Below are 56,611 nucleotides of genomic sequence, written 5' to 3'. Positions count from 1 at the left end.
CGGTCTCGACATGTGTCGTCACAACGCCGGTCGGATCGGCAATGCTGACCGGACCGGAGATCAGGCGTACATCCGCGCCCAGTCTTGCCAGCGCTGCCGCAATCGCATGGCCCTGCTTGCCCGAAGAGCGGTTGGCGATGTAGCGCACCGGGTCGATCGGCTCATGCGTCGGCCCCGAGGTGACGATGATCCTGCGGCCGGCCAGCGGCTTCGGCCTGCTGTCGAGCAGTGCCTCGATCACTGCCACGATGTCCAGCGGCTCGGCCATGCGGCCTTCGCCCACCTCATTGCTCTCGGCCATCTCGCCCCTGGCCGGGCCGACAAAGGCGATGCCGTCCTTGGCGAGCGTCGCCCGGTTGCGGCGCGTCGCGGCATGCGACCACATTTTCGGGTTCATCGCCGGCGCCATCAGCACCTTCTTGTCGGTGGCGAGCAGCACCGTCGAGGCCAGATCGTTGGCATGGCCGTTGGCGAGCTTGGCCATCAGGTCGGCGGTGGCCGGCGCCACCACCAAGAGGTCGGCCTCGCGCGACAGGCGGATATGGCCAACATCGTGCTCGTCACTGCGGTCGAAGAGTTCGGTGAAGACATGGTCGGCCGAAAGCGCGCCGACCGAAAGCGTGGTGACGAACTCCTGCGCCGCCGATGTCATCACGACGCGCACCGCCGCACCGCGCTCGCGCAGCCGGCGGATCAGGTCCAGCGCCTTGTAGGCGGCGATGCCGCCGCCGATGATCAGCAGGATGCGCTTGCCGTCGAGGGTGTTGTGCGTTTTTGTGGATTGACCTCGCTGGGACAGATCGTTGTCAAAACCTCCATGAGGCTCAACCAGGCGGCGGATTGTTGCATAGAGGGTTTCGCTCTCGGGCATGCCGGCTTCCGCCGACAGCACGCTTTTGGCAAGCGCATCACGCGCCTCTTCCTCCATCGACACCCCGCGCGCCGCAGCGCGCTCACGCAATTTCTGCTTCACGTCGTCAGCTAGATTGCGGACAGTAATGGTGCCCATGACTTGCTCCGCGACATCAATAGCGCGACTGCAACGCTAGCACCACAGTTGCTAGCGATGCAAGCGATCAGAGCAGCTTCCACGCGATATACACCAGCGTCAGCGCGATCACCCATAGCGCCAGCCGGCCCGAGCGGGTGTAGCGCGCTTCGGCCTTACCGATGGCGCGCGATGTCGCTTCGTCGAAGCGGAGGCCGTGCTCCGCCATAAAATCGATCTCGCGTGACAGCCGCTCGGTGCGGGCGGCAAGATCGGGCGCCTGGCGGGCCAGCGCCAGCAGCGCCTTGGCGCCGTCGCGCGCGTCCATCAGCAGGCCGCTCGGCCCGAGATTGCCGGCGATCCACTGGCCGACCACCGGCTCGGCCGTCTTCCACATGTTGAAGGCCGGGTCGAGCGTGCGTGCGACGCCTTCGACCACCACCATGGTCTTCTGCAACAGGATCAGTTCCGACCGCGTGGCCATATCGAACAGTTCGGTGACCTCGAACAGCAGCGTGAGAAGCTTCGCCATCGAGATGGTTTCAGCCGGCTGGCCATGGATCGGCTCGCCGATGGCGCGAATGGCCTGCGCGAAAGCCGCGACATTGTGCTGGCGCGGCACGTAGCCGGCCTCGAAATGCACCTCGGCGACGCGCAGATAGTCGCGCGTGATGAAGCCGTAGAGGATTTCGGCGAGGAACCGGCGCTCCTTCTTGCCGAGCCGTCCGGCAATGCCGAGATCGACGGCGACGATATTGCCATTGGCCTCGACGAACAGATTGCCTGGATGCATGTCGGCATGGAAGAAGCCGTCCCGCAGCGTGTGACGCAGGAACGACTGGATCAGGTTGGTGGCGATCGCCTTCAGATCGTGCCCCGCCGCAGCGAGCCCGGCGATGTCGTTCATCTTGACGCCGTCGACCCATTCCATGGTCAGCACATCGCGCCCGGTGCGCTCCCAGTCGACCGACGGCACGCGGAAGCCCGGATCGTCCTTGGTGTTTTCGCCCAGTTCCGAAAGTGCGGCCGCCTCGAGGCGAAGATCCATCTCGATCTTGGTGGTCTGCGCCAGCGTCTCGGTCACCTCGACCGGCCGCAGCCGGCGCGACGACGGGATGTATTTCTCCTGCAGCCGGGCGGCGAGGAAATAGCTTTCGAGATCCTGGAAGAAGCGGCGGCGCACGCCAGGCCGGATCACCTTCACCGCCACCTTGGTATCGACACCGTCATGCATGGCCTGCGCGGGATGGACCTGGGCGATGGAGGCCGCCGCGACCGGCCCGCCGAACTGCGTATAGAGTTCGCCGATCTTGCGCCCGAGCGAGCCCTCGATCGCCGCCACCGCTTCCGCCTGCGAAAAAGTGTGCATCTTGTCCTGCAGCATGGCGAGGTCGAGCGCCATGTCGTTGCCGACGACATCAGGCCGCGTCGCCAGGAACTGGCCGAGCTTGACGTAGGAGGGTCCGAGCCGGACCACCGCCTTGGCCAGCCGGTCGCTGCGCTCATAAGCGAGTGCGCGGCGGCGGGTGAAGAGCCGGGCCATGCGCCAGCCGAATTTCGGCAGGCCGCCGAGTTCGTCGCCCGGCAGTGCTGCGATCACGCCCTCGCGGACCAGCACCCAGCCGGCCCGCGCGAGCCGAAAGGCGGCGCCGACGCTGCTCATCGCCTACCCTGCTGCTGCAAACTGTGGTGCCTCAAAGCTTCCAGCCCGAATGCAGGGCGGCAATGCCGCCGGAATAGTTGCGGAACGACACGCGCTCGAAGCCCGCGCGGGTGATCATGGCAGCAAAGTTCTGCTGATTGGGAAATTTGCGGATCGATTCGACCAGGTAGGAATAGGGTTCGCCCTCGCCCGTCACCATCTTGCCGATCTGCGGAATGGCGTTGAACGACCAGGCTTCGTAGACCTTGTCCAGCAGCGGCATCTCGACCTCGGAAAACTCCAGGCACAGGAACCGTCCGCCGGGCTTCAGCACGCGAAAGGCTTCCGTCAGCGCGACATCGATGCGCGGCACGTTGCGGATGCCGAATGCGATGGTGTAGGCGTCAAAGGTGCTATCGGTGAAAGGCAGTTCCTCGGCATTGGCCTCGACGAAATCGGTGTTGCCGGACAGGCCCTTTTTCTCCGCGCGGTCACGGCCGACGCTGAGCATCGAGCCGTTGATGTCGAGCACCGTGGCATGCGCGTTGCCTTGGCTGGCGTCTACAATGCGGAAGGCGATGTCGCCGGTGCCGCCCGCCACGTCAAGCACTTTCCAGCCCGGACGTTTCGGCGGATTGAGCCATGTCACCATGGCATCCTTCCACAGCCGGTGCAGCCCGGCCGACATCAGGTCGTTCATCAGGTCGTAGCGGTTCGCCACCTTGTGGAAAACATCGTTGACCAGAGGCTGCTTGTCGCCTGGCCCTACCTTCTTGAAACCATAGGAGGTTTCCATGCCGCCCGCGGCCGTGGTTCTCTCAACTGACATTATTTTGATCCGTCATAAAACCGGCGGGACCATAGCCGATCGATGGTGCGGGCGCTATTGTTTAAGGCGCGGTGTTCGGCCGCGCTTCCAGGTGGTGGGCTTTACGGCCTGGACTGATGAGACGGGATAACTGCATGCCTTTGAAAGCAGAACTGCACTGCCACATCGAGGGGGCAGCGGCGCCCGAACTCGTCATCCGTCAGGCGCAGAAATACGGCAAGGACACCTCGCTTTATATCCAGAACGGCTCCTTCGTCTGGCATGATTTCACCTCGTTCCTGGCGGCTTATGATTTTTCCGCCGACCTGTTCCGCACCGAGGAGGATTATGCCCGCCTCGCCGACCATTATCTGACCAGCCTTGCCCGCGACGGCGCCATCTATTCCGAGGTCTTCACCTCGCCCGACCATGCCGTCAGGGCCGGCCTGTCGCCCAAGGCCTATACCGATGCGCTCGGCGAAGGCATGCTGCGCGCCAAAGCCAAGACCGGCATCGAGGGCCGCATGATCGTCACCGGCGTACGCCATGTCGGCGTCGAGTCGATCGAGCAGGCGGCGCGCTTTGCGGCGCGCTGCGGAAATCCGCTGGTCACCGGCTTCGGCGTCGCCGGCGACGAGCGCATGGGCGAGATGGAGGATTATGTCAGGGCCTTCGAGATCGCCCGCGAAGCCGGCCTTGGCATCACCATCCATGCCGGCGAGTTGACCGGCTGGGAGACGGTGCAGGCCGCACTCGACCACATCCGCCCCTCGCGCATCGGCCATGGCGTGCGCGCCATCGAAAATCCCGACCTGGTGCGCCGCATCGCCGATGAGGGCATCGTGCTCGAATGCTGCCCCGGCTCCAACATCGCGCTCAAAGTCTACGACAGTTTCGCCGATCACCCTTTGCCTGCCCTGCAGGCGGCCGGCTGCAAGGTGACGCTGAACTCCGACGACCCACCCTATTTCTGGACCTCGCTGAAGCGCGAATACGACATCGCCGCCGAGCATTTCTCCATGAATGAAAAAGCTTTGACCGCCGTCACCAGGACGGCGATCGAAGCGGCTTTCGTCGACAGGAAGACGAAAAGCGCGCTGCTTGCCCGGCTCGATGCGAAGAGGTGACTGGTGATTGGTGATTGGTGATTGGTTTGCCGGCGGTTCGGCCTGTCAACGGCAATGATCGATCCATCGGGACTCGCAAACCTGCTCACTATTCACTATTCACTATTCACCATTCACTGGAGCAACCCATGCAGGGCGTCACCGTCGTCGACCACCCGCTTGTCCAGCACAAGCTGACCATCATGCGCAAGAAGGAGACGTCGACCGCTGGTTTCCGGCGGCTGCTGCGCGAGATCTCGCTCCTGCTCGGCTACGAGGTCACCCGCAACCTCGAACTGACGACGACGACCATCGAAACGCCGATGGAAACCATGGAAGCGCCGACGCTGGAGGGCAAGAAGCTGGTCTTCGCCTCGGTGCTGCGCGCCGGCAATGGCCTGCTCGAAGGCCTGCTCGACCTGGTCCCGGCGGCCCGCGTCGCGCATGTCGGCCTCTACCGCGATCACGAAACGCTGGAGGCGGTGGAATATTTCTTCAAGGCGCCGAGCGATCTCGCCGACCGGCTGGTGATCGTCGTCGATCCGATGCTGGCGACCGCGAACTCGGCCATCGCGGCCATCGACAAGCTGAAGGAGCGCGGAGCCACCAACATCCGTTTCCTTTGCCTGCTGGCGGCGCCAGAAGGCATCGAGCGCTTCACCAAGGCGCATCCGGATGTCCCGGTCTTTACCGCTTCCATCGACCGCCAGCTCAACGAGAAGGGCTACATCATGCCCGGCCTCGGCGATGCCGGCGACCGCATGTACGGAACCAAATGACGGCGGCTGGCAAGGCCAGCTGGCATCCAGTCGTTTACCGCCCGTTTACGCAAAGCCGCGGTTTCGGGTTGGCGTTAAAGCGGCAAACACCATGTGCGCACGAGAATGGGCCTTCACGAAGGTCCGTTCATGCTGCGCAAGCTTCTCATTCTGGGCGTGTTCGCCGGAACGTCGGCATCGATCCCGATCGTCTATCAGTCGAACCCGCAGATTCTCGACAACCTGTTGAAGTCGACCGTCGCCGGCAAGCCGCAACCGCAGCCCGAGCTGAGCCTCGCCTCGGTTCCCGACAAGCCGGCCGCACCGCTGCCCACCGGCCGCAAGGTCCTGGTGGCGGCCGACGAGCGCGGCCATTTCACCTCCGCCTTCAAGCTCAACGGCCGCCAGGTCGACGGCATGATCGACACCGGCGCCACGTTGGTCGCCATCAACACCTCGACGGCGCGCCGCATCGGCATCTCGCTCAACCCGTCGGATTTCAGCCATCAGGTCAACACCGCCAATGGCGCGATCAGGGCCGCTGTGGTCAACATCGACCGCCTGCAGATCGGCAAGATCAGCGTCGACAACATCCAGGCCGTGGTCCTCGACGACAAGGCGCTGCGCACCAACCTGATCGGCATGAGCTTTTTGCAGCGGCTGACAAAATACCAGGTCGAAAACGGCACACTGTTGCTGGTGCAGTAGCGCCTTCCGCTACCCGCGCGGCAGCACGCGCCGGATGACAGTCTTGTCGGCGGCTGGTTTCGACGCCCCGATCGTATAGGCCGAAAGCACGGCGGCTGCGGCCGCTTCGGCCTCCACTTGCGTGCGGGCGTGGACCAGCGCCAGCGGCTCGCCGGCCCGCACCTCGGCGCCGAGCGGCAGCAGCCTGGTGATGCCGACCGCATGGTCGATCCTGTCGTCCGGCCGCGTGCGCCCGCCACCGAGCCCGACCACAGCAAGGCCGATATCGCGGGTGGCAATAGCGGTGGCAAAACCGTTGCCTGTCGCCTTGACCGCAAACTCCACCGCCGCTTTCGGCAGGTATTTTTCCGGCTTCTCGACGAAATCGGCGGGACCGCCAAGGGCTGCGACCATACGCGCGAGGGGGGCCGCCGCGCGGCCGCCGGCCAGCGTCTCGGCCGCGCGCCTGAGACCGTCCTGATTGGACGACGCCAGCCCTGCCGATTGCAGCATCTCGGCGGCCAGCGCCAGCGTCACATCCTCCAGTCGCTTGTCGCGGAACCTTCCGGTGAGGAAATCGACGGCGTTGCGCACCTCGACCGCGTTGCCGGCCGCCGACGCCAGCGGCTCGTTCATACCGGTGACCAGCGCCGAGGCCTTCAGGCCGGCGCCGTTGGCGATCTCGACCAGGCTGTTGGCCAGTGCTGTCGCGTCGCGCGACTTCTCCATGAAGGCGCCATTGCCGACCTTGACGTCGAGCACCAGCGACCGCAGGCCGGCCGCGAGTTTCTTCGACAGGATAGAGGCAGTGATCAGCGGCACCGATTCCACCGTTCCGGTCACATCGCGGATCGCATAGAGGCGACGGTCGGCGGGCGCGAGATCGGCGGTCTGTCCGATGATGGCACAGCCGGTCTCGAGCACCGTCTTGCGGAAGCGCGCGATATCCGGCTGGCTGATATAGCCCGGGATGGCGTCCATCTTGTCCAGCGTGCCGCCGGTATGCCCAAGGCCCCTGCCGGAGATCATCGGCACATAGGCGCCGCAAGCGGCGACGATCGGCGCCAGCATCAGCGAGACATTGTCGCCGACGCCGCCGGTCGAATGTTTGTCGGTGACCGGACCCGGCAGGTCCGACCAGTCGAGCACATCGCCGGAATCGCGCATGGCGAGCGTCAGCGCCACCGCCTCGTCGCGGTTCATGCCGTTGAAGAACACCGCCATGGCAAAGGCGCCGACCTGACCGTCCGAGACGCTGCCCGAAGTTACGCCGGCGACAAAGGCCGAAATCTCCTGCGCCGACAGTTTCTGGCCATCGCGCTTGCGGCGGATGATTTCCTGGGGAAGCATCAGGCGTCGCCCTTCAGCTCCGGCAACCCATCCTGGAACACATGCGCAAGGATCGTCGCCAGCCGTGCGCCGCCGATCGGCGCCATGTCCTTGGTCTCCTGGTGCGACAGTTCCGCCCCGGTCATCCCGGCGGCGAGATTGGTGATCACCGAACAGGCGGCTACGCGAAGCCCAAGGAAGCGGGCGAGAATGACCTCCGGCACGGTCGACATCCCTACCGCATTGGCGCCCATGACGCGGGCCATGCGGATTTCAGCAGGGGTTTCGAAACACGGACCGGAAAACCACATATAGACGCCCTTGTGCAGCGCCGTCCCTGTCGCCTTCGCCGCCCGTTCGATCGCCGCGCGCAAGCCGGCATCATAGGCTTCGGTCAGGCCGACGAAGCGGCGGTCGCTCGGCTCGCCGATCAGCGGGTTGGAGCCGGAGAAATTGATGTGATCGGTGATCAGCATCACCGATCCAGGCAGCATGTCGGGATCGACCGAGCCGGCGGCATTGGTAAGGATCAGCTTGGTGATGCCGATGCCGGCAAGCACCTCCAGCGCCGGCCGCATCGCCGCAGCAACGCCGTGCTCGTAATAATGGGCGCGGCCGGACAGCATCAGCACCGGCGTGCCGGCGAAAAGCCCCGCGACCACCTCGCCGGCATGGCCAGTCACCCCGCTGCGGGGGAAACCCGGCAGGTCGGCATAAGAGATGCGCACGGCATTTTCGACCTGGTCGACAAGCCCGCCAAGGCCCGACCCCAGCACCATCGCCGTTGTCGGCGCCAACCCGTCCAGCCTTTCAACGAGGTGGTCCAGAGCTTCCTTCATATCAGCCAACTCTCACTTCAAAATGTCGCCACGAAACCCGTAGGGCAGCATGTCGCCCATGGTCACGGTCTCGACCACGCCGGTGTTGTCGCAAAGATAGAGCTTCGTGTCCGGCCGGCAGAACTCCGCCAGCCTTTGCCGGCAGCCGCCACAGGGCGAGCATTTGGCCATGCGCGAGGCAATGACGGCGATCTCGACGATCTTGCCGCCGCCGCCCATGATGTAATGGCCGAGCGCCGTGGTCTCGGCGCACCAGCCTTCCGGATAGGACGCGACCTCGATGTTGGCGCCGGTGAAGACACGGCCGTCCTCGGTGCGCAACGCCGCACCCACCGGAAACTTCGAATAGGGCGCGTAGGCCTTGGCCATGGCCTCCTGCGCGGCTTCGAACAGATCATGCGACATTCAGGTGTTCTCTCCGACGATCGTGGTCAAAACCCGGCGCTTTGCGTTTTCGTGGCGCCTTTCGAGCACCAGCCGCATGCTCGACTCAGTGCTCCTGGGCGCCCGGATCAACGTTCCTTGACATAAGGCACGCCGCCGGCGCGCGGCGGGATCGCCTTGCCGATGAAGCCGGCAAGCAGGATCACGGTCAGCACATAGGGCAGCGCCTGCATGAACTGCACCGGCACCTTGCCGATCAACGGCAGCGGCGAACCCTGCAGGCGGATCGCCGCCGCGTCGAGGAAGCCGAACAGAAGACAGGCGAACATAGCGTTGACCGGTCGCCATTTGGCAAAGATCAGCGCCGCCAGTGCGATGTACCCCTTGCCCGCGGTCATGTCCTTCACGAAGCCGCCATTCTGCACCATCGAGAGGTAGGCGCCGGCAATGCCGGTCAGCACACCGGTGCAGATCAGGGCCCGGTAGCGCAGCCAAGCGACCGAGATGCCGGCGGTGTCGACGGCGGCCGGGTTCTCGCCGACGGCGCGTAGGCGCAGGCCGAAGCGGGTGCGAAACAACACCCACCAGGTGAACGGCACCATGGCGAAAGCGAGATAGACCAGGATCGAATGGCCAGAGAGCAGCTCGGAATAGATCGGCCCTATGATCGGCACGTCGTGGATCGCGGCAGCACCAGGCAGAGTGATGGCCTCGAAACGCTCGCCCGGCTGCAGCGCCGGCGTGCGCCCGCCCTGCTGGAACCAGGCTTGGCCCAGAATGATGGTCGAGCCGGCGGCGACGAAGTTGATGGCCACACCGGAGACGATCTGGTTGCCGCGATGGGTGATCGAGGCGAAGCCGTGCACCAGGGCAAAGGCGACCGACATCACGATCGCCATGCCGAGACCGAGGAAGGCCGAATGGAAGACCGAAGCGGCGGCCGCACCTGCAAAGGCGCCGACCAGCATCTTGCCTTCCAGCCCGATGTCGAAAACGCCGGCGCGTTCCGAATAGAGGCCGGCGAGGCAAGCGAGTAGCAGCGGCACCGACAGGCGTATGGTCGAGTCCAGGATCTGCACGATGGCGATGAAGACGTCCATCTCAGGCGCCCTTCCCTTTGACCGCTTCGATGCCGACCGACCTTGGACTGAACGAGGCGAACAGCGCCTGGACGTAGGGCCGGAACATGTGCTCCAGCGCACCGGCAAACAGGATGACCAGGCCTTGGATGATGACGATCATGTCGCGGGAAATCGCCGGCATTTCGAAGGCAAGTTCGGCGCCGCCCTGGTAGAGCATGCCGAACAGGATCGCCGCCAGCACGATGCCGACCGGATGCAGTCGGCCCATCAGCGCCACGGCGATGCCGACGAAGCCGGCGCCGGAGACGAAATCGATCGCCACATTGTGCTGGTCGCCCATCACCGGGTTCAGCGTCATCATGCCGGCCAGCGCGCCCGAAATCATCATCGCGATGATGATGATGCGGGTCTCCGAAATGCCGGCATAGCGCGCCGCTTTCGGGCTGTGGCCATAGGTGCGCATCTCGTAGCCGAGCTTGGTGCGCCAGATCAGCAGCCAGACCAGGAATGCCATGAGCAGCGCCAGCAGGAAGCAGATGTTGAACGGCGCCGAGCGGATCTTGGCGCCGAACAGTTCGATGATCCAGTTGAGCTTCGGCAGCTCGGCCCCGGCGAGGAAGTTGCGCGTCTGCGGTGCCTGCGACGCCGCCGGCTTCAATGGCCCGACCAGGAGATAGACCATGATCGAGGCCGCGATGAAGTTGAACATGATGGTGGTGATGACGATGTGCGACCCGCGCTTGGCCTGCAGATAGGCCGGAATCAGCGCCCACAGCGCACCGACGGCGGCTCCGGCGACGATCGCCAGCGGAAAGGTCAGCCACCACGGCAGCACAGTGTCGAAGGCGAGGCAGACCACGCCCACGCCAAGGCCGGCAATATAGGCCTGGCCCTCGGTCCCGATGTTGAACAGGCCGCAATGTGCGGCCACCGCCACTGACAGGCCGGTGAAGATGAAGGTGGTGGCATAGAACAGCGTGAAGGCAATGCCGGTTCCCTTGCCGAAAGCGCCCTCGACCAGGATGACGGCGGCACGAAACGGGTTTTCGCCGACCAGCATGACGACGAAACCGGCAACGATGAAGGCCACCGACAGATTGATCAGCGGGATCAGCCCATAATCGGCCCAGGCCGGCAGCTTGGCGTAAGGCGTGCTCACTCTGCCGCCTCCTGGCGATCGACGCCTGCCATCAGCAGGCCAAGCTCGCCTTCGGTCGCCTCCGGGCCACGTTCGCCGACGATGCGCCCGGCAAACATCACCAGGATGCGGTCCGACAGCGAACGGATCTCGTCGAGCTCGACCGACACCACCAGCACCGCCTTGCCCTGGTCGCGCATGGCAATCAGCCGCTTGTGGATGAATTCTATGGCGCCGACATCGACGCCGCGCGTCGGCTGGCCGACGATCAGAACACCGGGATCCTGCTCCATTTCTCGCGCCAGCACGATCTTCTGCTGGTTGCCGCCGGAGAAATTCGCCGTCTTCAGACGCGGATTGCCGGGACGGATGTCGTATTTCTCGATCTTGTCCTTGGCATCGGTCATGATGGCGTCGATGTTGAGGAACGGCCCTTTGAGGTAGCGCGGGTCGTCATGGTAGCCGAGGATCGAATTCTCGTTCTCCTCGAAGGCCAGCACCAGGCCGACATGATGGCGGTCCTCCGGCACATGGGCGAGCCCACGGTCGCGCAACTCGCCGGGATCGGCGGCCCCGGTCAGGTCGATCGGCTTGCCATCGAGCATCACCGAGCCGGAAACCGCGCGCCTGATGCCGGAAATCGCCTCGATCAGTTCGGACTGGCCGTTGCCGGCGACACCGGCAATGCCGACGATCTCGCCGGCGCGGATATCGAAGGAGATGTCGTCGACCATGGTGACGCCGCGCTGGTCTTTCACCGTCAGGTTCTTGACCGCGAGCTTGACCGCGCCGGCCTCCGTCTCGCCCTTTTCGACCCGCAGCAGCACGCGCCGCCCGACCATCAGTTCGGCCAGTTCGCCGACTGTCGTCTTGCTGGTCTCGCGCGTCGCCACCATCGTGCCCTGGCGCATGACCGAGACATTGTCGGTGATGGCCATGATCTCGCGCAGCTTGTGGGTGATCAGCACCACCGTTTTGCCCTGGTCCTTCAATTGCCTGAGGATGCGGAACAGATGGTCGGCCTCGGCCGGCGTCAACACGCCCGTCGGCTCGTCGAGAATCAGGATTTCGGCGCCGCGATAAAGCGCCTTCAGGATTTCGACACGCTGCTGCAGGCCGACCGGCAATTCCTCGATGATGGCGTCGGGATCGACTTCCAGCCCGTATTCGCGCTCGAGCCGCTCCAGTTCGGAGCGCGCCTTGGCGATGCTCTTTTTCAACAGCGCATCGCTTTCGGCGCCGAGGATGATGTTTTCCAGCACGGTGAAATTGTCGACCAGCATGAAGTGCTGGTGCACCATGCCGATGCCGAGCGCGATGGCGTCGTTGGAAGTCTTGATCGACGCCGGCTTGCCGCCGACACGGATCTCGCCGCTGTCGGCCTGGTAGAAGCCGTAGAGGATCGACATCAGCGTCGACTTGCCGGCGCCGTTCTCGCCGACGATGCCGTGGATGGTGCCGCGTGCGATCTCCAGATTGATGTCGCGATTGGCGCGAACGGCGCCAAAACTCTTGTTGATGCCGATCAGTTCGATTGCGGCTTGCGCCATGCAGCCTGTCCCACTCTTATTTTTTTATCGCTTGGTCAAAACGCCTAGCATGATGCCCCACCCGTGCCAATTGGCGGCGCAGTGGCCACTCTCGACAAATCCCGGTGCGCTTGTCAATTTCGAACGTGGCCGCAGACCTTCACATTCACTAATATGCAAGGCTCAACAGTCGCATCATGCTGCAACCGCGTGCACCAAGACCTGAGGAGTTTTGAATGATCATGCCTGTCGACCGGCTGACGACGCTGGAAATCCGCGCCGCTGAACAGGAAAAGACCATCGAGGAACTGTCGGGCCAGATCGTCGAGCAGTGGACGGCGATCGAACGCATGCAGCGCAAGCTCGATGCGCTGACCGGGCGCTTCATGGCGCTGGAGGAACAATCGGCACCCGACGTGCCGATAACCAAACCGCCGCACTGGTAGCAAGGAGAAGCCTATGGCCAGTGAAAGCGATCGCATTGCGCGGGCGGGCGATTATGTGCTTGGCCTGATGAACGATCGCGACCGCGAACGTGCCGAGCGCGACCTGGAGATCGATCCCGCCTTCCGCGACACGGTGATGCGGCTGGCCGAGCGCATGCATGTCCTCGACCGTGGTGCGCCATCGGGCGGCAGCGATCGCTGGCGGCTGATCTCGCAACGCATCGCCGAACTGCCGCAGATGCGTGTGGTTGGCCAGGACGAAGCGAAGCCGGTGATCGGCAGACTGGAGCGGAAGCCCTATGGCGTCGGCGTGCATTCGCTCGGTGGCCGACGCGGCGCCGTCATCGCCATCGCGCTGATGGTAGTGTTTGCGCTGGGTTATCTCGTCGGACAGCTATAGGCCGAGTTCGCGCGACATCAGCAGCATCGGGTAGCCGTCCTGCTCAAACGACTCGACCACTGCCCAACCGAGCCCGGCATAGAAGTCTCGCGCCACCCACGTATAGAGGTAGGTCCTCTCCACACCGATCGCGGTTGCATGCGCTTCGATGGCTGCAACCAGCGCGCGGCCGATCCCTTTGCCGCGGTGGTCGCTATCGACGACCAATCCCGCCAGCCAAGGCGTCAGCTCATGCGCGGGTTCAATTTCGTGGCGAACCAGCAGGCAGGTCCCGACCGGGACCTCCCCTATCCGCGCCACAAGCGCCGCCTCGAAGCCATCTCCATTGAGCAACTCGCGAAGCCCGGCGACGTCCTCATTCAGCGTTCTTGCGCTGCCCTCGAAAAAGGCGGCGATGCGCAGTCGCGCCACTGCATCAACATCGCGTTCGGTCATCGGTCCGATGGTCGGCTTCACTCTCGCCTCTCAAGTTGCGGCCCCCGTCAAAACCCAAAAACAAAACCGCCGGACTCTCGCCCGGCGGTTTCAACTCTAATGGATAGAGATCAATACGGGCAGGCGTTGTCGGCGGTATAGTCGTGCACCTGGATCGTGCCGGCGATGATGTCGGCCTTGGCCTTTTCGACGGCAGCCTTCATCTCGTCGGTGACCAGCGCCTTGTTGTTGTCGTCCATGGCGTAGTCGACACCGCCTTCCTTGAGGCCGAGATTTTGCAGGCCGCCTTTGAAGGTGCCGTTCTTGCCGTCCATGAAGGCGGTGTAGACGGCCACGTCGACGCGCTTCAGCATCGAGGTCAGCACCTTGCCGGGCTGCAGGCCGTTCTGGTTGGAATCGACGCCGATGCCGAGCTTGCCGGCATCCGCCGCCGCCTGCAGCACGCCGACACCGGTGCCGCCGGCCGCGGCATAGACCACGTCGGAGCCCTGGTCGATCTGCGTCTTGGCGATCTCGCCGCCCTTGGCCGGATCGTTCCACGCCGCCGGCGTGTCGCCGGTCATGTTCTGGATGACGTCGGTCGCACCGGCTGCCTTGGCGCCGCCGACATAGCCGCATTCGAACTTGCGGATCAGCGGAATGTCCATGCCGCCGATGAAGGAGACCTTCTTGGACTTCGAGGCCATCGCCGCCAGGATGCCGACGAGATAGGAGCCTTCGTTTTCCTTGAACACAAGCGAGCGGACATTGGGCATATCGACGGCATCGTCGATGATGGCGAAGTTGAGATCGGGATATTCCTTCGCGACCACCTTCAGCGCATCCTCCCAGGCAAAGCCGGCCATGACGATCGGGTTGCGGCCGTCCTCGGCGAAGCGGCGCAGCGCCTGCTCGCGTTGCGAGGCGTTCGACACTTCGAACTCGACATAGGCGGTGCCGGTCTCGGTCTTGAACTTTTCGGCGCCGTGATAGGCAGCCTCGTTGAAGGATTTGTCGAATTTGCCGCCGAGATCGTAGAGGATGGCCGGCTGGACATCCGCGGCGAAAGCCGGAAGAACCATTGCGGTTGCGGCCAGGAGGCCGAGAACGATACGTTTCATGTGATCCACACCCTGTCGGTTATTTTTTTCCGTTACGCGCCGTCCGCCTGCCCGGTTCTCCGGCAGGCATGCGGCATCAGCCAGGAGTGTACTCCCCTCCCGCTCAAGGCAATCTGGCACGGCCCGAAACAAAATTCACGCGGAATTTTGACCTTTTGGAAAAGCATGCCCCCCGTTGGAAAAACATGCCCAAGACGGTGACAGCTGTGGGCGATTGCCACATTGTCGTCGCAAGTCCGCTGGGACAACCCATCAGCCCGGCGCGAATTCTCCGCCGCGCCGCCGGCGCCGGTAGCCGATCGCATAGAGGATGAAGGCAAGCACCGCGAACACGGCAAACCCGGGCTGGGCAAGCACCCAGGCGATGCCGCCATCCCATATCATCGGATTGACCTTGGCGCGCACGAAGGTCTCGAAGCCCGCGCGGGTGTCGGGCGAAACCGCCAGCCAGCTCGAATTCAGCGGCGTCATGACCAATGCGGAAGCCGCCACCGAGCGCGTCGCGTCGAGCACGGCCATGATGACGGCGACCGAGAGTGCGACCATGGCCGCGAGGCGAAACAAAAAACGCAGCATCGAAATCTTCCCCGGTCCTCAAGTTCCTCCCGAGGACCTTCCGGTCAAAGGCGAGGAATAGAATGCGCACGCCCGGCGTGCAATCGCCATACGCGAATTTGAAGCCTATCGCCCGCCTATGGCCACTTTTCGGCTCCGCCGATGGACGAGCCAGACGCCGAGGACGCCGCCGCCAATGGCCCCGACCACCAGCCCGGCAAGGCCGATGAACACCGCGAAGTAGCCGCAGCCGCCTTCGAAACAGCTGATGTCGGTGGCTTCGGCGATCCCCGCGCCGAGCGCAAAGCCGGCGACAGTGCCGACGACGGCGCCGAGGGTGATGCCGGCCAGCGCGGCGACGACCGAACTAAAGGCTGACGGTGCCTGCGCTTCCGGCCTTGCATAAAAGGCCTTGGCCTCGTCGCGGCGGCGCAGCAGGTAAATGCAAAACAGGCCGATGACGATTTCGCTGGCGGCGATCGCAAGCTCCCTGGCGGAGACGGTGAAATCGGGCACGGTCAGCGCATAGACCTGCTCGGCCAGCCGCCAGGCGATGGTGGTGATCTGCCAGATGGTGAAATGACGCGGAAAGCGCGCGGAACGGCTTAAGGCGAGGCCGAGCAGATAAAGCCCCCACACGATGGTGACGATGTCGAAGGCCAGTCCGCCAAGCACGAAATAGAAGACCCTGTCCGGCAGGCCGGAACTCTCCAACAGCCACCGCGCCGAGACCAGCCAGTAGACCGACCATGCCATGACGAAGAGGAGCCAGACCACGGGCACAAAGGACAGCCCGCTGTCCGGACGCCCTGCCGGCGTCAGCCCGCCTGGCATGCCTCCGGCCGGCGTTCCGCTGGCCGGCTGTTCATTGCTCGATGTCATGTCGGACGATGCCCCCCGCAAAGCCTCCGCCGCACTCGACAGGTGGCGAGGGGCGAAGTCAAGCGCGGCCGGCCCTGCCGCCTTGCCCGTGCACACCATTCAGAACCGAAGCGCCTTAGAAGCGGAGCCGTTCAACGCCCCGCGAAACGATGCATGGCCGGCAAAGCGAATAGACTGCCGTTATGGCTTGGCATTCGGCGCCGGATCGACTAGATGAGCCCCGCGCCTGTTTGATTGACGGGCGCCGGGAAGGGCATCCGCTGGTTGGCGGTGTCCATCAAGCGGGTCTTCCCGCAAATCCCAAAGGGATGCATCTCCCCAACCCGCGTGGCAAAACCGGCCGGCGCGAATGCAAGGACGGAGAGGTGGCCGAGTGGTTGAAGGCGCACGCCTGGAAAGTGTGTTTACGGGAGACCGTAACGCGGGTTCGAATCCCGCTCTCTCCGCCATTATCAAGCCAATGAAACCGCCTGCGATTTCCCACCCAGCGGGTGCGGCTGACTTTATTTCACATGCTCGCCCTGGGTTCATGGCGGATTGCGGCTTGCTCGCCAAGCCAGGCGCAGAAATGCCGCGGAGCGATCCGGCGGTCGCCGTCACCTGTTCAACCGCCAGAGTTTCAAAGGCGTAGCGGACCTCTGTCTTCACTCTTCGTGCCCCATCTGTCACCGTCGCAACCAACGCGTTAGTGCCGCCTGGTGCGGTCTCAGGTCGCAGATGAGGTAATTCCATGAATTATAACGATATCGACCTCAATCTATTGCGGGTCTTTGACGTGATGATGCGGGAAAGGAGCGTGACGCGGGCGGCTACCGAATTGGGCAGAACACAATCAGCTGTAAGCCACTCCCTGTCGAAGCTTCGGTATCTATTGCAGGATGAATTGTTCACCAGAGATGGCGGCGAGATGCGGCCAACTCCCCGGGCAGTTGAGCTGCTGTCGAATATTTCCGCCGCACTCGCAACGATCCGCGCATCGATCGACCGGCATCAGATCTTCAATCCAGCAACGACGCGGCGCAACTTTCGCGTTGGACTTACAGATTATCATGCCATGGTTTTCATCCCGGGCCTCATTCGAGAATTTTCCAGGCAAGCTCCTGGCGCGACGCTGAACGTCATTCCCGCAAACGGACCCGAAATCGGTTCATCGGTCTATCTGAGACAAGTTGACTGCGCGCTGACGGGAGCAGCGATACGCGACGACCCAGGTCTCTTGAAGGTGGAGCTTGGCCAGGACCGATTGTTTTGCGCGGTGTGGAGCGGAAGCAAGATCGCCAGAAGCGCAATGACGCTGGAAACCTATCTGGCCAGTTCTCACCTCCAGATTTCCGCAGATGGCCTGGCGGAAGGCCTCGCGGATGCCGCCCTCAAACAGATGGGTCTTCGCCGCAATGTCGTTGCGACCATCTCGAACTATCCGGTGCTGCCCTGGGCGCTTCGCGGCACTGAACTGATTACCCATTGCGGTGATGCCATCCTGCAAATGCTGGATGAGAGGAGTGAGGTGACGTTGGTCCCGCCACCCCTTCCGATAGCGAATGTGAATGCCTGGCTTATTGTTCACCGCCAGATGGCGAATGACCCTGGAACCAGGTGGCTCCGGGAAATCATCGTGGGAATCTACAACGAATCGCGGACCAAGAGACACCAAGGCACGGTCGGAACACCGGGATCCGCCGTAAAATAGATCGCGCGCGCTATCGTCTGTTTCACCACTCGAACGCCTTTGTACCTGCGAGCGGGTGCCGCGCAATTATGAAGGGCGCTCATTTTGACCATGAGAACAATCGATTTGACGAATAGTTCACCTGGAGAGCACATTCCCTTCAACAATAACAGGGGAATGCCGAAATGAGATCAACGTTCAAGGGCCTACTTGCCCTCGCTATCGCGTGCACCGCCTCCTCGGCGTGGTCCGCAACCCTCGACAATGTCAAGAAAAATGGAGTGCTGACCTGTGGCACGAATTCGGCCACGGCTGGCTTCAGCCTCCCCGACAATGAAGGCAAATGGACCGGATTTGTCGTCGATTATTGTCGCGCCGTGGCCGCTGCCGTGCTCGGGGATGCGCAAAAGGTCAAGTTCATCCCATTGACGCCAAAGGATCGCTTCACCGCCTTGCAGTCGGGAGAGATCGACATTCTCGCGCACAACGCAACCTGGACATCGTCCCGCGATACGTCGCTAGGCATACTGTTTGCCGGCACGTATTTCTATGACGGCCAGGGGTTCATGGTGCGCAAGGCCGACAACATCACGTCGGCCAAGGGGCTCGACGGCGCATCGATATGCGTCACCCAGGGCACCACGACCGAGTTGAACCTTGCCGACTATTTTCGCTCGCAGTTGATCAAGTACACGACGGTTGGTTTCGCGGACGAGGAAGCTGTGGTGAAGGCTTATGAGGAGGGGCGTTGCGACGTCTTGTCCGCAGACACCTCCACCTTGAACGCGTCGAGGCTTCGCATGGCCAAGCCGGACGACAGCATTGTTCTTCCCGAGCTGATCTCCAAGGAGCCGCTTGGCCCGGCCGTGCGGCAGGGTGACGACCAGTGGCTCAATGTGGCGAAGTGGACGCTCTACGTCATGGTGGCCGCGGAGGAATACGGGGTCACCTCCAAGAACGTCGATGCCATGAAATCGTCGGACAACCCCAGCATCCGCCGCTTGCTTGGCGTGGACGGCAGCATAGGCAAGGACATCGGGCTCGGCGATAACTGGCCGGTCGAGGTGATCAAGCAGGTCGGCAATTACGGCGAAGTGTTTGATCGCAATGTCGGCAAGGATTCGCCGCTGAAAATGGAGCGCGGCATGAACGCGCTCTGGAACCAAGGCGGCGTTCAATACGCTCCGCCGATCCGCTAACGCATGTCGCTCAAAAATGGCCCCGGTTTTGAGACACGACATGCATAACGAAGACCCTAAAGCGCGTCGCCTGAGTCCGTTCAATGGCGACGCGCTTTAGGCAAAGGCATGGTTGCAAGGCGCTGGCGTGTTACCGTCAGCGCCTTGCACGGACCCGATAGGAACAGCCCATGTCCCATTTGTCGCTTCCCGCGCCGTCGCGCAGGAGGTTGTCGCTGCACGATACGAAGGTGCGGGGCATCTTCTACCAGCTCTTGCTCGCCGGCTGCCTGCTGGCCTTGGCCCTGGGCATCGGCATGCAGACTGCATCGAATATGCGGGTCCGGGGGATTCCGCTCTCATTCGACTTTTGGAATGAGTCTGCCGGCTTCGACATCAATCAAACCCTGATACCGTACGATGCATTGTCCAGCTACGGTCAGGCGTTCTGGGTGGGAGTGGTCAACACCCTCTACGTCAGTGTCCTCGCAATCCTGTTTGCGACCTTGCTTGGCTTCGTCATCGGCGTTGCCCGCCTGTCGCCGAACTGGATCGTTTCGAAGGTGGCGACCGCCTATGTCGAGCTTGTGCGCAATGTTCCGTTATTGCTGCAGCTGCTGTTCTGGTACAACGCCGTCCTCAAGCCGTTGCCCTCGCCGAAGGCGTCCATCGCCATTCCCGGCGGCATCTACCTCAACAATCGCGGCCTCATCGTTCCGGAGATTCATTTGCATCCGGGAGCGGGTCTGGTGGGCCTGGCATTCGTTGCGGCCATTTCCTGCTGCGTTGCATTCTGGTTTCGCGCCAGGAGCGTCCAGAGACGGACGGGCAAGCAGCTGCCGGTGCTTCTGGTCAGTCTGGCGATCTTGACAGGATTTCCGTTGGTCCTTTTCCTGGCGGCTGGCGAGCCGGTCTCGTTCGTCGCTCCGCAGCTGCGGGGTTTCAATTTTCAAGGCGGGCATCAGCTCTATCCGGAGTTTGCCGCTCTCCTGATCGGTCTGTCGGTCTACACCGGTTCATACATCGCCGAGATCGTGCGAGGTGGAATCCAGGCAGTGCCAAAGGGCCAGACCGAGGCTGCGCATGCGTTGGGGCTGGCGCCGGGCAAGACGCTTCGTCTGGTCGTCGTTCCCCAGGCGCTGCGCATCATCATTCCCCCTTTGACAAGCCAGTATCTCAACCTCATCAAGAACTCGTCGCTTGCCGTGTTCATCGGCTATCCCGACCTCGTTCAGATCTTTGCCGGCACGGTGCTCAATCAGACCGGAGCCGCCGTCCAGGTCATGGCGATTACTCTGTCGGTCTATCTCGTCATCTCCCTTGCCACGTCGTTGGTCATGAACGCGTGCAACCAACATTTTGCAATTGTTGAAAGGTGACGGATGAGCGATCAGTCCATGCGTTCGCCAATTGTGATCAGCGCGCTCATACCAGCCATGGCGCCTCCCGCGGACGTTCGACCGGGTCCAGTGAGCTGGATGAAAAAGAACCTGTTTTCGACGCCGTCTTCAGGCGCGCTGACAATATGCTTTGTCCTCCTCGCCACGTGGCTGCTGCATCACTTCCTGAGCTTTGCGATCTTCAACGCGGTCTGGAGCGGCGGCCATGAAGCTTGCCGTGCGAACAGCCAGGGGGCTTGCTGGCCTTTCATCGCCGAGAAGTTCGACTACCTGCGATACGGCGCGTATCCGGTTTCCGAGCGGTGGCGGGTGGACCTTGCGCAGGCGATCGGCGCCATCCTCATCGGTTGGCTCCTGTGGACGAAGGCTCCGCGGCGCAAAGTGGCGGCGTTGCTGTTCTTCCTCGTCTACCCCGTGGCCGCGTTCGTTCTCGTGCGCGGCGTTGCCTGGCTTCATTTGCCTGTCATCGATACGACGCTCTGGGGCGGTCTCTTGATCACGTTGCTGATGTCGATCGTGGGTATCGTCTTCTCGCTTCCGATCGGGGTTATCCTGGCGCTTGGACGCAGGTCGGAACTCCCTTTCGTCAAGACGGTTTGCGTCACGTTCATCGAAGTCGTCCGCGGCGTGCCGTTTATCACAGTGTTGTTCATGGCGAACTTCATGATGCCGCTCTTCGTCCCGGATTATCTGACGCCTGATCGACTGTTGCGCCCGCTCATCGCGATAGCGTTGTTCTCGTCCGCCTATATGGCCGAGGTCGTGAGAGCCGGCCTTCAGGCGATCCCGAAGGGCCAACACGAAGCGGCCAAGGCGCTCGGGATCGGCTACTTCGACATGATGCGCCTGATCGTCCTCCCTCAGGCGTTGACGATCGTCATACCGAGCATCGTCTCGACCTTCATCGGTCTGTTCAAAGACACGACTCTGGTCGCCATCGTCGGCATCGCGGATTTCCTGAAGGCCGTCGAAACGGCGCGCGTCGATCCGAACTGGGCAGGCCCGACGATCTCATCAACCGGCTACCTCTTTGCGGGGTTGGTCTACTGGAGCTTTTGCTTCGGCATGTCGCGTTACTCGCAATCTATGGAGCGCCAATTGGCGCGTGGCCACAAATCCTAGGAGGCGATGATGATGCCACAAGCAATGCCCGCGGCAAGGTGACTATCAAATGGCTTGTGCAGACACGCCCGCATCGGCGCATGGGCAGCGACATATCGCGGGAATAGATTTCGACCAGATCCACGACCGTCGGCAGTTCGGATCCGTCAAATGGGCCAACCAGTGGGACGAGTTCTCTCCCCAGGTCGAGGGCCAGGACCTGCTGTCGCTGTGGACGGCGGATATGGACTTCCGCGCTCCGGAAACCGTCATCGCGCGACTGCGCGAGGCTGCGGAGCATGGCATTTACGGCTACACACGCCGCGATCCGCGCCACTATGAGATCGTGCAATCGTGGTTCGCGCACCGGCACAACTGGTCGCCGAAACTGGAGACCTTGCTTCCCGCGCCGGCGATCATGCCGTCCGTGGCTGCGATACTGCGAACCTTCACCAAGCCCGGTGACGGCGTCATTGTGCAGTCGCCCGTGTACTCGCCCTATTTCGAAGTTGTTCAGGGAAACGGGCGGGTTCTGCTTACGAACCGGCTGAGGCTGCAGAACAACAGATATGAACTTGATCTGGAGGATTTCGAGAAACTGGCGGCCGGCGGTGCCAAGGCATTCCTGCTGTGCAATCCTCACAACCCTGCCGGAATGGCCTGGACCCTCGAAGAATTGGCGGCGCTCAACGACATCTGCGAGCGCCATGGCATCCTGGTCATATCCGACGACATTCACTGCGACATAAGGTTGTCGGATCGCCCCCACATCGTCTTCTCCTCCATCTCGGAAGATGCTGCCGAGAAATCGTTCATCTGCACCGCTCCAACGAAGACTTTCAATCTTGCCGGGGTTCCTTCGGCAACCATTTCGGTAGCCAGCAAAAAGCGCCGCGAGGCGCTTCTTGCCGCAATGCAGGCGTCATTCATGGTGAATGCGAACTTTTTCGGCCGCCTGGCTTTGGAGGTTGCTTACAGCAGCGGCGCGCCATGGCTCGACCAACTCACGCACTACATCGCCGGCAACATCGATCTGGTTTGCGAGTTCGCCGGTGAACACCTTCCAGGCATCACGCCCATGCAGCCCGACGCATCGTTTCTGGTGTGGTTGGACGCGTGCGCGCTCGATGGCCGAGTGGGTGGAATTCAGAAGTTCTTTGTCGATCGGGCCGGGGTTAATCTCTATGACGGCCGCGTCTATGGGCCTGGCGGCGAAGGCTTCATTCGCCTGAATGTCGGCTGCCCGCGTGCTCTGTTGCGCCAAGGGCTGGAGCGCATGTCCAGCGCGCTGGCATCCCTGTGATCGAGCGCCAGGGTGCTTCGGATGCGAGCCTGGTACTTGATGCCGGCAGCCGGTAAGGAAACGTCCGAGGCCGACGAGCCGGGTGGCCCGCTAGTCCGGATTCCATAGCCGTGCCGGACACGACGCTCAAGCCAAGGTCGACATGTCCATCTCGATCGCCGCTACCATTTCACAGCGAACCCGAGCTTGGCGCCCAGGGCATGGCTGTCGCCAAAATCCTTGAGACTTGTCCGCACGGTGCCTTCCCCGAAGACTGCGTAGCGGCCGTCCGCCCAGCTCAACGAGCCACCAAGGCCGACACCGCCCCACAGCGCCTGATTTTCGCTGACCAGCTTCGTGCCAGACACATCGACATCATTTCCGTCGAGGAAGTCGTAGTAAAGGTTGCCGAGCCCATAGATGTGCGTACGGCTTACCTGCCCCGCTTCGTCCACCCACTGGTCTTCATAGTCCGCGGAGAGGCCGAGGCGGCCAACGAGGCTGTTGCTGCTGCCGGGCGACACGACGGCGCCAAACGGGTCGGTGAACGTGTCGAAGTCGACCGACGAATAGACAAGCTGGGCTTGGGGCGTCAGCGACCAGTTGCCGTTGAGGGCGATCTTCTGTCCGGTCTCGATGCTCAGCCCGTAGCCGAAACCGTTGTTGCCGTCCGCAAGCGTGGTGCCCAGCGTGGCCGACCGGATGTCACTGTCATACCATGTCGCCTCGGCCTGCGCGTCGACGTAGAAGCCACCGCTGCCGAACCAGGTGAGCGTGCTGCCGACGCCGTAGCCGGTGGCAGCGATCGACCCTGCCCCGAAGATCGAGGAGACGTCCGACGACGCGGTTCCGTAGTGGGCCGTAATCCCTCCGATCAGGGTACCGGCGTCGCTTTCGTGCAGCAGGCCATCGACGCCGGCCTGCAGCTTCCAGGTGGTCACATCATAGTTCGTGCCGGAGGTCGACGTCTCCGGCTTGATCTCGGCATGGGCAGCTTCGATGCGCGCCCATATCGCCTTGCCGTCGACCGAGCCCTGGCCTGGCAGGTCCGCACCTTGCGGCGTAGCACCCTCGCCCCACGACCGATTGCCAATGCGTTGCTGCATGGTGCCCAGTTCATTGAACGCCTGCAGCACCCCTTCATAGGCCTCGTACAGCGGCACGCCGGGCGAATAGAGCGGCTGCGGATCGGGATCGCCGTTGCCCAGGGCCGAGCGCAGATACCAATCGCCATCGGCCGGTGTGCTGACGCCGCCTTGGTAAAGCCTGTAGGCATAGGCGCCCGCGACGACCGCTGCATCGCCTTCGAAGGTATAATTGCCGTCGAGCGAGAAGCTGCCGTTCGAGACGCCGCCGACGTCGACGATCTTGATGCCTCCGACCGTTTGGGCGCCCGACCCGCCGAAATTGACGACCTGAAGGGTACCCGTCCCTGACGTGTTGCCGGCGATCACCAGCATGTCTGTCGGCGAACCGTCACCACCGAGCGCAGCGTTGAGAACGACGGCGCCGCTATTGCCGACATAGTCGCCGCTTACGGTAAGTGTGTCGCCTGGGACGCCACCCGCGATGCGCACCGTTCCGGCGTTGCTCAGCCCCGCAATCGTCTGGGACGTGCCGGCAAGATCGAGCGTGGCGCCCGAGGCGACGGAAAACTGCGAGGAGGAACTGAACGCGTTCGCAGCGCCCGCGGCAAGCGTGCCGCCGCTGACCGCAGTGGCGCCGGTAAAGCCTGAGTTGTCCAACGCAAGCAGCAGCGTGCCTTGGCCGTCCTTGATGAACGTACCGGCGCCCGAGAGCACGCCGGCATAGCTGGCGGAGGCGACTTGGTCGAATGTGAAGGAGGCGCCGGCGCCGATCGCGACATCGCCACCGAAGCGCTCGGCCGCCGAGACGAGGCCGCCTTGATTGACGGTCCAGTCCAGCAGCGACGTGCCTGACAGCGTCAGCACGCCGGCGCCATCCTTCATCATTGCGCCGGTGCCGGAGATATCGCCGGCGAAGCTGGCGTCCGCCGCCTGGTCGAACACGACAGTGCCGGAATTGCCGATGTCGCCACGAATCGAGGTTGCATCGCCGACCAGCGTGCCAGCGCTGACCAACGTGTTGCCGCCATAGCTGTTCGTTCCCGTAAGCGTCAGCGTGCCGGCGCCGGTCTTGGCAAGGCTGCCAGCGCCAGAGATCGCACCGGACAAGGTCAGGTCGGCCACAGTGTCGAAGGTGCCGCCGGCCGACGAAAGCGTGACGTCGCGCGCCGAGCTGAACGCCGCTGTGTTGCGCAGCGTCCCGCCGGAGAGCGTCAGGCCGCCAGCGGCAACGCCGAGATTGTTGTCGGCTGAAACAGATAGCACGCCGCCCAGGACGGTGGTGCCGCCCGTGTAGGTGTTGGCGCCGGACAGCACCAGCGTGCCCGCATCGGTCTTGGTCAGGCTGCTGGTCCCGGTTAGCACGGAGGCGATGGTGGCGGTGTAACCTGCTCCGGCCACCGTGCCGTCGCCGACCCGAATGATGCTCTCGCCGCCAGCGCCATCAAGCGTGATGGCGTCGCCTTCGATGCGGTAGCCATCGGCGGCGAATTGCATGCCCGTAATCGCAAGCGCGCCGGCGCTGCCGTCGGCGATGACGGTGCCGCCGAGCGTCTGGAAGATGGCGAAGCCGGGCTGCGGCTTCATCGCGCCAGTTACCAGGCCGGTGCTCGTCGTCCAGTTCAGGCTTGTCGCCGTCCACGTGCCGTTGCCGCCGTCGACCAGATCATTGTTGGCATTGCCGGCCGCGTCACCATCCCAGAAGAGCAAGTCGGTGCCGACGCTGCTGACGAGATTGACCTGGTTGGCGACGGAGGTCTGCACCGTCAGGTCGGCGGCCGTGACACCGGCCGGCAGATTGCCGAGCTCGAGACCATTGTCGGTGAGTGCGCCGCCATAATTGATTAGCCGGTAGACGCCAGGCCCGAAGCCGCCGACATCGGTGATGTTGAGGCTGCCGTCCAGCGTCAGCGCGCCGGTCACCTCGATCAGGTCGTTGACACCGCCGCCGACAATGCCCGCCTGGCCGAGCTCGTAGTCGAGCATAGAACCGGAGCTCAGGCTGAGCGATCCGACCGTAAGCGTGCCAGGGCTGGACCCCGGCGCCAGCACACCGCCATCGGCGACGATCACCGCGCCGCCGATCGAGCCGGAGCCGCCCAGCGTGCCGCCGCTGTTGACCGTCGTTTCGGTGCTGCCGAGCGAGCCCTCGACGATAAGCTTGCCGCTGTCGACGGTGGTGCGGCCGGAATAGGTACTGTCGCCCTTGAGCACCAGGGTGCCGGCGCCCTCCTTGTAGACGCCGCCCACGCCGGTCAGCTCGCCATTCGCGGTCAGCGTCGTACCCGCCGCCGCGCGGAAGTAGCCATAGGCGGAAGTGAGCTTGACATCGCGGCTCATGGCGAAGCTTGCTGTCGTGCCGAGTTCGCCGCCGTCGAGTGTCAGCAGGCCCGTAGCGGCACCCAGATTCTGGTCCGACGCGACCGAGATGCTTTTGCCGGTCCCGACCTTGGTGCCGCCGCTGTGGGTGTTGGCACCGGTCAGCGTCAGCGTGCCGAAGCCTTCGATGTCGACGCTGCCCGAGCCGGAGATATTTCCGCCGAAGGTGTGGGGGCCGAGGTCGAGAAACGAGACAGCGCCGTTGTCCAGGATGTCGCCACGGATCGCCACGGTGTTGCCGGCAAGCGTTCCTGCATTGACGATGTTGCCACCCGTATAGTTGTTGGACAAATTGCTGACGTTGAGCGTGCCGGCGCCGCTCTTGACCAGTGTGCCGGTGCCGGTCACCTGGCCTGACACGTCCAACTGCGTGCCTGCCACCGTGTCGAACCCGCCGGTCGAATTGATCAGGACATTGCGATTGGTGGCGAAGCTGGTGGTCGTGCGCAACGTGCCGCCGTCGAAGGTCAAGCCGCCCGAGAGGGCGCCCAGATTGTTGTCACTCGAAATTTGCAGGGTCCCGCCGGACAAGGTCCAAGGCGTGACGGCAGTTGTCGTCCCCGTTAGGGTCCAGGTGCTGTTTCCGGTTTTCTCGTAGAACCCAAACCCGTCATATTTGGCGCCAGCGCCGATCTGCGACACACCGAAACTGGCGCTGATATCGCCACCCAGCTTGAATGTATCCGCGGCGCTGAAAGCGACCACATTGCCTGTGATGGTGGAGCCGGCCTGAATCTCCAGCGAATTGACACCGCCGGTGAACTGGATGGCTTTGCCGGCTGCCGGCGTTCCGCCACCGGTGCCGACGGCACCGCCGCTGATCGTACCCGCATTGATGACCGCGATGTTGGCGCCCTTGATCCCTGCGGCGCCATCGCCGCCTGCCAAGGAGCCCTGACCGCCACTGCCGCCAACGATCGTCGCACCTAGCTTGTTGATGACGGTTCCACCTGAAAGCAGCAGAACAGCGGCGCCACCGTCCCCACCGCCGCCGAGAACTGTTCTTCCACCGGCACCCCCGAGCAGATTCCCGCTGTTCTGGATTGTCCCGCCGCCCATCAGGACGATGGCAGCTGCGCCGCCGCCAGCACCTGCTTGGACCCCAATTGTGGAAAGACTCGTGCCGCCGGTAACGCTGCCGCCCGCCTCTACAAACACGTTTGCGGACGAGAATATGCCGACGCCGCCGCCACCGCTGCCGCTGTTGCCATTGGTCCCACCTCGGCCGCCAGTGCCACCACTCACCGATCCTGTGCCAGTGACTGTAACGTCGGCCGTGGCACTGACGCCCACACCGCCACCGCCACCGCCGCCGCTCCTGACGACGCCATTCGTGCCAGGGGAGCCCAAAGCGCCGGCCCCGCCGCTGATGCTGGTTGCAATGGTCCCGTCTGTCGAGATGACCAGACCCGTAGCACCAGTGGCACCGGCAACGCCATTTGGGTTGTTGGCTGTCCCACTTACCGCTCCCGATCCTCCTGGCGCCCCGTCACCCGTCGTGAGGTCAATGCCGCCACCACCGCCACCAGCGGTCGCGCCATTGGCGGCATTCTGACCCGTGGCACTCGCGAGCGCGCCGTCAACGCCACCTCGTCCAGCGCCTGCGCTGCTGCCATTGCCGCCATCGGCCCGAGCTGGCGCGGCGCTCAGCGCAAGGGCAACAGTTAGGATCGTCAAGGCGGAAGTGCCGGAGCGAAGCGACACGACTTGCGGCAAGCGCGCGAGATGCAAAACCCAAAACCCATCACGCGCAATCCGCTCCGCCATGCCTAAGCTCCCTGATTCCTGAGTGCGCGAAGGCAGCATGAAAGCTATTCGCCCGCAAGAAGTTTATAGTCGTGAGAGCTACCAAGAAGCTAACGGTGATCAGTAAAATGAAGTCTGCGACTTTTGAGCGACAGAAAATAGTCAATATTAGATATAGCTTATTAAACAGAGACCTTACGGAATCGCGAGAACAATCTCGCTGCATGAATTTATGCGGAAACGTTCGGACCTCCTGGGCCCAGCCGATCCCATCGGGCGGAGGTGAGTTTCGCCTCTACGGGGGCGATGAGGCGCTAGGCTGCCCCTTGGGCGACCCTCACTATCCTGCAAGAAGTGATTCTGTAATCGACTCCCACTCTGCGTCTAGCTTGCCAGTTGCCACAGGCTGCCCGGCGCGGCGGTACCAGTAGGCTGCATTAGAAAGGTCGCCTTCTTTGCGGTGCAGATAGGCATGAACCCATACAGAGGCCGGATCAGATTCGTTGGCCTGCACACACTCATGCGCCCGCTCCCAATCGCCCTGTCTATCCCACCATAGAGCGTGGAGCGCCATCCCAAGATTCGCCGGGGGCTCTACACCCTGAAGGGTCGCACGGAACTCGTCGATGTCCATAGTTACCTCGCCTCTGGCTACGCCGGTCCTGTCCCGTTCCGTGCAACGAAATGCGCCCTCTGCCGGTGATTTGCTCTGTCGACTTTAGCAATGGCTCTGGCGATCTTTAGCGGAAACGGGGTTTTCGCTCGGCAAAGGCCGCATCAAGGGCTTCCAATTGACGAATGCTCGTTGCAGGGCTGCTTCCTGCTTCTAAGCTTCATGGACGGCAGAAGCTGCTACGGAAGCCAAAGGCGCTTCCAAGCTCCATGTTATGCCATGCGGACCGTGTTCGAGAATTCCCTGCCCACTAACCGCTGCGGGCGCGACCCGCTTCAGCACCACGGTTCCAAAGCCACCTTGTCCGACAGTCTGAACCTGCGGCCCATCGGTTTCGACCCAGGTGAGGTGAAAGAGCCTCGAAGCACCGGAACCGGTGATGCCCCATGTGACCGAGATCCGGCCCTTGTCCCCTGAGAGAACCCCGTATTTGGCCGAGTTGGTCGCCAGTTCGTGGAAGGCAATCCCGAGATACTGAACTGCGTTGGGACTGAGCACCAATGATGGGCCCGACATTTCGATCACATCCGCCCGCGGGAAAGGCTCGACCTGGGCCGACAAAAGGTCGCTGATCGTGGCACCCTTCCAATCCGCCGAAACAAGCAGGTCGTGAGATCGCGACAACGCCATGATGCGCTCGCGCACCTGGGTTTCAAAGTGTTTTGGCGTCTCCGATCGCTTGTTGGTCTCCCGGATCATCGACAGGATGACCGAATACTGGTTTTTCACCCGGTGGTTGACCTCGCGCATCAGCATGCGGATGCGGTATTCATTCTCCTTCGCCGACGTGATGTCTCGCGCTATCTTCGATGCGCCGGTGATCTGCCCAGTTGCGTTACGCACGGGCGATATCGTCAGCGAAACCGGAACCAGGCTGCCATCCTTGCGCAGGCGGGTCGTTTCGAATGGTTCGACGCGCTCGCCGCGGCGAATGCGTTGGAGGATGCGGGGTTCCTCGTCCTGATGGTTTTCGGGGATCAGCATGGTCACCGACCGGCCAATCGCTTCGTCGGCGGTGTAGCCGAAAAGCCGTTCGGCGCCCTGGTTCCAGCTTTTTATGATGGTGTTGAGATCCTTGCTGACGATCGCGTCAAATGAGGATTCCACGATCGCTGAGAGGTGCTGCCTGGTTTCTTCGGCACGTTGGCGGTCCGTCAGGTCCAGCAGCATGTTGACGGCGCCGATCAGTGCGCCGTGCTCGTCCCGCAGCGGTGTCGGGTAGGGCAGGAACGGAAAAAACGATCCGTCGGGACGTTGCGCAACAGCTTGCTGATTGCGGACCGGCCTGTTCTCCTTGAGCGCAATGGCCATCGGGCATTCATCGTGCGGCAATTCCTTGCCGTCGGCAGTGAACAGCTTGAACGTCACGCACCATTTATCCTTGCCGATTTCAGGCTCCCTGCCTGCCAGATCGGCCGCGGCGCGGTTGTAGTAGGTGATCGTCCCATCCTGATCGGTCGTGTAGATGGCGACGGGTAGGCCGTCGAGTATCTGGTGATAGGTACTGTCATGCTGCCTGAGCTCCGAGCGGGTGTGCACCAAGTCGGTTACATCGACCGTGAAGCACCGGGTGTTGATCAGCTTGCCGTCTCGGAAATGTCCGCTTGAGGTGACTTCGACATGCTTGATCGATCCATCGCTGGCCCTCAATCGCGCCGGATATCTTACGATCTTCTCGCCATTGGCAAGGCGACCCAAAATGTCCTCTATGACGTCCCGGTCGGGATAGAACTCGGCGATGTGGCAACCGAGGTAGTCCTCTGCGGGATAGCCGAGAAGGTTGAGCTCAGCCTGGTTGGCATGCACGATCACGCCGTCTGCGTTCACCAGATGCAGGGCAACGGCGCCGTTTTCGAAGAAATCCTTGTAATCGAAATCCAGACCGTCATTGCTGGACACCCCCGGGTTTTCGAAGGCGACAACATTCGCCTGTGTTGCTTCATGCATCCCAAACACCTTGTTCAGTCCAACCAAATATAATGCGGCTTGGATCACTTGGTTCCCATTGCTCGCGGTCTCGACCCGCTGCGTACGGGAACCGGACCCTAAAAGGGACGTAGCCTCGACTCGTCTTCCATCTACAAACGTGCGATCATCCGCGCATGGGCAAACCCTTGGTCCTTGTCGTCGACGACGAAGCCTTGATAGCACTGGATATGGAGTCCACTCTTTCGGAGGCGGGCTTTGCCGTGGCATTGGCGGCGACATGTTCCCAGGCGAAACGTTTTCTTGCGAACCATACCCCCGCCGCAGCGATCCTGGACGTCAGGTTGTCGGACGGCGAGGCTGTTGACGCGGCAAAAACCTTGGCAGGGCGGGCGGTTCCTTTCATCGTCTATTCCGGCTTGGGGCTCGAGGAAACCCCCGAAGCGTTCTCGTCTGGCGTAAGAGTGATGAAACCCGCCGGACCTGCAGAGGTGGTCCGGGCTCTCAAAGCGATGACCGCCGCGCAGCATAAGGCGACGGGATAGCCGTGCTCTGAGCACCTTCGGTCTAAACTAGCCAGGCGCTGCCGGAGCAGCTGCCGTGCCTCACGGAGCAGCGAATTGCGGCCGGTGCCGATCAGGCGAACAAGGTCGCGCGCTTGATCCTCGGTGATGCCGGTCTCCCTGGCAATTGACAACACCAGTGCTTCTTCCCTTCCACTTTCTTAGGGTCGTGCCTTGCCCGTGCTGGTCATGCCTTCTCCGTCGGCTCAACGCCAAGATCTGCGAGAGACATTCCTCGACGCACGGTCAACCTCTTTGTACCGCGTTTGAGCGGCGGAGATAGCGGCTCAATTTGCATTACCCGGATCCATCCTGGCACAGCCAAGAGGCCGGTCCGTTCGCACGATAATGCGCCCCGCGCAGGGACGGCGCCAGCATGGGCCAGATCGACCAGACAGATTGAGCAGTCCTATGTCTCTCCGAACTCGGTTTCATTTCTTGACGTCGGGTGCCGCTCGTAGTCAACGGGCGGCGGCAGGAGCATGATTTCGGTCTCCTTGCGGCCGAACTCTCTGCCGATCTGGAACGCTGCATAGATCGCGCCAAGGCGGATAAGGAATCTAAGCATGGGGGGTCTCCTTCGATGTTAGGAACCGCAAGGCCGCGAGATTGTTCCATGGCTTGCGAGTGGGGGACGATCTTGCCGTCTCACCAGGCATTCCAGCGCCGGCGCGGCAATCTGAGACATGGCGGTGCGGCTAGGCTGTTGCGGCCGTTGCTTGGGCCGGGATCCGTTTTCGAGGGGCCGGACGGCGTCGATCGCGGCGTTTCGAAACGACTTTGAGGGGAACGGCCGGCGCTGGAGAAAGTGCGCCAAGCACAGCGTTGACCATGCCGTGCGCTACGAAATCGGCGCTGATGTCGGCGGCCAAAGCTTGCCTTTCTTGCCCGACATCGCCCTGCTCCGCGTCTGACCAGAACACAATCCCAATTCTCAAGCCTGCCTTGGCGCGCTTCAGTCTCCGGACCAGAAAGCGGGCATGCTTGAGCGAATCCCGGTTCAGGAAACCGACCACGACGGTGTCGATCGCCTCTAGTTCGAGACGACGAATACCTGCCGGCTCCATATCGACAAAACTGGCCTTCGCCACCGTAGCACCTTGCACCTCCAGCACCTGAGCGAGCATGGCGGCAGCGGCATCGTCGAGTTCGCCGCGACCGCCGGCACAAAGCACCGACATGTCCTTGCCGTCGGGCAGTTCGATCTCTTCCTCTTCGATGCCATCTGTTTCCTTGCTCGCGCTCCCTTCCGCGGTGGTTGTCGGCGCGTCTTCCTCGCTTGCCTCTTCCTGTGCATCGTCGGCAAGATTTGCCACAAGAATTTGGGCGCTCGCCGCCACCTGCCTTCGCTGTTGATCGCCCATCACGCCACGCATGCGATCCTGCTCGCCCAACAGGAGAGCAGGAATGGCGACCGTGTCGTAGAAATCGATCAGGTACTTCTCCTCGAGGATCTCCTCGGCATGGTCAGTGGCCTCGTCGGGATCGCCGGCCAGGAGCCGTTGATAGAGCCGGGCATGAGCTTCAAGGACGGGCTCGTTGCCAAACAGGACGTCGAGAAATTCGAACTGCGGAACATGTCGCCCGAGGACGACGAGGCAAACTGTCAGCGGCGTCGAAAGGACCAGGCCGAGCGGCCCCCACAACCATGTCCAGAAAATTGCCGCAACGATGATTGCCAAAGGAGAAAGTCCCGTGCGCGAGCCATAGAGCCACGGTTCGATGACGTTGCCGGTTACCAATTCCATGACGACAAACAGTGCGGCGGTCCACAGCACCAGCGACCAGCCGGGCGCAACCGCCAAGGCCAGAAACAAGGGCAGCAGCATGCCGATAACAGGGCCGATATAGGGAACGAAGCGCAGCGCCAGTGCCAGCAACCCCCACAGCAGCGCGTTGGGAATGCCGAGCACCCAAAGGCCAATTGCGATTGGTATCGCGTAGACGATGTTCACCACCAATTGCATGATCAGATAGCGGCCAACCCGTTTGCCGGCATCCTGCAATGCCTGCGTTGTGCGATGGAGGTCGCCATAGCCGACGAGGCGGATAAACCGGTCGCGCAGATCCTCGCGCTCAAGCAACATGAAGATGACGACGATGATGATCAGGCCAGCTGATGCCAGCGGGCTGATCAACGGTCCGATGATGTTCTGCAATACCTCCAGAGGTCTCTCGCGGGCGACGATCTCGACGGGAACAGGCTCGCGCCGGGGCTTGTCGGCCGCAGGCGGCGCCACATCCTGCTTGTCGATCTCCTGACCGACGCGCTCGATCACCCCGCTCAGCCTGGCAATTATGCCGCCACCAACGCCCGTCTCCTTGAGGGAACGTACCTTGGTCAGAATGTTTGTCTGGTAGACGGAAATGTTCTGAGCAAGCTCGCTTACCTGGGTCGCAACAATGAAGCTGAACAGGCCCAGGGCCGCGAATGCGCCAATCACGCTCAGAAGCACTGCGGGCAGCCGAGGCAAGCCGACACGCTTCAGTGCGGAGACCATCGGCACCAGCGCAAAGGTCAAAAGCAGCGCGATGGCAATGGGAAGGAACACCTCACGACCGAAATACAGCGCAGCTACCGTCGTGACGATGGTTGCCACGGTAGGCAGAGCTGTGCGCGGATGGGCATTGCCTGCCGCAAGAATCCGTCCTAGCCCCCCCTCGGACGATGAGATGTCGTTTCGACGATTGGCAGCCACGTGATTCCCCCCGTTTCCTAGCGATAGTTAGACCCATTCGCCTGCCGGGCAATGTTTAGCAGGGCCGAATACATACGTTTTGCGGTTTTGCGCCCTGGGCGCTGTGCTCTGACGGTTCAGTCGATATCGTCGGAGCCGCAAATCTGTGGTAAAGCCGCCGCCCAACCAACCAAAGGACGACATCTGTGAGCGAACCGACTGTGGCCGAAGCGACCGAAAGTATCTATGCCTCGCTGCGGGCGGACAATGCCGACATCGACGCCCATATCGCGACGCTCAAGGCTGCGCTGACACGAGAGGGCGCAAAACAGGCGGTGTTCGATCCGGCCAAATTGGCCCAGAACAACCGCTCGGGCCGTAAGTTGATGCAGGCTTATTTTCGCCAGCGCGGCGTGAGCGTGAAGTTTTCGGACCAGTAGCGCGCGGCAGCTTGGGGGAACCGCGTCTCGACGGACGGTCCGTATCTCGCCCGCTCCGCCCTGCGGTGGACTTTCGTCAATCCTAGGCGAATGCCCGCATTGCCCCTGCCCAGGTCGGTGTCACCCCCTGCCCCTGCAGCTCTTGACGGAAACCGGTGCCTCCTGTTTGAGGGGGGACCAGGACGTTGCTGCATGGGGAGATGGGCAAGGGTGGGCAAACAGTGAAGCGCGTTCTTCGGATGCTTGCCGCGGTCGTCATGGCGTCCGGGGCGACCGGCTGCACGAGCATTTCCTACTACGCGCAGTCGTTGCAGGGTCACGCGCAGATCATGGCCGCCCGCAAAAATATTGGAAAACTCATCCGTGATCCTTCGACGCCCGAGGCATTGCGCGCCAAATTGACGTCGGCCAGCGCCATAAGACGGTTTGCGACAGATGAGCTGGCATTGCCCGAAAACAGCAGCTACCGCAGCTATGTCGACATCCATCGCGATGCCGTGACCTGGGCCGTTTTTGCCGCGCCGCAATTCTCGCTTGCGCCACGAACATGGTGCTTTCCGGTCTTCGGCTGCGTTCCATACAGGGGCTATTTCTCCCGGAAATCCGCGACTGAGAACGCAGTCGAACTTCAAAGACAGGGGCTGGACGTCTATGTCTCGGGCGTCACCGCCTATTCCACGCTTGGCTGGTCGAGTGACCCGCTACTGAGCACCATGCTGCGTCAGGACGACACCTATCTCGCCAGCCTTGTTTTTCATGAGCTGGCGCATCAGCGCCTCTATGTGGATGGCGATTCCGCATTCAACGAGGCGTTCGCCGTTGCCGTCGAAACCAGCGGCGTCAGGAAATGGCTCCGCGCCGCCGGCGACCGGGCCGGATTGCGCCGATACGAAGCCGACCGCAAGCGCAGCGCCGATTTTCTTGGACTGGTGGCGAAGACGCGCGACGAGCTAAGGCAGGTCTATGGTAGTCCCCGCACCCCGGAAAAGATGGCGACTGCCAAGGCAGCCGCGATCGAGAGGATGCGGGCGCGCTATCGGCGGATGCGCGACAGGCACTGGGCGGGATACCGGGGATACGACGCCTGGTTCGCTGCCCCGATCAACAACGCCAAGCTCGCCGCAACTTCTGTCTACGGTGAACAGGTTCCGGCCTTTCTTCGCTTGTTCGACCTGTGTTCCGGCGACTATCCGAGGTTTTACGCTTCTGTCCGGCGGATCGCGGATTTGCCCAAATCGTCCCGCGCCGAAGCGCTCAAGGCTGCCGACACGTGCAATTGACTTGAACAAGCACAGGCAGGTCCTGACGATCACCCCAGCGACAGTTCCTTCGTCTGGTGTCTCAAAACGAGGCCGACCGCGCCCAGCAAGGCATCGTTCTCGGTGTGCCTGCCAACGATGATGCGCGTGCGCAGCGCGGGAGCGACATCCCGGGACTTGATCAGCGTGTGGCGTTCATAGGACGCGATCAGCGGCGTCAACAGAATGTCCCCTGCCAAAGCCATGTGGCCGCCGATGATGATAAGCGGCGGATTGAGCACCGAGCCGATCAGGCCGAGACCCCGGCCGGCGATCTCGGCGGTATCCTCGATCATCCGCAACGCCCTGACGTCGCCCTGCTCGGCCATGGCGATGACATCGTCCATGGTGACTTGCCGCCCAACGACACGCGAAATCTGTTCCAGCGGCCGGGTAAAACTCGCGTAGAGCTCCAGGCATCCGCGATTGCCGCAGCGGCAAAGGTCGCCGCCGGGATCGATGCTGATGTGCCCGAATTCGCCGGCGCCGCCGGCGACGCCCGTCACCAGCCGGCCATGCTGGACAATGGCGCCGCCGACACCCAGATCGATCTTGAACAGCACGAAATCGTCCTGGCCGACGGCCGCACCCCACATCAGCTCGGCAATGGCCGCGCAGTTGCTCTCATTGTCGGCGAAGATCGGCTGTTCCAGGACGGGTCCGAACACATCTCGTATGTTGACGCCGGCCCATGTTGGAACCATGCTTGCGCGCAGCACCACTCCATCGCGGCTGACAGGGCCGGAGACGGAGACACCAACCCCCAGGAGCCCCGCTACCGGCAGACCGTTTTCCCTGTAGGATTGGGCAATCGCCGATTTGACCGCCTGGGCCGCCTGTTGCGGCTGGTAGTCCAGCGCCATTGGAATATTTTGTTCGGCAATGACGGAATGCGAGACATCGGCGACGATGAGCCGTATCTGCTGAAGAGCCAGGTGAATGCCGACGCAGGTGCCCGCTGTCGGATTGAGCGTCACCGCCGCGGCTGGCCTGCCGATGCCTCTGATGCCGTCGCGGCTGGTCGGGGCTTCGATCACCATTCCAGACTTTTTCAAGCCGTTAAGCGCGGTTGACACCGTCGAGCGCGCCAGACCGGTGGCGCGTGCGATCTGCAACGCCGAGAGTGCGCCGCGCTCGCTCAGGCAGCGCACGATCATGCTCTCCGGCGACGCGGAGGGTCTGTCGATCAGCCAGGTTCTAAGCGAAGGTTTTGTCATAGCTCAACATAAACATCGTTGACTGATAGCTCCAATATGTCATCTTGGAAAGAACTCGAGATTGACGCATCTCGCCGGCGGCGGCTTCAAACCGCGGCCATAAGCGGTCGAGACGAACCGTGCAACACGATATGGGAGTGAAACGATGAAGTCCGTCATGACCGCGCTTGCGGCCGCTGCTGCGTGCACATTTTTCGCCGGAACAGCCTTCGCCGAGCCCAAGACCAACCTTTTGCACCAATGGGCGACCGGATCGGACGCCCAGGCGATCGCCAAGCTCGGCGAGATGTTCACGGCCAAGGGCGGCAAATGGGAACAGACCTCGATTGCCGGCCACACCGCCAATACGCTGGCCAAGCTGCGCGCCGACGTGATCGCCGGCAATGCCCCGCCTGCCGTGCAGCTCAAAGGCCCTGAGATCGCCGAATGGAACGAGACCGGCATGACCGCCGATCTCGACGAGTTGGCGGCCTCGGAAGGGTGGGAGAAAGTGGTGGCGCCGGAATTGCTTCCGGTGATGAAGCCGACCGGCAAATGGGTCGCCGCGCCCATGAACATCCACCGCATCAACTGGCTCTGGGCCTCGCCCAAGGTCATGCAAGCGTCCGGCGTGGCGGAAATGCCGAAGACCTGGGCCGAGTTCAATGCCGCCTGCGACAAGATCGTCGCCACAGGCAAGATCTGCATCTCGCATTCGACCGCCGACTGGACGGATTCGACGGTGTTCGAGGTCGTGCTCTACGGCCAGGACATCGATCTCTACCGCAAGGCCTTCGTCGAAGGCGATGTCGAGTCCATGCGCAGCCCGGGGATGGTCAAGGCCTTCACGCAGATGCGCCTGATGACGAGCAGGTACATGGATCCGGGCATGGTCGGCCGCGACTGGGATTCGATGTCGGCGCTGGTCGGCAAGGGCGACGCGGCGTTCCACATCATGGGCGACTGGACGATCGGCCTTTTGACCGCCGCCGGCTTCAAGGAAGGCACCGACTATGTCTGCGCCCAGGCGCCGACCGATTGGGGCAAACCCGGCTTCATCCTCAACTCGGACTCGGTCGTGTTCTTCAAGCAGAAGGACCAGGATTACATCGACGGCCAGAAGCTGCTGGCCAGCCTGATCCTGTCGCCCGACTTCCAGACGGTCTTCAACCAGGCCAAGGGCTCGATCCCCGCACGCCTGGATATCGATCTGTCGAAGGGCTTCAATCCGTGCCAGCAGCTCTCGCAGAAGGATCTCCAGGCTTCGATCAAGGACGGCACACTGGTCCGCTCGATGGCCCACAACATGACCATCCCGCAGAAGATGCGCGGCGCGATCATGGACTCCATTACCGAGTTCGTGGCGACGCCGGACATGTCGCCGGAGGATGGCGCCAACGCGATGGCCGACGCGGCGGAAGCACAGAAATAGATGGCAATGGCCGGGCGCCATCCGCACCCGGCCATCCGCCATCCCGGTCCCGCGCTCCGCCAGTCCTGTGCTCTGCCAATCTCCGTGCTCTGAATGTCAAATCACGACCTGATCCTGTCGGTACCGGCGCCCGCCCGCCCCTGGCGCGAGCGGCTGGGCTCCGCGATGCCCTTGCTGGTGCTCGGCCCCTCTCTCGTGGCGAGCTTCGTCTACGTCTTCGTGTTCACCGGCTGGACGCTCTATATCTCGCTGTCCAACTCCTCGCTGCTGCCGACCTACGGCTTCGTCGGCCTGGACAACTACGCGTCGCTGTGGGCGAACCGGCGCTGGAACATCGCCTACAACAACCTGTTTTTCTTCAGCGCTTTCTACATCGTCGGCTCGATGGCGGTGGGACTGCTGCTGGCGATCCTGATCGACCAGCGCGTGCGCGGCGAAGCGGCCTGGCGCACGATCTTCCTCTATCCGCTGGCCGTCTCCTTCATCGTCACCGGCACGGTCTGGAGCTGGCTCTACAATCCGACCGACGGCATCCAGGCCATGGTGCGCGGTTTCGGCTGGGCGAGCTTCAGTTTCGCACTCGCCAGCGACCGGCACTATGCGATCTACGCGGTGATCATCACCGGTGTCTGGCAGGCCTCGGGCTTTGCCATGGCGCTGTTCCTGGCCGGCCTGCGCTCGGTGGATCAGGACCTCGTCAAGGCCGCGCAGATCGACGGCGCATCGACGTTCCGCATCTATCGCAAGGTGCTTCTGCCAACCATTGCGCCGATCTTCCTGGCGGTCGCCGTCATCCAGATCCAGTTCGCCATCAAGACCTTCGACCTCGTGGCGGCCCTGACCAAGGGCGGCCCGGGGATCTCGACCACCTTCCCCGCCATCTACGTCTATGACCTGATGTTCCAACGCGGCCAGATCGGCGAAGGTGCGGCCGCCGCCATCATGATGCTTGCCGCTGTTGCCGTGGTGCTGGTGCCCTATTCATTCTGGGTGGTCTGGCGCCGGCGCAAGGAAGCCGGCCATGGCTGACGTCTCCCTGGACCAGTCGCTCGACCGTCGCGCTGCCGCAGTCGCGTCGCGCCGGCATTTTCTCACCCGCTTCGCCATCTATGGGCTGCTGGTCGTCTTCGCGGCGATCTACCTGGTCCCGTTGCTGGTGGTGGTGCTGAATTCATTCCGCGACCAGCAGGAGATCGCGCGCAACGGGTTGATCTCGCTGCCGCGCAGCTTCCGCCTCGATGCCTGGGGCCAGGCCTGGAGCACCTATTGCATCGGCGGCACCTGCGAGGGCATGCAGCGCAACTTCTACAACTCCCTGAAGATGACGATCCCGGCCACGATCATCTCGACGGCGGTTGGCGCGATGAACGGTTACATCCTGTCGAAATGGCGCTTCAGAGGTTCGGAAGCTTTGTTCACCTGCATGCTGCTCGGCGTCTTCATTCCGGGCCAGATTTCGTTGATGCCGTGGGCGTTCATCCTCGGCAATCTCGGCCTCAGCAATTCGGTCTACGGGCTCGTCCTCATCCACGTTATCCAGGGCATTTCGTTCACCACTTTGTTTTGCCGCAACTACTACGTCAGCATCCCCGACGACCTGATCAAGGCGGCGCGCATCGACGGCGCCGGCTTCTGGCGCATCTTCCGCAAGATCATTCTGCCGCTCTCCTCGCCGATCCTGATCGTCACGGTGATCTGGCAGTTCACCGGCATCTGGAACGAATATCTGTTCGGCGTCGTCTTCACCTCCGGGCAGCAACAGCCGATCACGGCAGCGCTCGTCGCGCTGACGGCAAGCGGCACCAATGTGCGCGCCTACGATGTCATGAGCGCCGCCGTGCTGATCGGCGCGCTGCCGCCGCTGCTGATCTATCTCTTCGGCGGCAAGTATTTCGTTCGTGGCCTGACCCAAGGGGCGATCAAGTGAGGCGCCGTCAAGTGAGGCGCGATCCAGTGAGCGGAGCCTGTCTCCTGTCGCCGATCGTCCCGTCCGCCAAGAAGGGCATCGCATGTCGACATTGACCATCCGATCGCTGCGCAAGAACTTCGGCGCGGTCGAGGTGCTGAAGGGCATCGATCTCGAAGCGCGGAACGGCGAGTTCATCGCGCTGGTCGGACCGTCCGGCTGCGGCAAGTCCACTCTGCTGGCGATGATCGCCGGGCTCGAATCTGTTACCTCCGGCGAGATCCGCATCGACGGAAGGCTGGTCAATTCGGTGCCGCCGAAGGACCGCGACATCGCCATGGTGTTCCAGTCCTACGCGCTCTACCCGACGATGACGGTGCGCGAGAACATCACCTTCGGCATGGAAAGCCGCCGCGTCCCGAAGCCGCAGCAGGACGAGGCCGTCAGTCGAGTTGCTGCCTTCCTGCAGATCGAACCGCTGCTTGGGCGCAAGCCCGGACAGCTCTCGGGCGGCCAGCGCCAGCGCGTCGCCATGGGCCGGGCGCTGGTTCGCGATCCCAAACTGTTCCTGTTCGACGAGCCGCTCTCCAATCTCGATGCCAAGCTGCGCGTCGACATGCGCACCGAAATCAAGAAGCTGCATCACCGCGTCGGCAAGACCACGGTTTACGTCACCCACGACCAGGTCGAGGCGATGACGCTGGCGTCGCGCATCGCCGTGATGCACCAGGGCGAGGTCCAGCAATTCGACGATCCCGCCACGATCTACAACCGTCCGGCCAACATGTTCGTCGCCGGCTTCATGGGCTCGCCGGCGATGAATTTTTTGGCCGCGGAACTGAGCCAGGAAGGCGGTCACGCCACTGTTGTGTTGCAGACCGCCGACGGCAAGACGGCCAGCCTGCCGATCGTCCAGGCGCTCCCATCCGACACGCCGCGACAGCTTGTGCTCGGCATCCGTCCCGAGCATATCTACCGCTTCGATCCCGACCTTGCGCGCCGCAAGCCGGGCATCGCGCAGATCGATGCAGTGGTCGAACTGGTCGAGCCGACAGGCGCGGAGACCATGGCCGTCCTGCGCCTGGGCGGCAAGGAAATCACCGGCCGTTTCGACCCCGACGGCACGCCGCTTATGGGCGAGACGGTGACGCTCGGCATCGACATGGCGCGGGCGTGCCTGTTCGACCCGACGACCCAACGCCTGATCTGACCCGATCTGACCGAAGCTTGATCTGAAAAGAGTTCCGCCTTGTCCTTCGCCACCTATCCGAGCCTGTCCGAGCGTGTCGTGCTGATCACCGGCGGTGCGTCGGGCATCGGCGCCGACACGGTCCGCGCCTTCTGCGCCAATGGCGCGCGCGTCGCGTTTCTCGATCTGCAGCAGGAGGCCGGCGAGCAGCTTGCCCGCGACCTCGCCGCCGCGGCAGCGCACGCGCCCCTGTTCCTGCGCTGCGACGTGACCGATATCCCTGCCCTGCAGGCCGCGATCGGCACGGTGCGCGACCGCCTAGGGCCTGTCGCGGTGCTGGTCAACAACGCCGCCGATGACAATCGCCTCTCGGTCGCCGACGTGACGCAGGAATATTGGGACCACGCCCAGGATGTGAACCTCAGGCACCACTTCTTTTCCGCTCAGGCCGTGCATCCGCACATGAAGGAAGTGGGCTTTGGTTCGATCGTCAATTTTTCCTCGATCGCCTGGCGTTTCGGCGCGTCAGAGATGGCGCCCTATGCGGCGGCCAAGGCTGCGGTGGTCGGGCTGACCTTCGCGCTGGCGCGGGCGTTTGGCCCCGACAACATCCGCGTCAACGCCATCGAGCCGGGCGCCGTCATCACCGACCGGCAGCGGGAGCTTTGGTACAAGACCGAAGGTTCGGTCGACCAGGTCGTGCAGCGCCAGGTGATCCGCAAGGTTCTGCTCGGCGAGGAGATCGCGCGCACGGTGCTGTTCCTCGCCGCCGACGACAGCCGCATGATCACCAAGCAGTCGATCACCGTGGATGCCGGCCTGAGATGACCACACCTGACTCAAAGGATCGCTTCATGCTCGAGGTCGGCCTGAACCCCTACGGCCTGACCTATCATCTCGGCCTCCAGGGCCGCGGCACGCCACGCGCCAATCCGCAGCCAGCGGGGCTCGAAGGTTTCATCGCGCTCGCGACCGAACTCGGCGCGCGCGTGCTGGAGATCTGGGTGCCATGGCTGAGCGAGCTTTCCGACGACGCGGTGATCGCGCTGCGCGAACGGCTCGCCGGCCTTGGCATCACGCCGGTCGTCAGCGGCGGCCTGCTGGTGGGCGAACCGCTCGACGATGCGTTTCGGGCCGCGCGCCTGCTCAAGGCCAAAATCATCCGGACGGCGCTGACGCCGGTTCTCTGCGGCGACCGCAACGCCGCCGGCGCAAAATGGAGCGAGTACGCCGGCATCATTCGGGGGCGATTGGTGGAATGGGGTCCCCGCGCGAATACCGAAGGGTATGTCCTTGCGATCGAAAACCACCAGGACTTTACCAGCCGGGAACTCGTCGATTTCTGCGCCCTCGGTAGTGACAGTGTGGGCGTCACCTTCGACACCGGCAACACGTTCCCGGTCGGCGAAGCGCCGCTCGATTTTACGAAGGTGATCGCCCCCTATGTCCGCCATGTCCACCTCAAGGATTACCGCGTGCAGTTCACGACCGAAGGTTACCGGCTGATCCGCTGCGCCATCGGCGACGGTGCGGTGCCGTTTGCCAAGCTGTTCGCCATTCTTGGCCAGCACCACGATCGCATGACCGCCGTTCTCGAACCGGGCGCCTTAGAGGCCCGGCATGTCCGCTATCTCAGCGACGACTGGTGGCGCGGCTATCCGCAGAAGACGGCACGCGAATTTGCCGCCTGCCTGGCGGCCGCGCAGCGCAACCGGCTGCCCGACGATGCCGACTACCGCACGCCTTGGGAGCGCGAAGCCGACGTCTCACTGGTTTCCTATGAGCTCGACATGATCCGGCGCAGCGCCGCCAACATGCGCAAACTGATGGAGAATATCCGATGACGGCACGTGAACTCGATGGATTGACCGCCTTCGTAACCGGCTCCGGCCGTGGCCTCGGCCGCGTGATGGCCGAGCGCCTGGCCGAACTCGGCGCCAATGTCGCGATCCACGACATGGACGAGGAAGCGCCGGCGAAGTACGGCGAGTTCGCCAATCTCGGCGAAGTGGTCGAGCGCCTGAAGCGGCACGGCACGAAGGTCACGTCGGTGACCGGCAACATTGGCGACCAGAAGGCGGTGGCCGAGATGAAGCGCAGGATCGAGGCCGATCTCGGCGACGTCCATGTGCTGGTCAATTGCGCTGGCGGCGACATCGGCGCCAAGGGCGGCAAGCCGAACCCGAACAACGCCCTCGACATCGAACTGGACGACATCCGCGTGCTCACCGAGAACAATCTGATCGGCACGATGCTGGTCTGCCAGGCCTTCGTGCCGCCGATGAAGCAGCGCGGCGGCGGCTCCGTCATCAACATCGCCTCCGCGGCGGCACATCTCGGCTGCTCGCCCGAGGTCGTTTACTCCACCTTGAAGGCCGCGGTCGTGCATTACACGCGCTGTCTCGCCAAGGAACTGATCGACGACGGCGTGCGCATCAACGCGGTCAGCCCAGGCGCCACGAAGACGGCACGCTTCCAGGCGACCCGCACGGTCGATCCGGAGCGCATGGATTCGAGCAAGAAGTCGCTGAACCGCTATGCCGAGCCGGAGGAGATCGCCGAGGCGGTGGCCTTTCTAGCCGGCCCCCGCGCACGATTTATCAATGGGCAGGTGCTCCGCGTCGATGGCGGGTTTACGATCTTTCCGGGGTGATGGCGGGGTGCCTCGGATTTCAATTTCGGGGCCGAAAGCGGAAGGTCCGTTTTCGGGATTCCTGGGTTAAATTGCCCCCTCACGCCTCGAGCTTTTCGCAGCGTCAAAACGGCTGTGGAGGGATTGGCAGGCTATACCGCTGACGAAGCGCACATGTGACGCACCGAGGATAAGTAACCCCGCTTGGTCACGAGGGCGCTGCCGACCGGTTGGTCGAAACTGGCGCTGGTACTCGCTATTCACGAACTTGCCGATCACCCTGACGAGGTCCACTAAGCAATGGTGAACGTCATTTCTGAAGTCGCAAGCAACTCGGCCGCCCTACTCCATTGAGGTCAGCCATGCCTTCGCGGAGCCGACGCAATCTCTGCTGGAGCCTGCATGCTTCTTCAGGCGCAAGCGCTGTGTCTCAGTGCGGCATGAATCCTTTTCTCAGCCAAGCCAATATCTTGCTCCCATTGAGGACCCTGCGGACACGCCCGGCGGCCCAGCCAGCCTGCATGGTGGCGCCGGTGTGGCAACTGCAGACGATCTCATGCAACTGCCAATCGGAGAGTTCGAAGAAGCGTCTGGCTTCCCCGTAGGTATCCGATTGCATGCCCGACGCACGCAGCAGTGGATCGTCAAAGGCGACACTGATCGCCGATCCGACCGCGCGCGCTTCTCCGCGGACAGAGGGATGCAGATGCTCAGTCCCGGTGAGAGCCACAAGGGAGCGCGTCGGATTTCGATAGAGCAGTTCCGCCCACCGCTCTATCCGTTGCGTCCTTGTAGCCAGCAGAGCCGGCGATAGTGGACTGATGTCCGCGACTGACTGGAGTTGATCGAGTGTCTGGTGCTTCATGACTGCCTCCTGTTGGTCGTTCCAATCCCAAGGCCTTTGCTGCAGGATTGGCTCACACGCTAAGCCGCCTCGTAAAGGAGCGGCGGCCGATCAGGTGTTGCCACCAATCGCCCACAGGCACCACGCGGCGGCATCTGCAGCGACCCCAACTGCATTCCTTCGCCAATGTTCCAGCGGGATGAAAAAAACTGTGCGGCCGGCCGACCCGACGGACCCGGCTGGCGCACGCAGGATCCTGAACTGCTGGACGATGATGACGCAGGCCTGGAAAGGCGGCTAGGTTGGACCTTGCTTTTCAGGCTTGACCATGATGTTTCACTACCCGCTCGGTCATCGCGGGAAGGCCAGGAGCAGAGCCGCTGGCAACGGTGAGTTGCGGACGAGGGCGGGCGGTGGAGGACGACGCCCTTGGGCCGCCAGGTCACTGAAGGACCAACCGAAGCGGCGCTTCGGGCGTAAAAGCGATGTCCTTGTAGGTCTGCAATGTCTGCTTATGGAGGAACGGCGGCAAGGCCTCTTTGACCGGCATGGGGCGCATTGCTGACCGGCAGATTTTCGGCCGACAGCAGACCCTCTGCTGCTTGGGTACCCAGCACGCAAGCTGACATGTGAGACCTCGGTGCGAAGGCCGGGACCACGCCCTCTCGCGCTTGGTTCGCATGTTGGCGCTGAAGCGCCTTATCGTTCAACCTCGCGGCACATAGATCATATGAACCGTATCGTCATCGATCAATGTGCTCGACACCAGTTGCAGCGGAGGCCTTGCCTCGTGGAAGAAAGGCTTGCCCTTGCCGAGCACGAACGGCCTAACGTGCAGGTGATATTCCTCGATCAGGCCCAGCCTGGTCATAAGACCGGCCAGTTCCGGACCGGAAACGCTCAGGGTACCCTCCGTGCGGGCCGCGATATCGCGAATCTGCGTTTCAATATCGCCGGAGATGAGGGTGGCGTTGGGGCCTACCCGTGAAAGTGTGCGCGAAACGACCCATTTGGGCAGCTTGCGCCAGAGTGTCGCGAACTGGCGAAGCGGAGCGTCCCATTCCGCGTGATCATCGTCCCAATAGCGCATGACCTCGTACATCCGGCGGCCATACACAGCGCCGGCATGGTTGCGAATCGTCTCGATCCAGTACTCGAAGTGCTTCTGGCTTGGTGCGCCCATGACCAGATTTCCGGCAAGGTCATCGACATAGCCATCGATGGAAACGTTCATTCCCGAGATAAGTTTGCCCATAAGCAGCGCCTTCACATAAGTCGGCTCACGGATTAACCGCTTGTAATTTGCAAGCAGTCAGACGCTATCGCAACTGATTGCAAATCGCAAGCAGCATGGAAGGAAGCGTTCGTGCCGCAAACGAGCCCTGCCTTGTCCATCAACCCTGCACAGCTGGGTGATCCGTCCCGGCTACCGCCATCTACGCCTGCCGTCCCGAATCGAGTTGCACCCCAAGTCGCTCGTTCCGTCTCCACCGCACCACGGCGCGATAGCTGGTATGATCGACCGGCACGTGAAGCACGAAACGGTCGGGGATTGCGATATCGGCCTTCACCCGCAGCTCCGCACCGTGGGCGTGCTGGTTACAAACCAGACAATTGATACTGGCGTCGCCAACGCGGATTGTCGCTTCCTTCAGAACAAGATCACGGATATGCGACCGTCGCTCTATCGGTGGGTCAGCCGGCATTGCATTATCCCTCTGATTTGACGACCTGAAACTCTTCTGAACCCGGAATGGAAAGCGCGCTACCGGCCCAGCGGTTGCCTCGAAAGACTGACGAGCTCGGCTTCGTCGACCACGCCGGCCATATAGTTCGCGATAATCCGGGATGCGATGGCGTCGCGTGCTTCCGGCGATTGACCGTCGCGCTTAAGCTGCTCGAATACACGGCCCAACAGCTCGAGTTCGGATGGCTGCAAAACGCCGGCCTCGGTGGCTTTGCGTCGAATGGGCATTTGTGATCCTCCACTACGGTCAACAACATACGACCGCGGCAGGGAAACTCAACTCACCTGTCGAGGGCGCCGCGCGGGCGGCGCCGACCACAAATCCCGTTTACCCGAGCGGGGAGTTTTTCACTCAAAGCCACAGTGATCTGGCGTCCATACAAAGCCCGCCAGCAAAGCCGGCGGGCGCAATATTCATAAGATACGCCGCTAGAACCAGCTTCGGTCGCGTTCCTGGCTTTGCCCGAGCAGCATGCCGATCAACAACCCGGCAATGCCGCCAAGCACGAAAGCGCTGCTGATGGTGCCGGGATTTTGCTGGACGGCTTCGGACACCGTCTGCGCCTGCGATCTCAGCTGCTGCGTTGCCCGTGCCGCGCGCTCGGTCGCGCTGCCATACCAGCCGCCGGCTTCGCCAACGGCATCTTCTGCGCGCTCGGCAAGCGTCCGGTTGATCTTGCTGATCTCGCGCTTCAGCGATGCGACCTGCTTCTCCAGGGCCTCCTGGGCCTCTCGGGCGGAAATCTTCGGGGTGTCCTTGGGGGTGTCCTTCGCGGTGTCCTTCGGGGTGTCGTTCTCGGCCATGGCTGTTCCTTTCGTTGAGGCAGGGGGAACGGCCAACGGACAAGGATGGTTCCGCTGCCTGCGCTCACAGTCATTCACCCGGCCGGCCGCCAACTTTGGGAACACTCTCCCGATCCAACGGTTGTGGTTGACGGAGGGCACGCATTTGTCGAATCGATCGAGCCATGCTGAAACGCTGCGGACGGTCTCCGATCTGCTACACCGCGCCCGCCGTGTCATTCGCGACGGCGGCCATGCCGCGGCGATGTTCGAAATAGACACGCTGCTGCAGGTCGCCCAGACAGAGGTTGCGCGCCGCCTCGAACGCAACGATCGCTGAACCTCGATAGTTCACCGCGGGCGGTGTTCACTTGCCGGCGGCGAAGGGCCTCGTTTCCCTTTGCGATGGACTTGCAAGGCGCCCGTCGAGCCGGCCGCCGTCCTCAGCGCCGACATGGCAAAGGCGCAAAAAGCCGCTGACGAGGGGCCATCATCGCGGCATCGACCCTCCCGGCTATAACGCTTGGGCGGCGGAACAAAGCTTGGCCGCACTGGTTAGGCTCACAGCACGATGTGTGCCCCAACGAGGATTTCTGTCCATGAAAACACGTGTTCTTCTAGCTTCGCTGGCCACCGCCACAGCCATGATGTTCGCCCTGCCCGCCTTCGCCGCCGACAGCGCTCAGGACTTTGTCGACAAGGCCGCCATCGGCGGCCTGTTCGAAGTGGATTCCAGCAAGATCGCCGAGGGCAAGGCCCAGGATCAAGGCGTCAAGGATTTCGCCAAGAAGATGATCGACGATCACGGCGCCGCCAACGCCAAGCTTGCGACCATCGCCGGCGAACAGAAGCTGAAAGTGCCGACGGAGCTGGACGCCAAGCACAAGGCCGATCTGGAGGCTCTGCAGAATGCCAACGATGCCGTCGACAAGCCCTATGTCCAGATGCAGCGCAATGCGCATTCGGAGGCGGTCACGCTGTTCGAGAGCTATGCCAAGGACGGCGACAACGCGCAGTTGAAGACCTTCGCCTCCGAGACCTTGCCGACGCTCAAAATGCATCAGGAAATGGTCGAGAAGATCGCTTCCACCGACAATGCATCGTCGACCACCAGCTCCACCACCCCGGCCGTGAGCACGACCGACACCACCAATCCGGCCGCCCCGGTCCCGGGTGCCAACAGCTTCACCGAGGATCAGGCGAAGAGCCGCATTCAGGATGCCGGCTTCTCCGGCGTGTCCAAGCTGACCAAAGACGACCAGGGCATCTGGCGCGGTCAGGCCACCAAGGATGGCAAGACCACGACCGTGGCGCTCGATTATCAGGGCAACGTCGTTGCCGGCGCCAACTGAACCTCTGAACCAGATCGAGGAGATCAAGACCATGAAAACCGTAACAGGACTTTTCGACAACTACGATGATGCCTCCGATGCCGTCGGCGAACTGGAGGCAATCGGCGTGCCGCAGGCCGACATCAGCATCGTCGCCAACAATTCGGACGACTGGTACGACGATGGCGACACCTCCAACGCCGCCGAGGATGCAGCGGGCGGCGCCGGTCTCGGAGCCGTCATTGGCGGCGCCGGCGGGCTTCTGACAGGGCTCGGCATCATGGCCATTCCGGGCGTCGGTCCGGTCGTGGCCGCAGGATGGCTGGCCGCCACCGCGGTCGGCGCCGTTGGCGGCGCGGTCGTCGGTGGCGCTGCCGGCGGCATCGTCGGGGCGCTGACCGAGTCCGGTGTCCCCGAAAGGGATGCGCATGTCTATGCGGAGGGCGTTCGCCGCGGTGGCACGATGGTGACCGCCAGGGTCAGTGACGAACTCGCCGACGAGGCCGAGCGTATTCTTGGCGAGTCCAACTCGGTCGATCTGCAAGACCGCCGACGCGCCTATGAAGCCGGTGGCTGGACCGGCTTCGATGCCGATGCCGACCCCTACACCGACATCGAGGCCGAACGCGACAAAACGCGCAACGCCAGCCCACTCTGATCATCGAGTCCCGTCGTCGCCGTACAGCGGCGGGGCCAAGGGTGCTGTCGGTGCGCTGCAAGCGGCGTTCAAATTCGGCCATAAGGGGCGGGTTCTCATCGGACCTGCCCCTTTTCGCTGTTGCCTTGGCTTTACCGGCTCTTGCCGTGTTAGCATCGAACCAACGAAACCAGCCCCAGGAAGGCATGAGCCCGTCCCCGCAACTGATTGCCGAATGGCCGTTGTCGCCGTCAGCGACACTCGGGTCCGCCGTGCGCTCCAAGGGGATCGAACGTGAAGTCAGAGCCCGCCTGCCATGGGCAGTCAGGAAGCACGTCAAGGCCGAGACGGGGCGCATCGCATTGCGAATGTCGAAATCCGAAGCGGAAGCGTTCAAGGCCGCCTCTGCCAGTATCTCCAAAACACTGGAGGGAGTGGAGGCGCTGCCTGTGCTTCCACGCGAGGTCGAGGATATCCTTACGATCTCTTCGCGCGAGCGCCACAAATGGCTCAAGGACGGTCGGCTGCAAAGCACCGGCACACGCACCGTCAAGATGCGTGGGCGATCAAAGTCTGTCACCTTCCACGTTTTCGACCCGCGCCACATCGAGGACGTCCTGGACCGCGATCTGGCAACCGTGTGGAGAGAGCAGGATGTCCAGGAAGTCGCCGAGAACAGGCGGCGCGGCGCGGGCAAGGCCGCGCTGACGCGCGCGGGAAAGGGCACCGGCCAGGCGCGCACTGCGAGGAAGGCCCGGAACACGGACGGCCCGCCGCCCGGATTGAAGGGCTGGGATGCGTTCGAGGACGAAGGCCTGCTGCGATAATGATGCTGGCGCTTGCCCTTGTATTTTGGGCGTGTGCGGGGCGAGCCTCAGCCTCAGCGCATCAATCCCGCTGCCCGCAGCGCGTCCTCGATGACCTTGGCAATCCCGCCCGCCGGACCGCCTGGCGGATTGACAGGCTCCGGGGCCGGATCGACACGGACGGCTCGCGGTTTTTCCTTCGGCGAGAAAGGCTGCAATGCAGTGCCTGAAGCGGCCTCGGCTTTCGCCGTGCGTCGTACCTCTGGCTTCGTCAGCCCCCAGAAACGGGCGATGTGGCGCGTCGAGGAAATCCCGACATCCAACATGAACGGCCCTGCTTTGCCGAGAGCATTGTCGCCGCCCGCCTGCAATGGCGTGCCATGGCCCATGCCGGCAATGCTGTATGCCTCGACCACGTCGCGGCCTTTGCCATCGGACCAGACTTTGCGGCTCTGACCGTCGACCTTTTCCGTGCGTGTCGGCGCTTGAGCGAGGCCGTGCACGCCCTGCCATTGCGCCAGCACCGCGCCGGCATTGGAAGGCACCACGGTCGTGTCGGCCGAGCCCTGCCAGATCGAAATCCTCGGCCACGGCCCCTTGTGCGGCGAAGCCTCCCGCAACAGACGCTGCAGGTCGCTTCTGGACGGGCCGCCATGGCCACGCATGCGGTCGAAGGCTTCGGGGATGGTCGAGGCGCTGCCATAGGCAAGCCCGGCGATGATCGCGCCACCGGCAAGCACGTCCGGGTAGGTCGCCAGCATCACCGCCGCCATGGCGCCGCCGGCGGAAAGGCCGGTGACGAAGATCCGCTTGCGGTCGAGACCGTGGGTGACCACCGCCGCCTCGATCATCTGGCGGATGGACAGCGCCTCGCCGCTGTCGCGGCTTATATCGCCCGGCACGAACCAGTTGAAGCAAAGATTGGCGTTGTTGGCGCGCTGCTGCTCGGGGAAAAGCACGGCAAAACCCTGCTCGTCGGCGAGTTCGGTCCAGCCGGAACCATGGTCGTAGCCGGCGGCAGTCTGGGTACAGCCATGCAGCACCACGACCAGCGCCGCCTGCTTCGGTAGGTTTTCAGGACGATAAAACCGCGCGCGCAAGGCGCCCGGATTGGACCCGAACCCTGTCATCTCGGACAGGTGGTCGTCCTTGCTCTGTCCTGTACCGGCTGGCCGGCCGCGTATCGCGCTCAGCCGGGCGATCGTATCGGATATGTCTCGCAAATCGGTATCCTTGCGCGCCGGAATGGGCAGACTCGTGCACACAACGCACACGCAGCAATATCGTTGCTGCACTGCACAATAACAAGCGGCACGGCCGATTAAATGACCGGTGGATCACAGGATCCGCTGCACAGCTTGTAACGACGAGCGCAATTTGCCCCGGCTGACCTCTGGTCAGTCAGCCGGTCGAGGGCGGCAGGCGCTGGCTCACCAGCGCTGATGCACGTAGGGCTTGATGTTCTCATCGTAGACCGCCTTCACCTTGGCCATCAACTCGGAGGATAACGGCGCAAGCTCAGCCGCTTCCGCATTGGAAACCGCCTGCGCTGGATTGCGGGCGCCGGGAATGACAACCGTCACCGCATCGAACATCAGGATCCAGCGCAGCGCGAATTTCGCCATGGTGGTGTCGCCTGACACCAGCGGCCGCACCTTCTCGACCGCCGCCAGCCCGACCTCATAGGGCACGCCCGAAAACGTCTCGCCGACATCGAAGGCTTCGCCATTCCTGTTGAACAGGCGATGGTCGGTGGTCTCGAACTTGGTGTCCGCCCTGAACTTGCCGGACAGCAGGCCGCTGGCCAGCGGCACGCGGGCGATGACGGCGACATCGTTCTTTTTCGCCTGGTCGAAGAACAGCTCGGCCGGGCGCTGGCGGAAGGCGTTGAAGATGATCTGCACGCTGACGACGCCGGGATATTGCATCGCCTTCAGCGCCTCTTCGACGCGCTCGACGCTGACGCCGTAGTTGCGGATCTTGCCCTGCTCGGTGAGCTTGTCGAGACGCTCGAACACCTCCGGATGATAGTAGAGATCGGTCGGCGGGCAATGCAGCTGCACCAGGTCGAGCGTGTCGGTCTCGAGGTATGTCAGGCTGCGGTCGATCCAGCCGGTGAGGTTCTCGACGCTGTAGCCCTCGACCGTCTGCTTCGGCAGCCGCCGTCCGGCCTTGGTGGCGATGAACGGGCGCGCGCCACCGCGTTCCTTCATCACCCGTGCGATCAGCTTTTCCGAACGGCCGTCGCCATAGACGTCGGCGGTGTCGAGGAAGCTGACGCCGGCATCGAGCGCGGCATGCAGGGCGGCGACCGCATCGTCGTCATTGACCTCGCCCCAGGCGGCGCCGATCGCCCAGGCGCCGAAGCCGATCTCGCTGACTGATCTGCCGGTACGGCCAAATTTCCCTGAATGCATCTCGCTGTTCCTGACTTGCGGCTTCGCCGGCAATGCCGGCTCCATGATTGCGATTTTTCAGGGAGCCTCATACCGCATGGCAACGCGATTGACATCCCTCTTCCCTGGATTTACCAGATTACAGGGTTGTATGACAACCGGGTAAGACTGCAACGGTTGGAGCCGGGAGGAACATGTCGCTGATTCGCGAACTCGATCTCCGGCGGGGTCGCCGGATGAGCAGTCCGTCAACCGTGGTTGGCCCCCTAATCGTGAACAGCCTTGTCGCGCAGATCCTCGAAGCGGGCATAGCTTTTGGTCAGATGGCTGCGCATGGCGCGGCGCGCGGCGTTGACGTCCCTGGCTTCGATGGCCCCGAGAATGGCGCGATGCTCGCGCTGCATGCGGTCGAGATATTTTTCCCGCTCATCCTCGGTCATGCGGTCGAGCCGCGTCCAATGGCGCGGTACCATGGCGCTGCCGAACGTGTCGAACAACCGGGTGAAATTCGGGTTCTGCGTCGCCGCCAGAATGGCGCGGTGGAAACCAAAATCCTCTTCCGAGCCGGAGCCGCCGGCGCGCACCGCCGCGTCCAGCGCGTCGAGCCGCGCGCTCATCTGCTGGAGCGCCGCCTCGCTGCGCCGTTGGGCCGCAAGGCCGGTCGCTTCCACCTCGATGCCCATGCGCAGTTCGAGCACGCGCAGCACCTCGTCGATCGATTCGAGATCGTCGGGCAGCACGGAAAATGTCTTCGGCATCGGGTCATTGGTGACGAAGGCGCCGAGCCCCTGGCGCGTGGTGATCAGCCCGCGCGCACGCAGCGCCGCCAGCGCCTCGCGCACCACGGTGCGGCTGACGCCTGTGGCAGCAACAATCTCCTGCTCGGTCGGCAGCCGCTGCCCCGGCGCAAGGTCGCCGGATTCGATCTGCGCAATCAGCGTGTTGACCAGACCCGTCCGCAGGTTGGGCGCCTGCGGTATGGCGTCGAAAGTCATGGGCTCCGCCATCGGTGGCACTCCGGTTCGATTCTTGTTCGAAGGCCGAATCTTATTCAAAGAATTGCATCGACGGGTGCCCGCCGCAAGGTGACGAAAGTTCGGCCCGCTGGCACGAGCCATGGGAGGATTGCATGAAAGAACGCATCGGCTTCATCGGCCTGGGCAGCATGGGCGCCGGCATGGCCGACAATCTGCTGCGCAAGGGCTGGCCGCTGACGGTGCATGTCCACCGCAGCCGCACGGCCGCCGACCGGCTGATCGCCGCCGGCGCCACCGAAGCGCCAAGCCCTCGCGCGCTCGCCACCGCGAGCGACATCGTCATCCTGTGCGTCACCGGCTCGCACGAGGTCGAAGCGCTGGTCAAAGGCCAGGATGGCCTTGCTGCGGCAGCTAAGCCGTTGCTGATCATCGACTGCTCGACCTCCAACCCGTCATCGACGACGGCGCTTGCCGCCGACCTCGCGGAGCAGGGCATGACGCTGATCGACGCGCCGCTGGCGCGCACGCCCAAGGAAGCCACCGAGGGCAAGCTCGACGTCATGGTCGGCGGCCCGGCCGAGATCGTCGCCCGCGCACGGCCGGTGCTCGAAGCCTTCGCCGCGCGTGTCGTCCACACCGGCCCGACCGGCAGCGGCCACACCATGAAGCTGCTCAACAATTTCGTTTCAATGGGCTATTCCGCGATCTATTCGGAAGCGCTGAGCCTCGGCGCCAAGGCCGGCCTGACGCCGCAGGTCTTCAACAGCGTCATCTCCGGCAGCCGCATGGATTGCGGCTTCTACCAGGCCTTCTTCGATTTCGTCTTGAACCGCAACGAAAACGCCCAGCGCTTCGCCATCGGCAATGCGCTGAAGGACATGACCTATCTCGCCTCCTTCGCCCAGTCCGCCGGCATCGCCAACCCGATCGGCGCGGCGGTGCGCAACGGCTTTGCCACGGCAGTCACCACCGGCCACGGCGAGAAGTTCGTGCCGGCACTGTCGGATATTGTGGCGGGGTTGAATGGGGTGTCGCTGGTGGAGGCGTTGGCGTGAAAGAGGGGTGCTGCGTTAGGCGGTCAAGAATTTTGTCAATTTTTCTCTTGATTTTGGTATAAAAGTCCCCGATACTCCCCCAAGAAAAGGAGAGTCGGTTGCGCATGTTCCCCACTGAGCCCTTCATTCGCCAAGTTATGGGCTCCTATGAGCCGGAGTTGTGCAAAATCATCCGGACAGCTTGGGACAAGCTCTCGCGCAACCCCGATCGCAGTACCTTCGACCTGAAGCGCACCGTTGCGGTCAACATGCACCAGAATGTTATGAACGCGGTCCGTTCGGCCTACGTGGACTCCTCCGAGGTTCGGTTGCTTGAAGGCCATGAGACGATCCGCCTGCTGTTGAAAAAACAGGTGGTCGTGCGTTTGAAAAAGATGGATAGGCGTGGCTACACGCGCGCGCAGCCGACGCAGGCAACCTTGGCGTTCACCAATGTCTGCTCTCTGCCGTACGCTCACGATGAGTTCCCCGAAATCCACACTGTTGATTTCGGGTACGTCCTTAACGAACTGGAAACCAAGATTGAGACTATCCTTGTTGCGGCCCGGTTCGGAGAGTCGGTGATCTGGAGCTACGTAGCCAACGATGTCGCCGGGGAAGCACCGGTGGTCGGAACGATTTCGCCGCCGCTGGCGCCGGCATCGGGCACAGCAGCAACTATCATCAGGCTTCCGGTCACTCATAAGGACCGGAAAGACGATCAGCAGAAGTAGGTTATGCCCGGCTTTAATGGAGCAATGCTGCGTTTGGCGCGGCAATTTAGAGGATTCCACCAGAAGGAGCTGGCGGACCGCGTCGGCGTCGACGCGGCTATCCTGTCGCGCGCCGAGAATAGTGCACTCCAACCCTCACAGTCGGTGATCGAGAGTTGTGCCGAGGCGCTATCCGTTCGTGCCGCCTTTTTCGAAAAGAACTATCACCCCTCCGGCATTCCACTCAGCTTTCACCCGATGTGGCGCAAGAGGCAGTCCGTGTCGCAGCGCGAGATCGACCGTGTATTGGCTGGAGCCAATATTCGAGCGATGCATCTTCGGGAGCTGATGCCATCGATCATCTTCGAGCCTGAACTGAAACTCCCACAGTACGAGCCCGGGGAATATGGCAAGAACTGTCGCGAGATCGCAAAGCTTGTACGCCGAGCATGGAGCATTCCCGCTGGGCCGCTGATCAACCTGACCGACTTTGTCGAGCGTGCTGGCATCTTTGTCTTCCACACAGATTTGGAAAAAATCGACGTTGATGGTCTGACACTTCGGCTTGCCGGCCTACCTCCAATTGTCGTCTTAAACGGCAATTTGTCGGCAGACCGTATGCGCTTCACGCTGGCGCACGAACTGGCGCATTTAGTTATGCATAGCGTTCCCTCACCAGAAATGGAGAAGGAAGCCAATGAATTCGCCAGCGGCCTTTTGATCCCTGCCGACGATATCCGCCCGTACTTCAAGGGCCGCCGTATTGACCTACAGTTGGTGGCAAGGCTCAAGCCTGAATGGCGGGTATCGATGGCAGCCCTTTTGTATGCAGCAGACGAGCTTGGTTATGTCGGACCAGGCCAGAAACAACTCTTGTGGAAGCGATACAGCGCCATGGGATATAAAAGTCGCGGAGAACCTCAAGAGTTGAATTTCCCCATTGAGCCGACAGCTCTCAATCGCCGTCTCATTGACGCTCACCTAAACGAGCTTGGTTATTCACTGGACGACCTGGCTGACCTGTTCGCGCTCTGGCCCGACGACATCTGTACGATATATGGAATTGACAAACCCCGTTCTGGTCTACGACTTGTTCGATGACGGCGATCAGCAAGCGTTTGCTGCCGATTAATCCACCGCTGCGGCCTCTTTTCGGCAACTCGCTTTCTGCGGTGCCCGGTGGCATTCTCGCGGGCAACCGGACGGAATGATGGCCCATTCCGCGGCCTGCCGGTGGATCACCTTCCTCGGCCTCGTCAAACCGCAAGATCGGTCGAGCGCGACATGTCCGGAACCGCCTATCTGGTGTCGCCACGCAGGACGAGACGTTGATGACGCCACTTGAAAACTACCAAGCCCGGATGCAGCGGGTGCTGGACCACATAGACCAGCATCTGGACGACGATCTGGGCCTGGAGGCGCTAAGCGGCGTCGCGGCGTTTTCGAAATTCCATTTCCACCG

The 56,611-nt window shown here is 62.7% G+C and carries 56 protein-coding genes and 1 tRNA gene (2 of these 57 only partly in view); 29 read left to right on the top strand and 28 right to left on the bottom strand.

Annotation, left to right across the window (positions count from 1 at the left end; translation table 11 throughout):
* The 3 genes from coaBC to ubiE form a co-directional block, all read right to left on the bottom strand.
* On the bottom strand, window positions 1–1,009 hold the 5' portion of the coding sequence (gene coaBC / locus NKI64_RS04930) for a bifunctional phosphopantothenoylcysteine decarboxylase/phosphopantothenate--cysteine ligase CoaBC (protein ID WP_352666779.1). Its footprint begins 458 nt before the window's first position; the window shows 1,009 of its 1,467 coding nt (coding positions 1–1,009); it begins with the start codon at window positions 1,007–1,009; the stop codon falls past the left edge of the window.
* A gap of 67 nt (window positions 1,010–1,076) precedes the next feature.
* Complete coding sequence (ubiB, locus tag NKI64_RS04925; RefSeq protein ID WP_023671132.1) at window positions 1,077–2,651, bottom strand: 2-polyprenylphenol 6-hydroxylase; 1,575 nt, start codon at window positions 2,649–2,651, stop codon at window positions 1,077–1,079.
* Between the two features lie 31 nt (window positions 2,652–2,682).
* Window positions 2,683–3,459 (bottom strand): bifunctional demethylmenaquinone methyltransferase/2-methoxy-6-polyprenyl-1,4-benzoquinol methylase UbiE, encoded by a 777-nt coding sequence (ubiE, locus tag NKI64_RS04920; RefSeq protein ID WP_023740925.1) that lies wholly within the window; start codon window positions 3,457–3,459, stop codon window positions 2,683–2,685.
* A gap of 134 nt (window positions 3,460–3,593) precedes the next feature.
* Here ubiE and NKI64_RS04915 point away from each other — a divergent pair, with 134 nt between their 5' ends.
* The 3 genes from NKI64_RS04915 (at window position 3,594) to NKI64_RS04905 (ending at window position 6,010) form a co-directional block, all read left to right on the top strand.
* Window positions 3,594–4,565 carry an adenosine deaminase gene (locus NKI64_RS04915; RefSeq protein ID WP_023704052.1) on the top strand — a complete coding sequence of 324 codons (972 nt, stop codon included), beginning with the start codon at window positions 3,594–3,596 and terminating at the stop codon, window positions 4,563–4,565.
* Between the two features lie 128 nt (window positions 4,566–4,693).
* Entirely contained in the window at window positions 4,694–5,323 is a 630-nt protein-coding gene (gene upp, locus NKI64_RS04910; RefSeq protein ID WP_023671129.1) for a uracil phosphoribosyltransferase, read from the top strand.
* 129 nt (window positions 5,324–5,452) lie between these two features.
* On the top strand, window positions 5,453–6,010 hold the full coding sequence (locus NKI64_RS04905; RefSeq protein WP_352666774.1) for a TIGR02281 family clan AA aspartic protease: 558 nt from the start codon (window positions 5,453–5,455) through the stop codon (window positions 6,008–6,010).
* 9 nt (window positions 6,011–6,019) lie between these two features.
* Here NKI64_RS04905 and deoA read toward each other — a convergent pair whose 3' ends face one another.
* The 6 genes from deoA to NKI64_RS04875 form a co-directional block, all read right to left on the bottom strand.
* Window positions 6,020–7,339: a thymidine phosphorylase gene (gene deoA, locus NKI64_RS04900; RefSeq protein WP_352666771.1), complete on the bottom strand. Its 1,320-nt coding sequence runs from the start codon at window positions 7,337–7,339 to the stop codon at window positions 6,020–6,022.
* Window positions 7,339–8,157: a purine-nucleoside phosphorylase gene (locus tag NKI64_RS04895; protein ID WP_023691860.1), complete on the bottom strand. Its 819-nt coding sequence runs from the start codon at window positions 8,155–8,157 to the stop codon at window positions 7,339–7,341. The genes deoA and NKI64_RS04895 overlap by 1 nt, the downstream gene beginning before the upstream one ends.
* Window positions 8,158–8,169: 12 nt before the next feature.
* Entirely contained in the window at window positions 8,170–8,562 is a 393-nt protein-coding gene (gene cdd / locus NKI64_RS04890) for a cytidine deaminase (protein ID WP_023683183.1), read from the bottom strand.
* 107 nt (window positions 8,563–8,669) lie between these two features.
* Window positions 8,670–9,641 (bottom strand): ABC transporter permease, encoded by a 972-nt coding sequence (locus tag NKI64_RS04885; RefSeq protein WP_023683182.1) that lies wholly within the window; start codon window positions 9,639–9,641, stop codon window positions 8,670–8,672.
* Window position 9,642: 1 nt separating this feature from the next.
* The gene (locus NKI64_RS04880; protein ID WP_023686470.1) at window positions 9,643–10,782 is read right to left on the bottom strand and encodes an ABC transporter permease; all 1,140 of its coding nucleotides are present in this window, start codon (window positions 10,780–10,782) and stop codon (window positions 9,643–9,645) included.
* Window positions 10,779–12,311 (bottom strand): ABC transporter ATP-binding protein, encoded by a 1,533-nt coding sequence (locus NKI64_RS04875; RefSeq protein ID WP_023700988.1) that lies wholly within the window; start codon window positions 12,309–12,311, stop codon window positions 10,779–10,781. Before NKI64_RS04875 ends, NKI64_RS04880 begins: the two co-directional genes overlap by 4 nt.
* Window positions 12,312–12,529: 218 nt before the next feature.
* Between NKI64_RS04875 and NKI64_RS04870 the strand changes: the two genes are divergently transcribed.
* Both NKI64_RS04870 and NKI64_RS04865 read left to right on the top strand, forming a co-directional pair.
* A complete protein-coding gene (locus tag NKI64_RS04870; RefSeq protein WP_198020972.1) occupies window positions 12,530–12,736 on the top strand; it encodes a SlyX family protein in 207 nt (68 codons plus the stop codon).
* A gap of 13 nt (window positions 12,737–12,749) precedes the next feature.
* Entirely contained in the window at window positions 12,750–13,136 is a 387-nt protein-coding gene (locus NKI64_RS04865; RefSeq protein WP_352461087.1) for a hypothetical protein, read from the top strand.
* On the opposite strand, the gene NKI64_RS04860 is transcribed toward NKI64_RS04865, so the two are convergent.
* From NKI64_RS04860 to NKI64_RS04845, 4 genes are all read right to left on the bottom strand, one after another.
* The gene (locus NKI64_RS04860; protein ID WP_023700985.1) at window positions 13,131–13,592 is read right to left on the bottom strand and encodes a GNAT family N-acetyltransferase; all 462 of its coding nucleotides are present in this window, start codon (window positions 13,590–13,592) and stop codon (window positions 13,131–13,133) included. The two genes, NKI64_RS04865 and NKI64_RS04860, sit on opposite strands and share 6 nt — an antisense overlap.
* A gap of 89 nt (window positions 13,593–13,681) precedes the next feature.
* Window positions 13,682–14,671 (bottom strand): BMP family lipoprotein, encoded by a 990-nt coding sequence (locus NKI64_RS04855; RefSeq protein ID WP_023683177.1) that lies wholly within the window; start codon window positions 14,669–14,671, stop codon window positions 13,682–13,684.
* Between the two features lie 252 nt (window positions 14,672–14,923).
* On the bottom strand, window positions 14,924–15,247 hold the full coding sequence (locus NKI64_RS04850) for a hypothetical protein (protein ID WP_023825163.1): 324 nt from the start codon (window positions 15,245–15,247) through the stop codon (window positions 14,924–14,926).
* A gap of 105 nt (window positions 15,248–15,352) precedes the next feature.
* Window positions 15,353–16,108, bottom strand: a complete 756-nt coding sequence (locus NKI64_RS04845) for a hypothetical protein (RefSeq protein WP_352666765.1) — start codon at window positions 16,106–16,108, stop codon at window positions 15,353–15,355.
* 359 nt (window positions 16,109–16,467) lie between these two features.
* On the opposite strand from NKI64_RS04845, the gene NKI64_RS04840 reads away from it, so the two are divergent.
* From NKI64_RS04840 to NKI64_RS04815, 6 genes are all read left to right on the top strand, one after another.
* Window positions 16,468–16,557 (top strand) — tRNA-Ser (locus NKI64_RS04840).
* Window positions 16,558–16,838: 281 nt separating this feature from the next.
* Window positions 16,839–17,798 carry a LysR family transcriptional regulator gene (locus tag NKI64_RS04835; RefSeq protein WP_023726526.1) on the top strand — a complete coding sequence of 320 codons (960 nt, stop codon included), beginning with the start codon at window positions 16,839–16,841 and terminating at the stop codon, window positions 17,796–17,798.
* A gap of 164 nt (window positions 17,799–17,962) precedes the next feature.
* Entirely contained in the window at window positions 17,963–18,976 is a 1,014-nt protein-coding gene (locus NKI64_RS04830; protein ID WP_352666761.1) for an amino acid ABC transporter substrate-binding protein, read from the top strand.
* 170 nt (window positions 18,977–19,146) lie between these two features.
* Window positions 19,147–20,334 (top strand): amino acid ABC transporter permease, encoded by a 1,188-nt coding sequence (locus NKI64_RS04825; protein WP_023686476.1) that lies wholly within the window; start codon window positions 19,147–19,149, stop codon window positions 20,332–20,334.
* A gap of 18 nt (window positions 20,335–20,352) precedes the next feature.
* Window positions 20,353–21,477: an amino acid ABC transporter permease gene (locus NKI64_RS04820; protein WP_502901369.1), complete on the top strand. Its 1,125-nt coding sequence runs from the start codon at window positions 20,353–20,355 to the stop codon at window positions 21,475–21,477.
* Between the two features lie 49 nt (window positions 21,478–21,526).
* On the top strand, window positions 21,527–22,759 hold the full coding sequence (locus NKI64_RS04815; protein WP_352666757.1) for a MalY/PatB family protein: 1,233 nt from the start codon (window positions 21,527–21,529) through the stop codon (window positions 22,757–22,759).
* A 161-nt stretch (window positions 22,760–22,920) separates the two neighbouring features.
* Here NKI64_RS04815 and NKI64_RS04810 read toward each other — a convergent pair whose 3' ends face one another.
* From NKI64_RS04810 to NKI64_RS04795, 4 genes are all read right to left on the bottom strand, one after another.
* Window positions 22,921–27,552 carry an autotransporter outer membrane beta-barrel domain-containing protein gene (locus NKI64_RS04810; RefSeq protein WP_352666754.1) on the bottom strand — a complete coding sequence of 1,544 codons (4,632 nt, stop codon included), beginning with the start codon at window positions 27,550–27,552 and terminating at the stop codon, window positions 22,921–22,923.
* A gap of 110 nt (window positions 27,553–27,662) precedes the next feature.
* On the bottom strand, window positions 27,663–27,818 hold the full coding sequence (locus NKI64_RS04805; RefSeq protein WP_352666751.1) for a hypothetical protein: 156 nt from the start codon (window positions 27,816–27,818) through the stop codon (window positions 27,663–27,665).
* Between the two features lie 470 nt (window positions 27,819–28,288).
* Complete coding sequence (locus NKI64_RS04800) at window positions 28,289–28,582, bottom strand: hypothetical protein (protein WP_023704064.1); 294 nt, start codon at window positions 28,580–28,582, stop codon at window positions 28,289–28,291.
* Between the two features lie 192 nt (window positions 28,583–28,774).
* A complete protein-coding gene (locus NKI64_RS04795) occupies window positions 28,775–30,616 on the bottom strand; it encodes a PAS domain S-box protein (protein ID WP_352666748.1) in 1,842 nt (613 codons plus the stop codon).
* A 107-nt stretch (window positions 30,617–30,723) separates the two neighbouring features.
* Here NKI64_RS04795 and NKI64_RS04790 point away from each other — a divergent pair, with 107 nt between their 5' ends.
* Window positions 30,724–31,092 carry a response regulator gene (locus tag NKI64_RS04790; RefSeq protein WP_352666745.1) on the top strand — a complete coding sequence of 123 codons (369 nt, stop codon included), beginning with the start codon at window positions 30,724–30,726 and terminating at the stop codon, window positions 31,090–31,092.
* A 427-nt stretch (window positions 31,093–31,519) separates the two neighbouring features.
* Here NKI64_RS04790 and NKI64_RS04785 read toward each other — a convergent pair whose 3' ends face one another.
* Window positions 31,520–31,678 (bottom strand): hypothetical protein, encoded by a 159-nt coding sequence (locus NKI64_RS04785; RefSeq protein ID WP_023704065.1) that lies wholly within the window; start codon window positions 31,676–31,678, stop codon window positions 31,520–31,522.
* A gap of 130 nt (window positions 31,679–31,808) precedes the next feature.
* On the bottom strand, window positions 31,809–33,809 hold the full coding sequence (locus NKI64_RS04780; protein ID WP_352666742.1) for an AI-2E family transporter: 2,001 nt from the start codon (window positions 33,807–33,809) through the stop codon (window positions 31,809–31,811).
* Between the two features lie 185 nt (window positions 33,810–33,994).
* Between NKI64_RS04780 and NKI64_RS04775 the strand changes: the two genes are divergently transcribed.
* Entirely contained in the window at window positions 33,995–34,228 is a 234-nt protein-coding gene (locus NKI64_RS04775; RefSeq protein WP_023686482.1) for a hypothetical protein, read from the top strand.
* Between the two features lie 239 nt (window positions 34,229–34,467).
* A complete protein-coding gene (locus NKI64_RS04770; RefSeq protein WP_352762566.1) occupies window positions 34,468–35,508 on the top strand; it encodes an aminopeptidase in 1,041 nt (346 codons plus the stop codon).
* 29 nt (window positions 35,509–35,537) lie between these two features.
* Here the strand turns inward: NKI64_RS04770 and NKI64_RS04765 are convergent, their stop codons facing one another.
* Window positions 35,538–36,677: an ROK family transcriptional regulator gene (locus tag NKI64_RS04765; protein WP_352666739.1), complete on the bottom strand. Its 1,140-nt coding sequence runs from the start codon at window positions 36,675–36,677 to the stop codon at window positions 35,538–35,540.
* A 211-nt stretch (window positions 36,678–36,888) separates the two neighbouring features.
* Between NKI64_RS04765 and NKI64_RS04760 the strand changes: the two genes are divergently transcribed.
* The 7 genes from NKI64_RS04760 (at window position 36,889) to NKI64_RS04730 (ending at window position 43,902) form a co-directional block, all read left to right on the top strand.
* A complete protein-coding gene (locus NKI64_RS04760; RefSeq protein ID WP_352666736.1) occupies window positions 36,889–38,154 on the top strand; it encodes an ABC transporter substrate-binding protein in 1,266 nt (421 codons plus the stop codon).
* 93 nt (window positions 38,155–38,247) lie between these two features.
* Window positions 38,248–39,183 carry a carbohydrate ABC transporter permease gene (locus NKI64_RS04755; protein WP_023700958.1) on the top strand — a complete coding sequence of 312 codons (936 nt, stop codon included), beginning with the start codon at window positions 38,248–38,250 and terminating at the stop codon, window positions 39,181–39,183.
* Window positions 39,176–40,081, top strand: a complete 906-nt coding sequence (locus NKI64_RS04750; protein WP_023671100.1) for a carbohydrate ABC transporter permease — start codon at window positions 39,176–39,178, stop codon at window positions 40,079–40,081. Before NKI64_RS04755 ends, NKI64_RS04750 begins: the two co-directional genes overlap by 8 nt.
* Before the next feature lie 82 nt (window positions 40,082–40,163).
* Window positions 40,164–41,270 (top strand): ABC transporter ATP-binding protein, encoded by a 1,107-nt coding sequence (locus tag NKI64_RS04745; RefSeq protein WP_352666732.1) that lies wholly within the window; start codon window positions 40,164–40,166, stop codon window positions 41,268–41,270.
* Window positions 41,271–41,309: 39 nt separating this feature from the next.
* Window positions 41,310–42,077, top strand: a complete 768-nt coding sequence (locus tag NKI64_RS04740; protein ID WP_352666729.1) for an SDR family NAD(P)-dependent oxidoreductase — start codon at window positions 41,310–41,312, stop codon at window positions 42,075–42,077.
* Window positions 42,078–42,103: 26 nt separating this feature from the next.
* Window positions 42,104–43,093, top strand: coding sequence for a sugar phosphate isomerase/epimerase family protein (locus NKI64_RS04735; protein ID WP_352666726.1), 990 nt, complete (start codon window positions 42,104–42,106; stop codon window positions 43,091–43,093).
* Window positions 43,090–43,902 (top strand): SDR family NAD(P)-dependent oxidoreductase, encoded by an 813-nt coding sequence (locus NKI64_RS04730; RefSeq protein WP_023710874.1) that lies wholly within the window; start codon window positions 43,090–43,092, stop codon window positions 43,900–43,902. The genes NKI64_RS04735 and NKI64_RS04730 overlap by 4 nt, the downstream gene beginning before the upstream one ends.
* 409 nt (window positions 43,903–44,311) lie before the next feature.
* Here NKI64_RS04730 and NKI64_RS04725 read toward each other — a convergent pair whose 3' ends face one another.
* The 5 genes from NKI64_RS04725 to NKI64_RS04705 all read right to left on the bottom strand — a co-directional run bounded on the left by NKI64_RS04725 (window position 44,312) and on the right by NKI64_RS04705 (window position 47,276).
* A complete protein-coding gene (locus NKI64_RS04725) occupies window positions 44,312–44,746 on the bottom strand; it encodes a hypothetical protein (protein ID WP_023671095.1) in 435 nt (144 codons plus the stop codon).
* 685 nt (window positions 44,747–45,431) lie between these two features.
* Window positions 45,432–45,980 (bottom strand): dihydrofolate reductase family protein, encoded by a 549-nt coding sequence (locus NKI64_RS04720; protein WP_352597657.1) that lies wholly within the window; start codon window positions 45,978–45,980, stop codon window positions 45,432–45,434.
* Between the two features lie 181 nt (window positions 45,981–46,161).
* Window positions 46,162–46,431, bottom strand: a complete 270-nt coding sequence (locus tag NKI64_RS04715) for a PilZ domain-containing protein (protein WP_023726509.1) — start codon at window positions 46,429–46,431, stop codon at window positions 46,162–46,164.
* Window positions 46,432–46,490: 59 nt separating this feature from the next.
* Entirely contained in the window at window positions 46,491–46,700 is a 210-nt protein-coding gene (locus NKI64_RS04710; protein ID WP_023671091.1) for a hypothetical protein, read from the bottom strand.
* Between the two features lie 201 nt (window positions 46,701–46,901).
* Complete coding sequence (locus NKI64_RS04705; RefSeq protein WP_352597658.1) at window positions 46,902–47,276, bottom strand: hypothetical protein; 375 nt, start codon at window positions 47,274–47,276, stop codon at window positions 46,902–46,904.
* A gap of 145 nt (window positions 47,277–47,421) precedes the next feature.
* On the opposite strand from NKI64_RS04705, the gene NKI64_RS04700 reads away from it, so the two are divergent.
* The 4 genes from NKI64_RS04700 (at window position 47,422) to NKI64_RS04685 (ending at window position 50,050) form a co-directional block, all read left to right on the top strand.
* Window positions 47,422–47,595: a hypothetical protein gene (locus tag NKI64_RS04700; RefSeq protein WP_155923304.1), complete on the top strand. Its 174-nt coding sequence runs from the start codon at window positions 47,422–47,424 to the stop codon at window positions 47,593–47,595.
* Between the two features lie 259 nt (window positions 47,596–47,854).
* On the top strand, window positions 47,855–48,607 hold the full coding sequence (locus NKI64_RS04695; RefSeq protein WP_352597659.1) for a DUF4142 domain-containing protein: 753 nt from the start codon (window positions 47,855–47,857) through the stop codon (window positions 48,605–48,607).
* 31 nt (window positions 48,608–48,638) lie between these two features.
* Window positions 48,639–49,244 carry a general stress protein gene (locus NKI64_RS04690; protein ID WP_023710869.1) on the top strand — a complete coding sequence of 202 codons (606 nt, stop codon included), beginning with the start codon at window positions 48,639–48,641 and terminating at the stop codon, window positions 49,242–49,244.
* A gap of 185 nt (window positions 49,245–49,429) precedes the next feature.
* Window positions 49,430–50,050: a hypothetical protein gene (locus NKI64_RS04685; protein WP_352666718.1), complete on the top strand. Its 621-nt coding sequence runs from the start codon at window positions 49,430–49,432 to the stop codon at window positions 50,048–50,050.
* Window positions 50,051–50,103: 53 nt separating this feature from the next.
* Here the strand turns inward: NKI64_RS04685 and NKI64_RS04680 are convergent, their stop codons facing one another.
* The 3 genes from NKI64_RS04680 to NKI64_RS04670 form a co-directional block, all read right to left on the bottom strand.
* The gene (locus tag NKI64_RS04680) at window positions 50,104–51,252 is read right to left on the bottom strand and encodes an extracellular catalytic domain type 1 short-chain-length polyhydroxyalkanoate depolymerase (RefSeq protein WP_352666715.1); all 1,149 of its coding nucleotides are present in this window, start codon (window positions 51,250–51,252) and stop codon (window positions 50,104–50,106) included.
* 207 nt (window positions 51,253–51,459) lie between these two features.
* The gene (locus NKI64_RS04675) at window positions 51,460–52,446 is read right to left on the bottom strand and encodes an aldo/keto reductase (RefSeq protein WP_352666712.1); all 987 of its coding nucleotides are present in this window, start codon (window positions 52,444–52,446) and stop codon (window positions 51,460–51,462) included.
* A gap of 245 nt (window positions 52,447–52,691) precedes the next feature.
* The gene (locus tag NKI64_RS04670) at window positions 52,692–53,432 is read right to left on the bottom strand and encodes a FadR/GntR family transcriptional regulator (protein WP_352666709.1); all 741 of its coding nucleotides are present in this window, start codon (window positions 53,430–53,432) and stop codon (window positions 52,692–52,694) included.
* Window positions 53,433–53,434: 2 nt separating this feature from the next.
* On the opposite strand from NKI64_RS04670, the gene NKI64_RS04665 reads away from it, so the two are divergent.
* The 4 genes from NKI64_RS04665 to NKI64_RS04650 all read left to right on the top strand — a co-directional run.
* Complete coding sequence (locus NKI64_RS04665) at window positions 53,435–54,457, top strand: NAD(P)-dependent oxidoreductase (RefSeq protein WP_352666706.1); 1,023 nt, start codon at window positions 53,435–53,437, stop codon at window positions 54,455–54,457.
* Window positions 54,458–54,555: 98 nt separating this feature from the next.
* On the top strand, window positions 54,556–55,170 hold the full coding sequence (locus NKI64_RS04660) for a hypothetical protein (protein ID WP_352666703.1): 615 nt from the start codon (window positions 54,556–54,558) through the stop codon (window positions 55,168–55,170).
* Between the two features lie 3 nt (window positions 55,171–55,173).
* Entirely contained in the window at window positions 55,174–56,250 is a 1,077-nt protein-coding gene (locus tag NKI64_RS04655) for a helix-turn-helix domain-containing protein (protein ID WP_352666700.1), read from the top strand.
* Between the two features lie 230 nt (window positions 56,251–56,480).
* A protein-coding gene (locus NKI64_RS04650) for an AraC family transcriptional regulator (protein ID WP_502901365.1) crosses the window boundary here: on the top strand, window positions 56,481–56,611 show its start. The gene runs 754 nt beyond the window's last position; 131 of the gene's 885 nt are visible here — the first part of the coding sequence; it begins with the start codon at window positions 56,481–56,483; its stop codon lies off the right edge, out of view.

Origin of the sequence: Mesorhizobium sp. M0478 (genome assembly GCF_040321305.1) — a bacterium.
Lineage (GTDB): Bacteria > Pseudomonadota > Alphaproteobacteria > Rhizobiales > Rhizobiaceae > Mesorhizobium.
This window is presented reverse-complemented; position numbering and strand designations above follow the sequence as displayed.

Coding starts and splice junctions, on each gene's coding strand:
- ubiB (WP_023671132.1), bottom strand. CDS start 2,651: ATGAGCAGCGTCGGCGCCGCCTTTCGGCTCGCGCGGGCCGGCTGGGTG.
- ubiE (WP_023740925.1), bottom strand. CDS start 3,459: ATGTCAGTTGAGAGAACCACGGCCGCGGGCGGCATGGAAACCTCCTAT.
- NKI64_RS04915 (WP_023704052.1), top strand. CDS start 3,594: ATGCCTTTGAAAGCAGAACTGCACTGCCACATCGAGGGGGCAGCGGCG.
- upp (WP_023671129.1), top strand. CDS start 4,694: ATGCAGGGCGTCACCGTCGTCGACCACCCGCTTGTCCAGCACAAGCTG.
- NKI64_RS04905 (WP_352666774.1), top strand. CDS start 5,453: ATGCTGCGCAAGCTTCTCATTCTGGGCGTGTTCGCCGGAACGTCGGCA.
- deoA (WP_352666771.1), bottom strand. CDS start 7,339: ATGCTTCCCCAGGAAATCATCCGCCGCAAGCGCGATGGCCAGAAACTG.
- NKI64_RS04895 (WP_023691860.1), bottom strand. CDS start 8,157: ATGAAGGAAGCTCTGGACCACCTCGTTGAAAGGCTGGACGGGTTGGCG.
- cdd (WP_023683183.1), bottom strand. CDS start 8,562: ATGTCGCATGATCTGTTCGAAGCCGCGCAGGAGGCCATGGCCAAGGCC.
- NKI64_RS04885 (WP_023683182.1), bottom strand. CDS start 9,641: ATGGACGTCTTCATCGCCATCGTGCAGATCCTGGACTCGACCATACGC.
- NKI64_RS04875 (WP_023700988.1), bottom strand. CDS start 12,311: ATGGCGCAAGCCGCAATCGAACTGATCGGCATCAACAAGAGTTTTGGC.
- NKI64_RS04865 (WP_352461087.1), top strand. CDS start 12,750: ATGGCCAGTGAAAGCGATCGCATTGCGCGGGCGGGCGATTATGTGCTT.
- NKI64_RS04855 (WP_023683177.1), bottom strand. CDS start 14,671: ATGAAACGTATCGTTCTCGGCCTCCTGGCCGCAACCGCAATGGTTCTT.
- NKI64_RS04850 (WP_023825163.1), bottom strand. CDS start 15,247: ATGCTGCGTTTTTTGTTTCGCCTCGCGGCCATGGTCGCACTCTCGGTC.
- NKI64_RS04845 (WP_352666765.1), bottom strand. CDS start 16,108: ATGACATCGAGCAATGAACAGCCGGCCAGCGGAACGCCGGCCGGAGGC.
- NKI64_RS04835 (WP_023726526.1), top strand. CDS start 16,839: ATGAATTATAACGATATCGACCTCAATCTATTGCGGGTCTTTGACGTG.
- NKI64_RS04830 (WP_352666761.1), top strand. CDS start 17,963: ATGAGATCAACGTTCAAGGGCCTACTTGCCCTCGCTATCGCGTGCACC.
- NKI64_RS04825 (WP_023686476.1), top strand. CDS start 19,147: ATGTCCCATTTGTCGCTTCCCGCGCCGTCGCGCAGGAGGTTGTCGCTG.
- NKI64_RS04820 (WP_502901369.1), top strand. CDS start 20,353: ATGCGTTCGCCAATTGTGATCAGCGCGCTCATACCAGCCATGGCGCCT.
- NKI64_RS04815 (WP_352666757.1), top strand. CDS start 21,527: ATGGCTTGTGCAGACACGCCCGCATCGGCGCATGGGCAGCGACATATC.
- NKI64_RS04805 (WP_352666751.1), bottom strand. CDS start 27,818: ATGGCAGCAGCGCAGGCGCTGGACGAGGTGGCGTTGACGGCGCGCTCG.
- NKI64_RS04800 (WP_023704064.1), bottom strand. CDS start 28,582: ATGGACATCGACGAGTTCCGTGCGACCCTTCAGGGTGTAGAGCCCCCG.
- NKI64_RS04790 (WP_352666745.1), top strand. CDS start 30,724: ATGGGCAAACCCTTGGTCCTTGTCGTCGACGACGAAGCCTTGATAGCA.
- NKI64_RS04785 (WP_023704065.1), bottom strand. CDS start 31,678: ATGCTTAGATTCCTTATCCGCCTTGGCGCGATCTATGCAGCGTTCCAG.
- NKI64_RS04770 (WP_352762566.1), top strand. CDS start 34,468: ATGCTTGCCGCGGTCGTCATGGCGTCCGGGGCGACCGGCTGCACGAGC.
- NKI64_RS04760 (WP_352666736.1), top strand. CDS start 36,889: ATGAAGTCCGTCATGACCGCGCTTGCGGCCGCTGCTGCGTGCACATTT.
- NKI64_RS04755 (WP_023700958.1), top strand. CDS start 38,248: ATGTCAAATCACGACCTGATCCTGTCGGTACCGGCGCCCGCCCGCCCC.
- NKI64_RS04750 (WP_023671100.1), top strand. CDS start 39,176: ATGGCTGACGTCTCCCTGGACCAGTCGCTCGACCGTCGCGCTGCCGCA.
- NKI64_RS04745 (WP_352666732.1), top strand. CDS start 40,164: ATGTCGACATTGACCATCCGATCGCTGCGCAAGAACTTCGGCGCGGTC.
- NKI64_RS04735 (WP_352666726.1), top strand. CDS start 42,104: ATGCTCGAGGTCGGCCTGAACCCCTACGGCCTGACCTATCATCTCGGC.
- NKI64_RS04730 (WP_023710874.1), top strand. CDS start 43,090: ATGACGGCACGTGAACTCGATGGATTGACCGCCTTCGTAACCGGCTCC.
- NKI64_RS04725 (WP_023671095.1), bottom strand. CDS start 44,746: ATGAAGCACCAGACACTCGATCAACTCCAGTCAGTCGCGGACATCAGT.
- NKI64_RS04720 (WP_352597657.1), bottom strand. CDS start 45,980: ATGGGCAAACTTATCTCGGGAATGAACGTTTCCATCGATGGCTATGTC.
- NKI64_RS04715 (WP_023726509.1), bottom strand. CDS start 46,431: ATGCCGGCTGACCCACCGATAGAGCGACGGTCGCATATCCGTGATCTT.
- NKI64_RS04710 (WP_023671091.1), bottom strand. CDS start 46,700: ATGCCCATTCGACGCAAAGCCACCGAGGCCGGCGTTTTGCAGCCATCC.
- NKI64_RS04705 (WP_352597658.1), bottom strand. CDS start 47,276: ATGGCCGAGAACGACACCCCGAAGGACACCGCGAAGGACACCCCCAAG.
- NKI64_RS04695 (WP_352597659.1), top strand. CDS start 47,855: ATGAAAACACGTGTTCTTCTAGCTTCGCTGGCCACCGCCACAGCCATG.
- NKI64_RS04690 (WP_023710869.1), top strand. CDS start 48,639: ATGAAAACCGTAACAGGACTTTTCGACAACTACGATGATGCCTCCGAT.
- NKI64_RS04685 (WP_352666718.1), top strand. CDS start 49,430: ATGAGCCCGTCCCCGCAACTGATTGCCGAATGGCCGTTGTCGCCGTCA.
- NKI64_RS04675 (WP_352666712.1), bottom strand. CDS start 52,446: ATGCATTCAGGGAAATTTGGCCGTACCGGCAGATCAGTCAGCGAGATC.
- NKI64_RS04670 (WP_352666709.1), bottom strand. CDS start 53,432: ATGGCGGAGCCCATGACTTTCGACGCCATACCGCAGGCGCCCAACCTG.
- NKI64_RS04655 (WP_352666700.1), top strand. CDS start 55,174: ATGCCCGGCTTTAATGGAGCAATGCTGCGTTTGGCGCGGCAATTTAGA.